Here is a 57,671-nt window from a genome sequence, read left to right as displayed (position 1 = left end):
CGAGCGTATCATCTCACCCCCCCCGAGGAAGGGGGGCATCGCTTCGAGGAGTTCCTCTCGCGCATAGAGCACCCCTATCCCCATGGGGCCGTACATCTTGTGCCCGGAGAAGGCGAAGAAGTCGCAGCCGAGGGCTTCCACGGAGATCGGAAGATGGGGGACGGCCTGGGCCCCGTCGAGGAGGACCAGGGCACCCCGTCGATGGGCGTACTCGACGATCTCTTCCACCGGGTTCACGGTGCCGAAGACGTTGGAGACATGCACGAGCGAGACGAGTTTCACCCGTTCGGTCCAGAGTTCGTCGAGGGAGGCGAGGTCGAGCATGCCGTTCTCGTCGAAGGGAAGGAAGGCGAGCCGTACCCCCTTCCGGCGGGCGAGGAGCTGCCAGGGGATGAGGTTGCTGTGGTGCTCCATCTCGGAAAGCACTACCACGTCCCCCGGCTCGAGAAAGGCCTCGGCCCACGTGTGGGCCACCAGGTTGACGGCCTCGGTGGCGTTCCGGGTGAAGACGATTTCCCGTTCGCTCCCCGCTCCGATGAACCGGGCCACCTCCCGGCGCGCCTCTTCATAGAGCGACGTAGCCTCCACCGAGAGGGTGTGGAGCCCCCGATGTACGTTCGCGTGGTGCTCCCTGGCATAGGAGCGCATCGCCTCGATCACCCTGGAAGGTCGCTGCGTGGTGGCGGCGTTGTCCAGATACACGAGGGGCCGCCCCCCCATCCGCCGGGAGAGTATGGGAAACTCGGCCCTGAGCGCTTCCACGTGGTACCCTCTAGCAACGGACATAGACGTATCCATCCTCCACCTTCACTTCGTAGGTACGTACATCCTTGGTCGCGGGGAGGCTCAGCACCTTCCCTGTCCTGATATCGAACCGCGAGCCGTGTTTGACACAGTAGACCTCACCCTCCCACACCTCCCCCTCGGAGAGGAGGCTGAACTCGTGGGAACACACATCGTCTATGGCGTAGACACCGTCCTCCAGTTTGAAGAGGGCGATCCGCCTCTTCCCGCACTGGACGCTCGCAGCGCGCTGGAACGAGTCCACGGGTACGGTCCTATGCCACTTCGCCACGGAGCGCAACCCCTTTCATCCGCTTCACCTTCCGTTCGGCACGACGTGCCACTCTCTCGGCGAGGGAGGAGGGGAGATGATCGGTCACCGCCCTGATGTGAGCCGCAGCCAGGAGGCCCACCGCCTCCTCCTCGGGGATTCCCCGCGACCTCAGGTAGAAGAGCTCTTCCTCCCTCACATGGCCCGTGGTGGAGCCGTGACTGCACCGCACATCATCGGTCCCGATACTCAGCGTGGGGATGGAGTAGGAGGCGGCCTCCTCGGAGAGGAGGAGGTTCTTGTTCGAGAGATAGGCATCGGTGCCGCGGGCCGAGCCTGCCACCTCGATGAGGCCCTGGTACACCGTGCGGCCGTCCTCCCCCGCCACCGCGTGGTACTGGGCGAGGCTCCTCGTCTGCGGACCCACGTGCTCCTGGACCGTGCGTGCATCGTAGTGGTCGCCCCTTCCGGCCACCATCACCCCCCGCAGGAAGGCCTCCGCCCCCTCCCCCGCGAGTCGCACGTGGACCCGCTGCTTGGTGAACCACGACCCCGTCACCAGGCTCGCGTGTTCCAGCACGGCGCCCCGCTCCACCTCACCCCACACATGCACCACGCGCGCCGCATCCGCGCGCCGCGCCCCCTCGTCCACCAGCACCACCCTCGCCCCCTCACCCACCCACACACTCACCAGCACGTTCAGCACACTTCCACGCCCCCCCTCGTGGACCAGCCGGACCACCCCCTGTTCACCCGGCCGCGCCTCCACCACCACGTGCACATCCGATCGCACACGCTCCCCCTGCCGTATCCGCACCACCCGCTCCCCCCCACCCGTCCTCACCCACACCACCTCCTCACTCCCGAGCGCCCGTGCGAGGAACACGTTGTCCAGCCTCCCGGAAAGCCGCTCCAGCATCGCGAGCACCGCCGGGGACTCTCCCGCACCGGGCCCGTCGCCTTCCACCAGCACCCTCACCCCGGCATCGGCCCTGCGCTCCCAGTCGAGCACCGTCACATCGGTTCTCCGCCACTCCTCCTCGCTCCGGGCCGGAAGCCCCATCCCCGAAGCCTTTTCCCTCGCCACTCGGGCGATATCCTGCAACGACGTATACTCCTTAACCAACGGAACCCTCCATTTCGAGCTCGATGAGCCTGTTCAGCTCCACCGCGTACTCCATGGGGAGCTGCTTCACGAGCGGATCGATGAACCCGTTCACGATCATCGCCGCAGCCTCATCCTCCGAGAACCCCCGCGACATGAGGTAGAAGAGCTGCTGCTCACTCACCCTGCTCACCTTCGCCTCGTGTTCCATGTGCACATGGGGCGACTTGATCTCCATGTACGGGAACGTCCGGGACACCGACTGCGGGTCCATGATGAGGGCATCGCACACCACGTGTGAGCGCGCACCCCTCACCCCCTCCTCCACCTTCACCAGACCGCGGTACGTAGCGATCCCGCCGTCCTTGCTTATGGACTTGGAAGTGATCACCGAAGAGGTGTGCGAGGCCGCGTGGATCATCTTCGCCCCCGTGTCCTGCTCCTGCCCCTTGCCGGCGAACGCGATCGAGAGCACCTCGCCGTGTGCGTACGGCCCCATGAGGTACACCGAGGGATACTTCATGGTCTTCCGACTCCCGATATTCCCGTCGACCCACTCCACCGTGGCGTGCTCGTAGGCAACCGCCCGCTTGGTCACCAGGTTGTACACATCCCCCGACCAGTTCTGGATCGTGGAGTAGCGCACCCGTGCACCCGGAAGCGCGATGATCTCCACCACCGCGGCGTGGAGCGAGGCCGTGGTGTAGACCGGGGCCGTACACCCCTCTATGTAGTGCACGAAACTCCCCTCGTCGGCGATGATGAGCGTACGCTCGAACTGCCCCATGTTCTGGGTGTTGATCCTGAAGTACGCCTGGAGCGGGATATCCACATGCACCCCCTTCGGCACGTAGACGAAGCTCCCGCCCGACCATACCGCCGAATTGAGGGCCGCGAACGTATTGTCGCCCGGCGGGACCACGGTCCCGAAGTACTTCCGCACCAGATCCGGATACTCCCTCACCGCCGTCTCGGGATCACAGAAGATCACCCCCTTGGAGGCGAGCTCCTCCTTGATACTGTGATACACCATCTCGGAATCGTACTGCGCCCCTACACCGGCCAGGTACTTCCGCTCCGCCTCGGGGATCCCCAGGCGCTCGAACGTTCGCTTGATGGTCTCGGGCACCTCATCCCACGACCTCCCCGCTCCATCGGTGGGACGGACATAGTAGTAGATCTCGTCGAAGTCGAGGGCCGAGAGATCCACGCCCCACGTCGGCATGGGCTTCGACTTGAATATCCGGTAGGCCCTGAGCCTGAACTCCCGCATCCAGTCGGGCTCCTCCTTGTAGTAGGAGATCCTCTTCACCACCTCCTCGGAGAGCCCCTTCTCCTCCTGGACCACCGGCTTCACCGCGTCGGAGAAGCCGTACTTGTACTCACCGAAATCAATTGTGGACGTACTCATGTTCGTCCTCCTCTATGCCGAACTCCTTCCGCAACCACTCGTACCCCTTCGCCTCGAGCGTCTCGACCAGATCCCTCCCTCCGGAGGTGAGGATCCTGCCGCGATACATGATGTGCACGAAATCGGGATGCACGTGTTCCAGTATCCGCTGGTAGTGTGTGATCACGAAGGCGCAGAACTCGGGTCCCCTGAGGGAGTTGATCCCCTCGGCCACGTCCTTCAATGCATCGATGTCGAGCCCCGAGTCGATCTCGTCGAGGACCGCGAACCGGGGACGGATCATGAGCATCTGCACGATCTCCATACGCTTCTTCTCACCACCCGAAAACCCCTCGTTGAGGGACCGGTTGATGAACTCCTGGGAAAGACCCATCCGCGTCAGCGCATCCTTGAGCTCCTTGATCATCTGCGTCACCGGCATGTTCCGGGCCGGATGCTTCTCGAGCACCCGCTTCACGAACTTGCCCGTGGTGAGCCCCGAGACCTCGGCCGGGTACTGGAAACCGAGGAACAACCCCCGCACCGCCCGCTCCTCGGGCGGCAGTTCCAGGATATCCTCACCGTCCAGGAGGATCCTCCCCCCGGTCACGGTGTAGGACGGATGCCCCATGATTACGTGGGCAAGGGTACTCTTACCCGACCCATTGGGTCCCATGAGGGCATGCACCTTACCGGTGCGCAGGACCAGATCCACCCCCTGGAGGATGGGCTTTCCTTCGATCTCGGCACGCAGCCCCTCTATGCGAAGTTCCGCCATGTGTTGCTCCTTATATGGGATATCCGAGGCTGAATCGTGCAGCCTCGCTCATGAAATCGGGCGTCCACGGAGGGTCCCATACCAGACTCACCACCAGGTTGTCGGTGTGGGCCACCTTTCCCACCTCTGCCCGGATCGCCTTCTCTATCACCTCCCCGAGGGGACACCCCGGGTAGGTGAGCGTGAAATCCAGTTCGATCCTGTCGGGGAAGACGTCCACCCGGTAGACCATCCCCAGGTCGGTGATGGGGAGCCCCAGCTCAGGATCGTAGACATTGCTGAGGGCCTCGTAGACCACCTCCCTGGAGACCGGAGGCTTCTTCCCCCGAGCGTCATCGTGCGAACTCATACGCACCTCCGATGAAACGGGAGAGGGGCAGGCTGTAGACATGCTGCTCGAGGAGGGACACCAGGTCGATCACCCCGGGCCTCATCACGCAGAACTCGGGCACCTCACACCCGTCCCTGCCGCAGGGGAGGATCACCCGCTCGTCGAGCGCCCGGGCCACCTCACCTATGGTGAGCTCAGAGAGGGAGCGCTCGAGCACGTAGCCGCCGTGCGCCCCCTGTACAGCCCTGAGGACCCCCGCCCTCCCGAGACGCTGCAGGATCTTCCGCAACCTCGCCTCGGGGAGCCCGGTGGAAGAAGCGAGCTCTCGAGACGAGACGAGCCCTCTGACCCTGGAGAGATGGGCGAGCGCGATCAACGCATACTCGAGGTCCCTGTGAATCCGTATCACCGCCTCTCCTTCAAATAGGACATTTTCCATCCTATTTGAAGGATAACATACTTTTTTTTACTGTTTCCGTCAAGATTGTCCACGGACGCCGGCACGATGTCGTACACCGCAGGCGGCTTCCCTCACCCGCCCCACCCCGGCGCCACCATACCCGCGAGCATACCCGCCGCCGCTCCCCCGAGGATCACCCAGACGGGGTGGAGGCGCAGGGTCCTGAAGACCAGGAACGCCGCCACCGCGATGAGCAGCGAGATCCCGTCGACACCCGAACCGAGGGGAATCTGCAGTGCCTCGGGCGGGTGGTCGAGGAGAGCCCCCCTGCCTACCACCCACACAGCCGAACCGATGAGCCCCACCACCGCGGGTCTGAGACCCGAGAAGACCGCCTCCTTGAGCGGGGCCTTCTCCCATCGCGCGAGCCACCTTCCCACCACCAGCACGAGGAGGAACGAGGGCAGCACCACCCCCGTGGTGGCCACCAGGGCACCCGGCACCCCCGCCACCCTGAACCCCACGAACGTCGCCATGTTGATCGCCACCGGCCCCGGCGTCATCTCCGCGATCGCCACCACGTCGGCGAAGACACGCGCGGAAAGCCACCCGTGCCCCTCCACCTCGGAAGCGATAAGGGGGATCATGGCGTATCCCCCCCCGAAGGCGAACGCCCCTATCTTGAAAAACGAGACGAAAAGCCCCCACACCTCACCCATCCGAGCGCCTCCCCGTCCGCCACAACGAAGCGAGAAGCCCCAGGACGCCTGCGCCCAGGAGCACGAGTACCGGGTGCACCCCCAGCACCACCACACACACCACCGCCCCCACCGCGATCAGCCCGCTCCACGCATCCTTCACCGTGCTCCTTCCCACCGAGAGCACCACGGATGCGAGGAGCCCGAGCACCACCGCACGCATCCCGGCGAACGCATGCCCCACCAGCTCCACATGTACGAACCGATAGAGCACGCCCGCCACCAGCAGGATCACGAGGAACGAGGGGAGCACCATACCGAGCATCGCGGCGAGCGCACCCCCGACCCCGGCCAGGCGCATCCCCACCAACGAGGCGGTATTGATCGCCACCGCCCCCGGGACCGACTGGGCCGCGGCAAGGATATCGAGCATTTCCTTCTCCTCGAGCCACCCCTTACGCTCACACAGGTCCCGCTGGATGAGGGGAATCATCGCGTACCCTCCCCCGAACGTGACCGCCCCTATGGAGAAGAAGGTGAGGAAAAGCCGGGCCTTTCCCGTCACGGCACCATTCACGCTGAGCCCTCCTCTCTTCCACATGTGGTCGGAATCATAGTATAGTGAAAGACTACGAATCCACAAGAGAGGTAAAGAGAAAGGGATGGCACGCAAGGAGATAAAGGCCTGGACCATAAAGGACTCCGACGAATACTACGGGATAAGCAGATGGGGAGGCGACTTCTTTGGTATCTCCGAATCCGGCGAGGTGACGGTGAAGCTCTCCACCCCCGAGCGGAAGACAGAGGAGGTGAGCCTCTACGAGATCGCCCAGAAGGTGGTACAGGGCGGGCTCTCGTTCCCGGTCCTCCTCAGATTCAGGGACATCCTCAGGGCGAAGATCCACGAACTCAACAACGCCTTCCTCTCCGCCATCAAGGAGAGCGGCTATCGGGGAACCTATCGGGGCGTCTTCCCCATAAAGGTGAACCAGCAGCAGCAGGTCATAGAGGACATAGTGGAGATAGGTCGTCCCTTTCACTACGGACTCGAAGCCGGCAGCAAGGCGGAACTCTTCATCGCCCTCTCCCACCTCCGCGACAAGGAAAGTCTGCTCGTGTGCAACGGCTACAAGGACAGGGAGTTCATCGACCTTGCCCTCTACGGCACCAAGCTCGGCCACAAGGTGGTGCTGGTGATCGAGCGCCTCTCCGAGATCCGGACGATCATCGAGCGCTCCCGCGCGCTGGGTATCCTTCCGTTCCTGGGCATCAGGGTGAAACTCTCCTCGACCACCCCGGGCAAGTGGTCGGAGAGTTCAGGGGACCAATCCATCTTCGGCCTCACCTCGCACCAGGTCGTCTCCGCTGTAAAGATCCTCAAGGAAGAGGGGATGCTCGACCGCCTCGTCCTCCTCCACTACCACCTCGGCTCGCAGATCCCCGACATCAGGCACATTCGCTCCGCGGTGAAGGAAGCGGCCAGGTACTACGCAGCCCTCTACAAGGAGGGGGCGACGATGGGACACCTGGATATCGGAGGGGGCCTCGCGGTGGACTACGACGGCTCGCAGACCAACTTCCACTCGAGCCGGAACTACACCCTCAAGGAGTACGCCACCGACGTGGTGGAGGAGGTGATGGAGATACTCGACCCCGAGGGAATCCCTCACCCCACCCTGGTGAGCGAATCCGGACGGTTCGTGGTGGCGTATTCGAGCGTCCTCCTGTTCAACGTCCTGGACTCCTCGAGCCTCACCGTTGCTCCGGACCGGCTCTCCGTCCCCGAGGAGTGCTCGCCCACGCTCAAGGAACTCATCGATATCTACAATTCCATATCGGTCAAGAACGTACAGGAGGCATTCCACGACATCATCTACTACCGCGATCTCATCCGCTCCCAGTTCATCATGGGCGACATCCCTCTCTGGGAACGAGGTCTGGCCGAGCTCTATTTCTGGAACGGCATAGAAAAGCTGGTGAAAGTGTCGAAGCAGCTCAAGTACATACCGGAAGAGATAGAAGAGGCCGAGGCGAGCCTCGCTCACATCTACTACGGCAACTTCAGCGTCTTCCAGTCGCTCCCCGATGCGTGGGCCATCGATCAGCTCTTCCCCATCGTCCCCATCCACAGGCTCAACGAACAGCCGGAGGTCCCTGCCATCATCGCCGATACCACCTGTGACTCGGACGGAAAGATAGACACCTTCATCGACATCTACGACACCCGCCCCTATCTCCTCCTCCATCCCCTGAAAGACGAGGAGTACATCATCGGTATCTTCCTCGTGGGAGCCTACCAGGAGACATTGGGAGACCTCCACAACCTCTTCGGTGACACCCACATAGTGAACGTCGCCCTGGACGATGACGGCGAGATCGTCTTCGTGAACGAGGTGGAGGGCGACACCGTGGAGGACATCCTCAGCTACGTGGAGTACATCCCCAAGGCCATCCTCCACCGCCTCAAACGCAAGGTGGAACAGGCCCTCAAGGAGAAGAAGATCGGCCTCCCGGAGAAAAAGGCCATCATGGAAGCCTTCGAGGAAGGCATGCGCGGATACACCTATTTCGAGTGACGAGACCCCCTCCATTTGAAAAGACGGTCGCCCTTCTCCTATACTTTGAGTATGGGAGAAGAGTATGCCATGACCTCCTCCCGCGGGGGGGGAGAGATATCCTCACTCGAGGAGAGTCTCGAAGCACTCTCCCTGGACATGGGGGCACCGGGGGCAAGCCTCTGCCTCACTATCACCTATGAACTCCAGGAGATCGCCCGGTGGGAGGCTCCCGATGCAGTCACCCTTCTGGACGCGCTCCTCCTCTCCACCGACGAAGGCAGGTTCTGGATAGAGAGCTTCGAGCTCAGGAACTTCACCCATCTGTCCATCCTGGACGGGCGCATACACCTCTACCCCCTCAAGGTGGGAGGATTCCTCTACGGCATCCTCGCGGTCGACAGCCCCTCGCACCCCGAGGCCTTCCTCTCCCGTAAATCGAGGTACGAACGGGCCTGGTTCTCCGCCCTTCCCTGGGAACGGATATTCACCCCCGGGTTCCGTCTCGATATCGCGAAAAACCTCCTCCCCTCACTCCGGACAGGGCTCCTCTATCTGGACGTCCGGACCCGTTCGATCGATCTCCACCTCCCGGGATCCTCGACGAGCCCTTCCACGTCCCTCACCCTCTCCGAACCGGAATTCCTCGCCACCGTGGAACCCGATGCCCGGAAGTCCCTCGAGGAGTTCCTCGCCGCTCCCCACGACACCTTCCACGGACGCTTCTCCTTCCCGGGAAGGGGCCGCACCTCTTTCCTCGTCATACCCCTCCCGGTGCAGGGCCGGATCCGCCCCTTCCTCCTCCTCGACGTACACGCCGAGACCCTCTACTTCGAGTCACTGCAGGAACAGCGGAGGCTCTTCACCTCGGTATTGGATTCCTTCACTGACTACATTCTGGTGACGGACAGCGACAGGCGTATCCTCTACGCCAATACGGCCTTCGAGACCTGGGCCTACCTCCTGGAAGGACGCCCTCTCCCCAGCCTGGTCGGCAAACCCATCTCCCTCGTCTCGAGGGCCATCGATGCCCACCTCCGCCCCCTGTTGGAGGAGGCGGAGAAGAGCGCCACGGTGATCCTCCGGGAGATCTCCTGGCAGCACAGGGCGGAAGAGATCACGACCGAGGTCACCATATTCCCCCTCCACAAGGACTACGAGACCGCACGGTGGCTCATCATACTTCACAACATCACCCACCGGAAACGCACCGAACGTCTCCTCAGCCAGCAGAAGCAGTTCTATCGCCAGATGCTGGAGGCCCTCCCCATAGGGGTCTATACCCTCGATCCCTTGAGCGACTACACCGTCTCCCTGTGGAATCCCTACATGGAACGGATCACAGGAGTCCCCCGGCAGAAGGCCCTGGGAGTCCCCGAGACCCGACTCTTCCCTCCCCCTTTCTCCGAGGAGCTCGAAGTCCTCAACCGGAAGATACTCGAGGATCCCCTCACCCCGGTCCTCGTGCCCTCGATGGAAGTCGAGTTCCCCCATCAGGAGGAGTCCCGCATCGTGAAGGTGCAGAAGCGAGGCGTCCTCACCCCCGAAGGTGAGCTCGACCACATTCTGGTCCTCCTGGAAGACATCACCGAACAACGACGGACGGAGGAGGAACTCGAACGATACCGCACCCACCTGGAGGAGGAGGTCGCGCGGAAGAGCGCGGAGCTCGCGCGGGCCGCCATGGAGATGGACGCCATCCTCCGGAGCACCGAGTCGGTGGCCATCTGTTCCATGAACAGGGATCTGCGCATCCAGATCTTCAACCCCACCCTCGCCCGACTCTCTCGCATGTACTTCAAGAGACCTCCCCGGCGGGAGATGCGCTTTACCGATCTGTTCCCCACGAGGACCATGCAGAGGCAGGTGGAGACGGCCGTCTCCCGGGTTCTCTCGGGTCAGACATTCACCACCCGCTTTTCCATCTCCAGGAGGAACCTCCTCCCCCTCCACCTGGAGGTGGTCATCTCTCCCAAACGGAACGAGGAGGGAGAGATCCTCGGTGCCACGGTGATCGCCATGGACATCACCCAGCGGGCCACCGTGGAACGCCAGATGCGGCTCTTCAAGGCCATAGCCGACACCGCACCCTACGGGACCGTGATCATCGACGCCAACCACACCATCGTCTACGCCAATCCCTACATGGCCCGGATCCACGGCTACAGGCTGGAAGAAGTGATGGGTCAACACCTCTCCATCTTCCACACCGAGGAGCAGTACGAGAAGCTCATCGAGGAACTCACCAGGGCGGAGGACGTGGGAGTGATGCCCTCCCAGGAGATATGGCACGTCTATCAGGGACAGCTTCCTTTCCCCATGCTCACGACCGCCACATTCATCAAGGACGAAGAGGGGCACGTGACCTACATAGGAATCGTGTCCCTCGACATGAGCCTCCAGAAAGAGGCCGAACAGAAGCTCAAGGAAGCCAAGGAGGAAGCGGAGCGGGCGATGCGGGCCAAGAGTGAGTTCCTCGCCAACATGAGCCACGAGATCCGAACCCCGCTCAACGCCATCATCGGCTTCACCGACCTCCTCGCCTCCTCCTTTCCCTCGGGGAAGGAAGCCTCCTACCTCGACGCCATCAGATCAAGCGGCAAGAACCTCCTCATGCTCATCAACGACATCCTCGACCTCTCCAAGATAGAAGCCGGCAAGATGACCCTCTCCTACAGCCCTGTCGACCTGCGTTCCTTCATCGAGGAAATAGCCAACATCTTCCGGACCCAAGTGGAGAACAAGGGCCTCTCCTTCATCCTCGACTACGCCCCTGCCCTCCCTCCCACCGTGGAGATCGACGAACTCAGACTCAGGCAGGTCCTCTTCAACCTCATAGGCAACGCCATCAAGTTCACCGAACAGGGCCATGTGAAGGTCCAGGTGAGGGGGACCCTTCATACCGAGGAATCGAAGGTGGACCTCACCATCTCCGTGGAAGACACCGGCATAGGCATACGGCCGGAGGAGAGAGAGGCCATCTTCCAGTCCTTCCACCAGAGCTCGGGCCAGGACAGCCGCAAATACGGGGGTACAGGACTCGGACTCACGATCTCGAAGCGCCTCGTGGAGATGATGGGAGGGACCATCTCCGTGGAAAGCGAGTACGGCAAGGGAACCACCTTCACCGTGAGAATTCCCGATCTCACCTGCTCCGCCGAGCGGACGGCGTCCGCCACCGAGGAAACCGGAGGAGACGTCCCGATGTACGAAGGGAAGGTCATCCTGGTGGTCGACGACAAGGAGCTCAACCGCACCCTTCTCAAGGAATACCTCGCGCCCACAGGGGCAACTGTCATCGAAGCCTCGAACGGGCAAGAGGCCCTCTCCCGAGCAGAGACCCACCCTCCCGACCTCATACTCATGGACATCAGGATGCCCGTGATGGACGGTCTCACCTTCATCAAGGAGTACTACAGAGATCCTTCCCATCGGCACATCCCGGTGATCGCCCTCACCGCCTCGGTCCTCAAAGAGCGGCACGAGGAATTCCTGAAGAACGGGTTCGTCGAAGTCCTCACCAAGCCGATCCAGAGGGACACCCTCTTCTCGACCCTGAGATCCTTCCTCCCCACGGAAACGACCCGCACCACGGCTCCCCCTCCCCCGCGGGAGGAGCATCTCGAGTTGACGTCCGAAGACCTCGCACGAAGAGAGCAGATCCTCTCCCTCTACGATCGGGAGATCGCTCCCCTTCTCGAAGAAGCAAAGGAGACATGGCTCAACACCACCCTGGAGGAGCTCGGTTCCAGGGCAAAAGAGGCGGGAACGAGAATCGGCTCGCCCTTCCTCTCAGGGTGGGGAGCATCCCTGGAGGAAGCGGTACAGAGCTTCAACACACATCGGATACGCACCGTCATAAAGGAGTTTGAAGAGAAAATCGGACGATTGAAGGAGGAATCCCGATGACACAGAGGACAGAGAAAAAACACCGCATCCTCATCGTGGACGACACACCTCCCAACATACAACTGCTGGGCAGTATCCTCCAGGAACACTACATCGTCTCCTTCGCGGAGAGCGGCCCGGAGGCCCTCTCCCGGCTGGAGAAGACCCCCTTCGATCTCATCCTCCTCGACATCATGATGCCGGAGATGGACGGCTTCGAAGTCTGCCGCCGGGTACGGAACAACCCGAAGACCCGGGACATCCCCATCATCTTCCTCTCGGCAAAGGCCGACAGGGAGAGCGTGATGAAGGGCCTGGAGCTCGGAGGCCAGGACTATGTCGTCAAACCCTACGACCCCCGGGAACTCCTCAAGCGTGTCCAGACCCAGCTTTCCCTGAGGGAACAGCAGAAGAAGATCGAAGAGCTCTCGCAGAAGGCCCGACCGGCCGCCATCCCCCTCACCAAGCTCACCGGACTCGAGTTCCTCACCCGAAAACAGTTCTACGAGAAACTCATGTTCCTCACCATCCACGAGAACCTCTCCTCCCGGCTGAACCTCGTGCGCGACACCCCCCTCCTCACCGAGAACGATCCCGCCCTCTCCCTCGCCGAGATCGAAAAGATCCTCCTCCTCACCCGAAATCACCTCTCCAAGAACAAGGACGGGCTCCTCAAGGCAGGTATGGAAGAAGCGAGAGAGCTCATGACGGCATTCTCGAAGGCGGAACTCCAGAAACACCTCGTGATCATACGAGAGGCCCTCACGCAGCACAACGTCATAAGCAACGGGCTCTTCTTCGTGAAGACCTACTTCGAGACACTGAAGGATCACGTGAGCCACACGGAAGACGGGACAGGCCGACCGGTGAGCGACATGGTCGCCTCCGTCCTCGAGGAGGTCCTCCCCCTCCTTCCCGAGCCCGTGACCGTGACGACCGCCACCCCTCCCGTGCAGGATCCCTCCCCCCTGAGCCGGGACCACCTCTTCCTCATCCTGGCTCACGGTCTCCTCACCGCCGCCGAGAGCATCCTGAGCGGAGAGGGGGAAGGGGACGTGTCCTTCTCGGCCTACCCCCACGGGGGTATACTCTATCTCGAGATCAGCGATACCGGCACGGGGCTCAAGGTGCAAGAACGGAGGCGCCTCCTGAAGGCTTTCGAGGAGGAGGACCTGGGAGTCGGTATCCTCGCCCTCGGTCTCGCCACGGTGAAGGAACTCGTGGAGACCCGATACAAGGGGACGTTCCGTATCGAGGAAACCGAGGCAGGGACCAAGACCTCTGTTCAGATCCCGCTTCGCATGGCACAATGACACCATCCGTGTGCAGAGGAGGCTGGTGGATGAACCGGATCGAGTGGAAGTGGGTCTTCGTCAGCATGGGAATATTCCTCGTCACCGAGGTGGTACTACGCGTAGGTCTCACCCTCTTCGGGATCCTCACCCTGGGGATAGGCTTCATCCTCTTCCTGTTCATCAAACCCGCGGTCTATTTCCTGGGGGGACTCCTCTCGGGCTACATCTCTCCCGGGATCACCCTCATGGAACCCGCCCTGGGAGCGGTGCTCATCAATGTCCTCAGCACCGTGCTCTACACCCCGGTCTTCGGCATAGGGAAGCTCCTCGGCCTCATGATCTCCAGCCTGGCGGCCTTCTTCTTCGCCCTGATCGGCGCCCGGACGGGCGAACGCCTCCAGTATCTCTCCTGACCGTTACGTGCGCACCTGCTCCAGGAGCGCCTCCCTGTACTCCTCGGCGAGGGAGAGGAGCCCTTTCCTGTAGACCGTGGTCCTGTTCCGTCCCCGCTCCTTCGAAAGATAGAGGGCCTGATCCGCCTCCTCGATGAGCTTCCGGGGATCCAGGAGACGGTATCGAGTGCAAGAAGTGACGCCCACGCTCACCGTCACGTGGAGGATCTTGTCTTCGAAATAGACCTTCATGAGCTCTATGCTGTGGCGGACCCGCTCCGCCACGATGTAGGCCGCGTTCCTGTTGGCCCCGGGGAGGAGCACGACGAACTCCTCCCCACCGTACCGGGCTGCCACATCACCCTTCCGCAGGTTCTGCTTGATATCCCTCGCGATGGAGATGAGGACCTCGTCGCCGGCGAGGTGGCCGTAGCGGTCGTTGAAGAGCTTGAAGTGGTCCACATCCAGGATGATGAGCCCCAGGTGGCCTCCGTACCGCTTCACCCGGTAGAGTTCTTCTTCGAGCCTCCTCATGAAGAACGAGGCGTTGTAGATCCCCGTCTTGAAGTCCATGATGGACGAGCGGTAGTGGATGTTGTTCTGGAGGCTTATCGAGACGAACCCCACCAGACGTCCGATATAGGCGAGCTCCTGGGGGGTATAGTCCTCGCCGAGCACCTTCTTCCCGAAGACGATGAGCCCGTAGACCCCCCCCATCCCTATCACCGGGACGAGGATCTCCGCTTCCACGGCCCGCAACGGCTCCACCAGCCCCGGCGAAGGCACCTTGTATTCGAAGAGCGAAAAGCTGATGGAAGAGGGATGCCGCTCGAAGAACTCCCGGTACCCATCCAGGCTCGTGATCTCGAAGGGGGGTGGGATCTCCCTGAGCCGCTCATAGCACTTCACCAGGATCTTGCCCTCCACCCCCGCCTCCTGGAGGATGAGGGTGAGATACGAAGGGATGAACTTGTCCATGAGCCCCTGCACCACCACCTCCAGCACCTCCTCTATCGAGGACTTGCTGAGGAGTTCCACCGCCTGGGAGATGATCTCCTCAAGATTACTGATCTCGTTCCTGTAGTGCTGGAGCTCATCGAGGACACCGATCCGCTTCAGGAGATCATAATACTTGAGATAGTCCTCGTTCCCACCAGGAGCCTCTCTGTTCGTCCCTTCCATCGGCATGCCTCGGTCGCTCCTCCTGTGCAGTATCTGCACTTATAGCATATATGATTTCCGCCGACTTTGCTACCGCGACGCTGATTTCTCTATCCCCTCCCAGAGACCGAGGATATAGGCGATGCCCAGGGCCCGGTCATAGAAACCATACCCCGGCCGCCCCTCCTCTCCCCAGATGTGGCGTCCGTGATCGGGTCTCAGGTAGCCGTCGAATCCGATCCCGTGGAGCGCCGCCACGAGCTCGTACATGTCCAGGCTCCCGCAGAAACTCGGATGCGCCGATTCGTAGAAGATACCCTCGCCCTGTTTCTTGAGGTTCCTCAAGTGGACGAAGGCGAGTCTCCCCCGTTCCCCCACCCTCCGGATGATGCGGGCCACATCGTTGTCGGAGCGCGCGGCGAGCGACCCCGTACAAAGCGCACAGCTGTTGGCAGGACTGTCGACCAGGGCGAGGATGCGCATGATGTTCTCCTCGGTGGTCACGATACGCGGCAACCCGAACACCCCCCAGGGGGGATCATCCGGATGGATGGCCATCCGGATCCCGAGACGCTCGCACTCCGGCACCACGGCGGAAAGGAAATAGCGGAGGTTGTCGAAGAGCTCGTCCTCACCCATGGCCCTGTACTGCTCTATGGTGCTCCTGACGGCGGCCAGCCGCTCCGGCTCCCAGCCGGGCAGGGAAAACCCCTTGGACTGGCCGAACATGGCCGACACGAGATCTTCGACGCCCTTGCCCTCGAGGAGTCTCCGGTCGTAGGCCATGGTGGAGGAACCATCATCGAGGGTATAGGCGAGATCCGTACGAATCCAGTCGAAGACCGGCATGAAGTTGTAGCAGACCACCTTCACGCCCACGGAGGCGAGGTTCCTGAGCGTGAGGATATAGTTCTCGATGTACCTGTCCCTCGACGGGAGGCCGAGTTTGATATCCTCGTGCACGTTGACGCTCTCCACCACCTCGAAGGAGAGCCCATGCGAGCAGATGAGGGACTTCAATTCCTCGATGCGGCCCTTTGGCCACACCTCTCCCACCGGGATATCGAAGAGGGCGCTCACCACCCCCTCCACGCCCGGGACCTGACGGATCCACTGGAGGGGGACATGATCGTCTTTCGGACCGAACCACCGAACCACAATTGTAGGTGCCATCACACACTCCTCATGACATACTCGACGTATATGGCAGGTATGATGCCAGAAATTCCGTTTCATCACAATGGTGAGATCCCTCTTCCCTTTTTCCGGATTTTTTATTACTATTCAAGTAAGAATACTTTTTTATCGATTGGAGGACTCCATGAAGCACCTGCCATCGATCCTCATGTACGATACAAAACCCTACGACCGTGAGTTTTTCGAGAGCGTGAACCAACGTTATGGATTCACCATAAAGTATCTCTCCGATCGCCTCACCGATGACAACGCGATCCTCGCCAAGGGCTATGACGCGGTCTGTCTCTTCGTGAACGACTATGTGACTCCAAAGGTCGCCGAGGTCTTCGCCTCGGCGGGAGTGAAGCTCATCGCCCTTAGATGTGCAGGGTACAACAACATCGATCTCCCTTCGGTCTACGGGAAGATCCACGTGGTCCGCGTTCCTGCCTACTCCCCTCACGCGGTGGCGGAGCACACCGTGGCCCTCCTCCTCGCCCTCAACCGGAAGGTCCACCGGGCCTACTGGAGGACCAGGGAGTTCAACTTCAGCCTCACCGGGCTGATGGGGTTCGACCTCCACGGCAAGACGGCCGGCATCATCGGGACGGGCCAGATAGGACGCCTCGTGGCTCAGATACTCGGAGACGGATTCGGCATGCGCATCCTCCTCCACGACCCTTATCCGGCCGGGGAATGGGCCGCCTCACACAGGTTTTCCTACGTGCCTCTCGAGACGCTCTACCGCGAATCCGACGTGATCTCGCTCCACTGTCCCCTCACCCCCCAGACCATCCACCTGATCAACGACGAGAGCCTCTCTCTCATGAAAAAGGGAGTTTTCATCGTCAACACCGGTCGGGGCAAACTCATCGACACGAAGGCCCTCATCCAGGCCCTCAAACGAGGGCACATCGGTGCGGCGGGACTCGACGTGTACGAAGAGGAGACCGAATACTTCTTCGAGGACCACTCCGACACCCACATCCAGGACGACGTGCTCGCCAGGCTCCTCACCTTTCCCAACGTCCTGGTCACGAGCCATCAGGCATTCTTCACCCGTGAGGCCCTCACCAACATCGCGGAAACCACCCTCAAGAACATCGACGACTTCTTCAGCGGTCGGTCCCTCGAGAACGAAATCTGCTATCAGTGTGACATGGCATCGTGCCGGAAGAAGGAGACCGGACGCTGCTTCTAGCGGGACGTCACCGGGAGGCCCTTCGGAGGGCCTCCCGTTCCATCCTCCGGTTCCGGAGATAGAGGAGGGTGTCGATCCCCACCATCGTCCAGTTGAGGATGTAGAGGAGGAGTACGGGATCCCGCGCATAGAAGAGTTTGTGGATGATCCCCGAGGTGTACCCTATCAGCAACACGAGCAGGAAGAGGAGGCTCTTCCCCCTCGTCGACCGGGAGACATACGAGGTATGGATCGAGAAGGGCCACGCAGCGCCGAAACAGAGGAGCATGAGGGCTTCGAACGGACTCATGGGCCGGCCTCCTCGAAACGTATCTACAGCCCCACCCCTATCTCCCGGGCCACCTTTGTTACGTAGTCACGGGCCTGGACATACTCCTCAGATGTGGAGAGGTGTTCCAGCATCCCCGGGACGTCATCCAGTCGATCGAGTTCGGAGAGCAGGGTCCTGTAGTCGAGATTCCCCTTTCCAGGGATCACCTCTTCAAGATGGACCAGAAAGCGGTCCTGGAGACGCACGTCCTTGAGGTGACACGATCGTATCCAGGGCCCGAGTCTCCGCACGAAGTCGCGTATCACCTCTGCGTTGTGAAAGAAGCGCTCGGGGCTCCAGATCATGTTCACCGGATCGAAGTGCACCGCAAAGGCCTTTCTGTCCACCGCCTTGATGAGCCGTTCGTAGCTTTCAGCGGTGTGCGGATACATCCACGGCATGGTCTCAAGGGTGTAGAAGGTGCGGAGAGGCTTCACCTCGTCTATGATCGATCGCACCGTCTCCACGATGAGGTCGAAGGCCTCCTCGCCGAGATCGTCGGCACAGGGGCCGTCCCACTTCTCCCCCAGAGATCCGCCGATGTTCACACAACACCTGGCCCCCAGCTCGTCTGCGAGGGAGAGGGCCCTCACACACGCATCCAGGGCGGCCTTTCGCTCCCCGGGGTGTCGCGAGAGGGGATTGTTCCACACGCCCACCTCGGCGATCACGATATCCGCACGTTCGGCGGCTTCCCGGTAGGCCGCGATCTCCTCGGAGGAGGCTTCGGGGGAGACCGGAGCGTAGGCCGCGCGGTATCCCCACCGCCTCACGAGCGTCACCCACTCTTCCGGCGACCGGACTTCGCCGAAGAGAGGCCCTCCCAATCTCATACGATCTCCTTCCGAGGCAAAAACAAAGCCCTGCCCCCCAGGCAGAGCTTCGCAAGATCGGCGAGACGCCTCATTCCGCAAGCGCGGCGAGGGCCTCCTCCCTCTTTCCATGGGCCACCGCCTTTGAACAGGGCTTGCACACTGAAAGTTTCTTTTCGTGGGCAGAGACCTCGTAGAGGAGCTTCACCCCTGTTCTTCCACAGAGAGGACACTTCCCTCTCCCTTTCTTCGGCTGATCCTTAAGCCCCTTACCCCTGTGAGCTTTGGACATTTCCCATACTCCTCTTACAATATGGTACGCAATAGTATCCCGATTACTTCATACGGGTCAAGTCCGTGAGGATGACCTTCACCGGGAGATGGTCAGAGTATCCGCTTCCCGTACCCATGTCCCATGACCACGGACGGCCCCTCTCATCGAGAAGCCAGGGGAAGGCCATCACCTCCCCTCCTGTCACATCGAGCCCCACCCCGTCTCGAAGCCCCTCGGTGAAGAAAAACCCGTCGATCCGCTCCCATCGGCCCTCATACCAATACGATCCAGAAGGCATGGTCCCGGGCACCATCATGCTCCACACCGAATGGACATCCTGCGGGAAGAGCGCGCGGTCAAAGAATGTCTCCACCTCGTCGGCCTCCATGTTGAAATCCCCTCCCACGAGGACATGGGCTCCAGGCGCGGTCCTGCGGATCTCCTCCAATCGTCTCGCGATGAGGAACAACTGGTTCCGCCGAATCTCATCCCGCCACGCAGGACCTGCCCGGGAGATGAGATGGACACCGAAAAGAAACACCTGTTCTCCCCCAAGGCGGTACTCCACCTCTACCACACTCCGAAGGACGGCCACCCTGGGATCCTTGAGGGCGTGCACCCTCACGCCCTCGACCGGTATACGGGAGAGCACCGCCACGTGCACCGCTCCCTCCTCCTCCGGGAGGAAGTGCCACCGGTACCCCGCATCGGCAAGATACCCGGAGACGAGCCGGCCGAGCACCCGCTCGTTCTCCACTTCCTGGAGAATGAGCACATCCGCATCGAGGGACCGCACCACCCGGCTCACTGCCTCCAAGCGTACAAGAACCTTCTCCTCGGTCCAGAACGAGGACGGCCGGAACTCGTCGTACTCCGCCCCATCCTCCACCGCGTCGAAGAGGTTCTCCACGTTATAGGTGGCTACGACGTACTCCTCCCCCCCGACCCCGACCAACCGGAAGAGGAGCAGGAAGAAGACGAGGTGGGGCCTTCCCATCGATCAGACGAGCTCCTTCCCCGAAGAGATGATACGGCTTATGAGACCGTAGGAGAGGGCCTCGCCTGCGTTCAACCAGTAATCCCTGTCGGTATCCTTCTCCACTTGCTCCAGCGGCCGGCCCGTCTCCTCACTTATGATCTGGTTGATCTTGTGTCGCGTCCTCTCGATCTCCTTGGCGTGGATCTCTATCTCGGTGGCCACGCCGCGCATCCCGCTCCACGGCTGGTGGATGAGATAGTGGGAATTCGGGAGACCGAGGCGGTACTCCTTCGGCGCCGCCAGGAGGATGAGGGCCGCCGCACTCGCCACGAGCCCCATCCCTATGGTATACACGGGCACTCCCACGAAACGTATCATGTCGAAGATCGCGAACCCCGCATCCACATCGCCTCCCGGAGAGTCGATGAAGACCTTCACCGGTTCGTCACCCATCTGTTCGAGGAGAAGGAGCTGCTTCACCACCTTCTCCACCAGTTCCTTGTTCACCTCCCCTGAGAGGATGATCGACCTCGTCCTGAGAAACTTCTCCATGAGAGCCTGTTGATCGCCCTGTTCCTTCCGTTCGTCCTTCTCCTGGAATCTCATGCGTTCGTTTCCTCCGTTGTTCCTGCAAGATATGCTCTGCCGTAAATATACCACTTATGGACGGCAAGGTCGATATTCGCTACTGTTATAGATATGAAAGTCGCAGTGTGCGCCATCGTAGGGAGACCGTCGAGCGGCAAGTCGACCCTCCTCAACACCCTGTGCGGGAGAAAGGTGGCCATCACCTCCCCCGTGCCCCAGACCACCAGGAACAGGATACGGGGGATCGTCACCGAGGAGCGAGGGCAGATCGTCTTCATCGACACCCCGGGCTACCACCACTCGGAAAAAAAGTTCAATCTCTTCCTCAAAGAGCAGGTGATCGAGGCACTCAAAGAGGTCGACGAGATTCTCTACCTCGTCGACAGCACCCGCTCCGTTGGCGAAGAGGAGCACGAGCTCATCGAGCTGGTCAAGCAGGCGGGAAAACCTGTCGTGATCGCCCTCAACAAGATCGATATCCCCGAACACCATGCAGAGGGGATGGTTCCCTTGCTCAAGGCCCACTTCCCTTCCGCCCCCATCGTGAAGATCTCCGCTTACACCGGTGAGGGCCTGGAGGAACTCAAAGCCAGGCTCTTCGAGGCGGCCGAAGAGGGACCACAACTCTATCCCGAGGAGTTCTACACCGATCAGGAACCTCGTTTCCGGATCGCTGAGATCATAAGGGAAAAAGCGATTCACCAGACGAGGGAAGAACTCCCCCACGCCCTCTATGTGGAAGTCCTGGACGTGGAAGAACGCCCGGACGAAACGCTTTGGGCCCGAGCCCTCATCTGTGTGGAACGGGAGTCCCAGAAGGGAATCATCATAGGGAAAGGGGGGGAAAAGATAAAAACCATCAGGCTCCAGTCCGAGAAGGAACTCTCCGGGATCTTCGAACGACCGGTGAGGCTCGACCTCAGGGTCAAGGTGGTACCCAAGTGGCGGCGTAACGAGGGTCTTCTCCGTCGGCTCCTCACATAAAAAATCCTCCCCTTTTGTGGAATGGGAGGATCGGCAGGAGCAGATCGCGAGACGCCCGCCTACGAGGAAGATCCCTGCTGTCGCTTCCGCCTGCGCAGGTTCTTGGGCTTCGGTCTCGTATTCCCGTAGGTGCCTCTCCAGATCTTGCCCTTCCTGCTCTTCTTGTCACCTTTTCCCATAGCGGCCTCCAGCAAAAAAAGAGCCTGGCGACGGCCTACTCTCCCACCCCTCATGGGGCAGTACCATCGGCGCTGGAGGGCTTAACTTCCGTGTTCGGAATGGGAACGGGTGTTGCCCCTCCGCTCGAGTCACCAGGCAATGATTCCATTGTTTGGCAGAGGAAAGGGGATCAGGAAGATACGGTCAAGTCTCACGGAGGATTAGTACTGGTCGGCTGAACGTGTTACCACGCGTACACCGCCAGCCTATCGACGAGGTCTTCTCCCTCGCTCCTTCAGGGCACATAACGTGCCGGGGATGGTTCATCTTGGGGTGGGCTTCCCGCTTAGATGCCTTCAGCGGTTATCCCTTCCGGACTTGGCTACCCAGCAGCTACCGCTGGCGCGATAACTGGTACACCAGAGGTCCGTCCACTCCGGTCCTCTCGTACTGAGAGCAGACCCCCTCAACCATCCAACGCCTGTGGCAGATAGGGACCGAACTGTCTCACGACGTTCTGAACCCAGCTCACGTACCGCTTTAATCGGCGAACAGCCGAACCCTTGGGACCTGCTCCAGCCCCAGGATGCGATGAGCCGACATCGAGGTGCCAAACCCTGCCGTCGATGTGGACTCTTGGGCAGGATCAGCCTGTTATCCCCGGAGTACCTTTTATCCGTTAAGTGACGGCCCTTCCACTCGGTACCGCCAGATCACTAGGACCCGCTTTCGCGCCTGCTCGACCCGTCGGTCTCGCAGTCAGGCCACCTTATGCCCTTGCACGTCCACGCTGATTTCCAACCAGCGCAAGGTGACCTTCGCGCGCCTCCGTTACCCTTTAGGAGGCGACCGCCCCAGTCAAACTGCCCACCTGACACTGTCCACCTACCGGATCACGGCAGGTGTTAGAAACCCTACATGGCAAGGGTGGTATTTCACCGACGGCTCCACCTGTGCTGGCGCACAGGCTTCCCTGCCTCCCACCTATCCTACACATGCCATGCAAAGTCCCCATGCCAGGCTGCAGTAAAGGTTCACGGGGTCTTTCCGTCTAGCCACAGGTAATGGGCATCTTCACCCATACTTCAATTTCACCGGGTCTCGCGTTGAGACAGCGCCCAAGTCGTTACACCTTTCGTGCGGGTCGGAACTTACCCGACAAGGAATTTCGCTACCTTAGGACCGTTATAGTTACGGCCGCCGTTTACCGGGGCTTCGGTTCACCGCTTCGCCTTGCGGCTCACGGATCCCCTTAACCTTCCGGCACCGGGCAGGTGTCAGTCCCTATACGTCCTCTTGCGAGTTCGCAGAGACCTGTGTTTTTGGTAAACAGTCGCTTGGGCCTGGACTCTGCAACCCCCAGTAAGCAGCTTCCGCCACCCACCAGAGGCCCCACTTCTCCCGAAGTTACGTGGGTAGTTTGCCGAGTTCCTTAACGCGAGTTCTCCCGCGCGCCTTGGAATGCTCATCCCGCCTACCTGTGTCGGTTTCCGGTACGGTCTCTCACAGCTTACCCCTAGAGGCTCTTTCTCGGCAGCATGACTACACCAGCTTCGCCCCTGTTACAGGGCTCGGCTTCACGGCTCACCTCAGGCGGCGGATTTGCCTACCGCCCTCTCCGGCTCGCCCGCTTACACCGGGTCTACCATCCCCCGGCCCGGCTTCGCCTCCTGCGTCACCCCTTCGGAAACTGTGAGAGGCACGGGATTATCAACCCGTTTCCCATCGGCTACGCCTTTCGGCCTCGCCTTAGGGGCCGGCTAACCCTGAGCAGACGACCTTTACTCAGGAAACCTTAGGCTTTCGGCGGAGGGGATTCTCACCCCTCTTTTCGTTACTCATGCCTGCATCCTCACTTCCGCCCCCTCCAGCATGCCTCCCAGCATGCCTTCATCGGTACGCGGAACGCTCGCCTACCGCCAACACCCTCAAACAGGTGTCGACCCGCAGCTTCGGTACCGTGCATAGCCCCGTTACATTATCAGCGCAGGGCGACTCGACCAGTGAGCTGTTACGCACTCTTTTAAGGAATGGCTGCTTCTAAGCCAACCTCCTGGCTGTCTTCGCCGCCCCACCTCTTTTCCCACTAAGCACGGTTTCGGGACCTTAGCTGGCGGTCTGGGCTGTTCCCCTCTCGACCACGAACCTTGTCGCCCGTAGTCTGACTCCTGCAGACCCTGTAGCGGCATTCGAAGTTTGGTTGGGTTTGGTACCCGGTGAAGGGCCCTAGCCCATCCAGTGCTCTACCTCCGCTACAGTCAACTGCAAGGCTAGCCCTAAAGCTATTTCGGCGAGAACCAGCTATCGCCGGGTTTGTTTAGCCTTTCACTCCTATCCACAGCTCATCCCTGCCTTTTTCACCAGACTAGGGTTCGGTCCTCCACTGGGTGTTACCCCAGCTTCAACCTGGCCATGGATAGATCACCCGGCTTCGGGTCTACTGCTGCAAACTAGCGCCCTCTTAAGACTCGGTTTCCCTACGGCTCCGGGACTCCTGTCCCTTAACCTCGCTTGCAACAGTAACTCGCAGGCTCATTCTGCAAAAGGCACGCCATCACCCGCTTCCGCGGGCTCTGACTGCTTGTAGGCCTATGGTTTCAGGTTCTCTTTCACTCCCCTCCCGGGGTTCTTTTCACCGTTCCCTCACGGTACTCTTCCACTATCGGTAGCCGCCTCGTATTTAGCCTTGGAGGGTGGTCCCCCCAGATTCAGTCGGGCTTCCTCGGGTCCCGACCTACTCGGGTACCGTTCCCACGCAGGCACCTCAGCTTTCGTGTACGGGGCTTTCACCCTCTCCGGCTGGCCTTCCCAGACCATTCCACTAGCCGGATGCTTGGTAACTGCGCGAGGGATTCCGGGCTCCCTCCAGAACGGCCCCACAACCCCATGCCGGCAACGGCCCGAACCTTCTACACCAGCATGGTTTAGGCTCCTCCCCTTTCGCTCACCACTACTCAGGGAATCTCATCTTGATTTCTTCTCCTCCGGGTACTGAGATGGTTCAGTTCCCCGGGTCTCGCTCCTATGAACCTATGTGTTCAGTCCATAGGTGACGGGCCTCCAGCCCGCCGGGTTACCCCATTCGGGAATCCACGGATCTCAGGGTGTGTGCCCCTCCCCGTGGCTTTTCGCAGCTTACCACGCCCTTCTTCGCCGAGCGGCTCCGAGGCATCCACCATAGGCCCTTATCTCCTTGACCATATCTCCCCTCTCCCCCTTCTCTACCCTCTGCCAAAGAACAGAACCACAGACGTCCATGCGCCTGTGCTGGAGGCACAGGGATTCGAACCCTGGACCCTTGGCTTGCAAAGCCAATGCTCTAGCCAACTGAGCTATGCCCCCATCACATGGGTCTCGTTCCACGAGAAAAAGCGAAGGGAGGTCTTTCAGGGTGTCTTTCTCTCAGAAAGGAGGTGATCCAGCCGCACCTTCCGGTACGGCTACCTTGTTACGACTTCACCCCCCTCACCAGGCGTACCTTCGACGGCGCCCTCCCTTACGGGTTAGGCTACCGGCTTCGGGTACCCCCGACTCGGGTGGTGTGACGGGCGGTGTGTACAAGGCCCGGGAACGCATTCACCGCGCCATGGCTGATGCGCGATTACTAGCGATTCCACCTTCATGGAGTCGGGTTTCAGACTCCAATCCGTACTGAGACCGGCTTTCTGGGATTTGCTCCGCCTCGCGGCTTCGCCTCCCTCTGTACCGGCCATTGTAGCACGTGTGTAGCCCAGGGCATCAGGGCCATGATGACTTGACGTCATCCCCACCTTCCTCCGGTTTGTCACCGGCAGTCCCGCCTGAGTGCCCGGCTTCACCCGATGGCAACAGACGGCAGGGGTTGCGCTCGTTGCGGGACTTAACCCAACACCTCACGGCACGAGCTGACGACAGCCATGCAGCACCTGTCTACCAGCCCCTCGCGGGGAAGCTGCATCTCTGCAGCCGCCCGGTAGATGTCAAGCCCTGGTAAGGTTCCTCGCGTATCATCGAATTAAACCACATGCTCCACCGCTTGTGCGGGCCCCCGTCAATTCCTTTGAGTTTCACCGTTGCCGGCATACTCCCCAGGCGGTGCACTTAACGCGTTAGCTTCGGCACCGAGCCTCCAAGGCCCAACGCCTAGTGCACATCGTTTACGGCGTGGACTACCAGGGTATCTAATCCTGTTCGCTCCCCACGCTTTCGGGCCTCAGCGTCAGTCTCCGGCCAGGAGCTCGCCTTCGCCTCCGGCGTTCCTCCCGATATCTACAGATTTCACCCCTACACCGGGAATTCCAGCTCCCCCTCCGGGACTCCAGCCCAGCAGTTTCCGGTGCACACTACGGTTGAGCCGTAGCCTTTTACACCAGACTTGCCAGACCGCCTGCGCCCCCTTTACGCCCAGTAATTCCGAACAACGCTCGCCCCCTACGTATTACCGCGGCTGCTGGCACGTAGTTAGCCGGGGCTTATTCCCCAGGTAACGTCATCAGACGGGCATTACCTCCCGCCCTTATTCTTCCCTGGGAAAAGGGGTTTACAACCTTCCGGCCTTCTTCCCCCACGCGGCGTCGCTCCGTCAGGCTTTCGCCCATTGCGGAAGATTCTTGGCTGCTGCCTCCCGTAGGAGTCTGGGCCGTGTCTCAGTCCCAGTGTGGGGGGCCATCCTCTCAGACCCCCTACCCATCGTCGCCTTGGTAGGCCGTTACCCTACCAACTAGCTAATGGGCCGCAGGCCCCTCCTCAGGCGACCCTTATCGGGCCTTTCCTCCTATAGCCACAGCCATAAGAGGCCATCCGGTATTACCCCGTGTTTCCACGGGCTATCCCCAACCTGAGGATAGGTCACCTACGTGTTACTCACCCGTCCGCCGCTCTCAGGTGGTGCAAGCACCACCCTACCGCTCGACTTGCATGCCTAAGACGCGCCGCCAGCGTTCGTTCTGAGCCAGGATCAAACTCTCCATCATTCTCTTAACCACACTCCGAAGAGTGCGGTTCTTCTTCTCGCTCAAACCTTACCTCATGCCGTACCACTACCCAACGCAGCAGTACGACCACTTCGTCTCCGTCACACCCTTACTCAACCTCCCCTTCGCTACCTTCTGCCAAAGAACCATGCGCGTTTGCGTGTGCGCTTTATAGCAGAGCTTTCGATTCGTGTCAATAGCTTCTGCTCATTTTTCCATGGGCTCGTTCGTGAGACGAACTCATGCAGTAGGTGAGCTTAAACATAATGAAACACGACCGCTCTGTCAAGTCTCATCGAGCCTTTTGCGCTGTACTGCTTTTTTTAGTAAGCCAACGGGAATCCTGGGCAACAACGCGCTGTAATGCCTGCTTAGGGTGTCAACGTTACCGTATTCTCATCCGGAATAGTGCTCACAACGGTACAATATGCACGATGGTTTGCTCGCGTTCACTCCACCACGGCGGTTCTGTATCCGAACTGGACACACCTTCCCTCAGGATTCCTCAAGGGAACGTGGATACGGGGGATCGGTTTCGGTAAGACCGCTCGTTAGGCCGCAGGCCTGACCAGGGAGCGCATCTGGTTCGGCTGGTTCTCTCGCACTCGTCCCAGGGCAAGGGCACTCATGACAGAAAACACCAGCGTAAGGTGAACCGACAGTTTCTCCTGCCCCCGGATCGTGTGGAGTTCCAGGCTAAAGCTTCGATCCAGCCGGCTGTGGATCCGCTCCAAGGCCGTTCGCTTGGCATACTCCCGCTTCCACCGATACGAAGACCGGGCGAGAGGCGTGAAGACTCTGCGGTCCGTGGAGAGGGGGATCCGAATACAGGAGGCCAGAGGACAGGAGGCTTTGCCTGCACACTCATACCCATAGTGCACCGCAGGACAGCCGTACTTCAACGTGCCCCGCTTCTCTTCAAATCCCCGGTAGGCCATCTCCCGCTGCGTCCCCGTGGCCATACAGACACAACTCACCGTCCCCTGGTAGTCATACACCACGTTCGGTGTCCCTGCCACCAGCTTCGTCTCCTCTCCATCTTTCCACAGGTTGCGAATATCGATGACCGGTTTGATCCGGTGCTCGTGCCACAACAGATCTATCAACGTGCCATCATCATAGCCCCGGTCGGCCGTGAACACTTCCGCCGCCTTGAGTATATGCGGCCTATGGCGATCCAGGGACCGAATCAGCTTTCGCATTACCGGCACCTCGTGCTTTGAGGCCCGACTCACCGTAAAGGCCACCGGCAGTTCATACGCTGTATCCGCAAGGAGGTGCACCGTAAACCCGAACCATTTCTTTACCGACTTCTGCACCTCCCCCCGTTCATTCTGATACACATACTCATGACACCCCCAGTCCGCATCGTGCTCCCCTCGCCGGTCTCCGGCACCCTTCCCCCTTCGACGGGCAACGCTTGCTATCCCCTTCCCATCGGCTCCCAGCCGCCGCCCAAATCCAGGCAGCTCCCGGTAGCACTGATCCACCAGGCTGGTAAACACCCTTACCAGTGCTTCCCGGATACTCCGCTTCCTCAAGGTGGAAAGAAACCGGCTGTACGCGCTGGCACTGGGTACCGCATCGCTTCCCCGGGTAGGATCACATCCACACAGGTCCCTCAGTTGCCCGTTCCGCAAGAGCTCCCGGCGTAGCTGCTCGATGCTCGGGTGCTGAAACACTATCCCCGCAACGAGCGAGTTCCACATCGCCCGTACCGGATATTCATTCCGGCCTCTCCCCCGCCTCTGTTCCAGCTGCTGCATCAGTTCCTCATCCGGCAGGTTCTCCAACACCAGCCGAAGCCGATGTAAATCCCCCAATGCTTCTACATCGTGCCAGCAAAAAAGTGATTTCTGTGCTATACTTGCCATGGGCCCCTCCGTCGGTTTTCTGCTACCATGATTCTATCATGGAAAAACCCGGGGGCCCTCTTTTTTGGGGTCAATTTTTCAACTCCGACCTCGTTTTCCCCTTCTATCGCACCTGTGGACCGCTTTTTTGGGGTAAAATAAATCCCCACCCGCTTGTAATGTCTTTACCTATCGTTGCGTGAAAACAGCGCAAAAGGCTCTCATCGGATCCACGAGATCTCTCAATCCGTGAGCGCCGTGATCAGACGGCAGTTTTATTGACTATGGGAAGGGATAATCGTATATTTTCAGTAAATTGACACCTGATTCCACTACATCTCTACATCCATTTGAGTGAGGAGGATTTCGTATGAAGGTCAGACCACTTGGCGATCGTGTACTCGTGAAGATCGAGTTGAGTGAAACCAAGACGGCCAGCGGGATCTATATTCCCCAGACGGCTCAGGAAAAGACCCAGATGGGTACGGTGGTGGCAGTAGGAGACGACAAGGACAACATCAAAGTGAAGGTGGGAGACAAGGTGCTCTATGACAAGTACGCGGGAACCAGCATCAAGATCGAGGGCGAGGAACACCTCATCCTCTCGATGAACGACATCCTGGGCGTAGTCGAAGAGTAACGGCCGGAGGTCCTTCGCACAAAGAGCAGCCCGCCGGGGCTGCTCTTTGTTTTGCTCTCAGACGATACCGAGGGGATACGGTCATCCCGGATACAGGAAACGCTCCATCTCGCGGAGGACGCCCTCGGTGTGGGTGACGGCGAGACGGGTGCGGGGGATGGAGGAGAGAAAGAGCCGGCCGTAGCTGCGGCTCACGATACGAGAGTCGGTGACGAGGACCACCCCCCTGTCGGTGGTACGGCGCATGAGCCTTCCAAAGCCTTGCTTGAAGCGCATGATGGCTTCCGGAAGTTGCCGGTGATAGAAGGGACTCTTCCCTTCCGCAGCAAGGCGTTCGACCCTCGCCTGCAGCACGGGATGGGAGGGGACCCTGAACGGCAGCCGGCAGAGGACCACGAGCTGAAGGGCCTCTCCAGGGACATCGACGCCTTCCCAGAAACTCTCGGTACCGAAGAGGATGCTCGCCGGGATCTCCTTGAACCGTGACAGAAGTCTGCTTCTCTCGTCCTCACCCTGCTTGAGGACGAGGAGCTTGTGATCGAGAAGCACGGGCGCCACGTCCCTGTAGGTGTCCTCCAGCATCCTGTAGGAGGTGAAGAGTACGAGGGCGTGTCCCTCGGAGAGGACGAGCACCTCCTTGAGGAGCGAAGAGAGATACGCCTGATATCCGGCATCCTCCGGAGGAGGGGCGTCCGTAGGAACGGAGAGGAGGACGTGTTCCTCATAGGGGAAGGGAGAGGGAAAGGCGCGTTCCCGCAGTCTGTCCCCCATGCCCACAAGTCCCACCGTCTCCTCCCAGAAAGTGAAAGAACCGCCCACGGTGAGGGTGGCACTCGTGAACACGAGGGTCTTCACCGCCTCGTAGAGATGCTCCCGGAGAAGCGCGCCCGGATCCAGGGGAGTGATCACCAGACGGAAGGAAGGCTCGCCCCGCGTCCTTCGTACCCGCTCCACCCAGTACACCTGTTCGGCATCCGCTCGATCCCGGTAGGCCTGGCAGAACCGGGCCACATCCCTGAGACGTCGCACATGGAGGAGAAACTCCTGTACCACGGGGTGGTCCTTCATCGCCTCGTCGAGAGACTTCATGAGGCGATCCACCTCTCCGAGGAAGCCGAGGATCTCTTCCTGAAGGGCGAAGAGGGACTCGAATCCCGGTGCACACCGTGAGACGGCGTCCCCATCCATCCTCACCGTCCCCTCCTCGGGGAGGAGAGCGAGCCAGACGCCTCTCAGGGCCTCGGTCCTCTCTGCAATCCGGTTGAGGTCGGCTATCCACTCCCCGGCCTGTTCGAGTCCTCCCAAGGTCTTCTCCAACCGCCTGAGCACGCCCTTCGCCCCCCGCCTTCCCCTCGAATGGATGCGTCGAAGCACACGGAGGACCCCTTCGGGAGAGAGCACCTGGGAGAAGAAGGAACTCGCGCTGTCCTCCAGGTTGTGCGCTTCGTCGAGGATGAGGCGGGAGAAACCGGGGAGCACCGCCGCGGTATCGAATCCGCGTCCCTCCATCCGCATACTCAGGTCCGAGAAGAGGAGGTGATGGTTGACCACGAGGAGCCGGGAGGCAGCGGCCTCCTTCCTCACGCGGAGGACGAAACACCGCTCCCTGTCGGGACACCGGAGTCCCATGCACAGCTCGGCCTCGGAGCACACCTGGCCCCACACCTCGTCGGGCACATGGAAGGGTATGTCGGCCCTGTCTCCGGTGGGGGTGGAAACCGCCCAGTCGGCGAGCGCCTTGAGCAGATCGGGATCCGTGAAGAGGTCCTCCGCCCCCTCTTCGAGGACCTCGGCGAGCCGGTGGCGGCAGAGGTAGTTCTGTCTCCCTTTCACGAGGGTGACCTTCACCCGGGTACCGAGCACCTTCTGCACGTAGGGGATGTCCTTCTCGACCAGCTGCTGCTGGAGGGTGATGGTGGCCGTACTCACCACCACCCGTTCCTCGTTGTTCGTCCCCCAGAGGAGGGCGGGGATGAGGTACGCGTACGACTTCCCGATACCGGTACCGGCCTCGGCCACGAGGATCCCGTCGTCGTTGAAGGCCCTCACCACCTCCCTGAGGAGACCGACCTGACCCTCGCGGTACTCGTAGTGGGGCATCGCAGAGAAGGGACCGCCTGGAGAGAGGAGGGCCGCGAGTTCCTCCTCCGGGAGCGGGGTGAGGGGCCGCTCCGGCAAGGGCTCCACCACCACGTAGACGTGGCGCACCTCGTTGTCGACGATGTAGAACCCCACCCCCTCCTCCCCCAAGATCCCCGCCACGGCGAGGTCGGCTTTGCTGGGGGCGAGCACCCCGCTCGGATGGTTGTGGATCACCACGTCCACCCGCTCGAGCTGCCGCAGGACGGCCGGTGCGCTCTCCACATCCCCCCGGGATACCACCTCCACCCGTTCCACAGTCCCTTCCCCATCCAGCCAGGCTGCGAGGACCACCTCGTTCCCCTCTGCATCGGCGATGGCCTCCCGGATCTTCCCGCACGCCCTGGCGCTGATCCTCTCCTCTGCCTTCATACCCCACACTATGGAAGGCGCCCCTCCCACTTGTCAACATCTCGTCCCCCCTGTAGCATAGGCGCATGGTCGTGATGAAATTCGGGGGAACCTCGGTCCAGGACGCCGATCGGATGGACAGGGTCCTCTCCATCGCGGAAGAGGAGTTGAACGAAGGAGTGGTTCTCGTGGCCTCCGCCACGGCGAAGACCACCGACAGGCTCATCCAGCTCACCCAGGCCTCGGCCCGGGGCGACGAGGAGAGCGTGCAGAGCATCCTCAACCTCATAAAGACGCACCACTTCCAGATCGCCCATGACTTTCTCGAAGGGGAGTACCTGGAGAAGGCCGTCGCCAGGCTCGAAACGCTCTTCGCCGAGCTGGGGACCATCGTGAAGGGGATGACCCTCCTCAAGGAGGTGAGTCCACGGACCCTCGATGCAGTGGTGGCCTTCGGCGAGATCCTCTCCACCACCCTCCTCTACCATCGCGCGCTCCAGCGAGGTCTCAAAGCCCGTCTCCTCGACAGCAGGAACTACATCATCACCGATGACTCCTTCGGAAACGCAACCCCCGACATCAGGGAGACCTATCGGCGGCTCTCCTCGGGCGTGAAGGTGGGCGCCGGTGATCTGGTGATCATGCAGGGCTTCATCGCATCCACCCCCGACGGGACCACGAGCACACTGGGCAGGGGAGGATCGGACTACAGTGCCGCCATCGTGGGAGCCGGCCTGCATGCCTCGCGGATCGAGATATGGACGGACGTACACGGCGTGATGACGGCCGATCCCCGTATCGTTCCGGAGGCACAGCCGATCCCCCAGCTCAGCTACGAGGAGGCGGCGGAACTCGCCTACTTCGGAGCCAAAGTGGTCCACCCGTCCACCATCCAACCGGCGGTGGAGAAGAACATCCCGGTCCTGGTGAAGAACACCATGGACCCGAACGGCCCCGGCACCACCATCACCCACCGGAGCCCGTACAAGGGCCTCAAGGCCATCGCCACCAAGCGGAGCATCACGCTCATCACCATACAATCCTACCGTATGCTCAACGCATACGGGTTCTTGAGCAGGATCTTCGACGTGTTCGCAGAATACAGGACACCGGTGGACCTCATCGCCACCTCGGAGGTCTCGGTCTCCATGACCATCGACAACAAGGCGAACCTCCATTCCATCACGCGGGAACTCTCCAAGATAGGAAAAGTCGTGGTGGAGGAGGAAAAGGCGATCATCTCCCTGGTGGGTGAGGACGTGTGGAAGACCCACGAGACGATCCTCAACGCCTTCTCAGCCCTACAGGGCATCCCGGTGAGAATGATCACCATGGGCTCCTCCCACATCAACCTTTCCCTCGTGGTGGCCGACAGGGACGGAGAGGAATCCGTGCGGCGACTCCACCGCGCCTTCTTCGAAAAGGGATGAGACCGCTCTCCCGCGGGAGATACAGGAGGACGATACCCGAAACGGTGAGGCCATGGATCCACTCATAGAACGAATGTTCCGTATCATCCGCGCAGAGCTCGCATCCTTCCGGCGCTCGCTGGGATTCCTCACCGACGAGGAAGCCGACCCCTACTATCGGGAGGCGTGGGAGGAACTGGAAGCGTCGCTCGACGGGGATACCGGGTCCTTCCACACCCGTGACCGCGTGCGTCCCTCACTTCCCGCCGAGATCCTGGCGGCCTTTCGGGTCCTCGGGGTGGAACCGGGCAGCCCGTACGACACGGTGAAACAGGCCTATCGCGAAAAGCTCAAGAAGGTCCATCCCGACCGGGCCGGGAAGGAACAGGAGGAGGCGGCCACCCGCGAGACACAACGTCTCAACGAGGCCTTCGAAACCCTTTCTGCCTGGTACCGGGAGGGACGATCGAGGTGAGCGTCATGGAACGACTTCCTCGAGACCGTATTCCTGGATCTTCCTGTGGAGCGTCTTCCTTCCTATGCCGAGTATCTGTGCCGCCCGTGACTTGTTGCCCTTGCAATAGGCAAGGGTGGCGCGGATGATCTCCTTCTCCGCTTCCTCCAGCGAGGTGCCTACGGCGATACGGATGAGCCCTCCCCCCTCCGCCTCCTCACGGATGTGTGGAGGGAGATCCTCGACCACGATGATGGTCCCCTTGCACATCACCACGGCACTCTCTATGCAGTTGCGGAGTTCCCTCACGTTCCCCGGCCAGGAGTAGTTGTAGAGAATGGCACGAGCCTTGGGATCGATGCCCTCGATCTTCTTGCCGTTCTCCTCTGCGAGCTCCTTGAGAAAGGCCGCAATGAGGAGAGGGATGTCCTCCTTGCGCTCCCTCAACGGCGGCACGTGGATGTGCACCACGTTGAGTCGATAGTAGAGATCTTCCCTGAAGCGCCCTTCCTCTACCTCCCTCTTGAGGTCCTTGTTGGTGGCGGCGATGATCCGGACATCCACCTCGATGGTTCTCTCCCCTCCCACCCGCTCGAACTTCTTCTCCTGGAGCACACGGAGGAGCTTCACCTGGACCGCAGGGCTTATCTCCCCTATCTCATCGAGGAAGAGCGTACCGCCGTCCGCGAGCTCGAACCGGCCCCTCCGGGTGGCGTGCGCTCCGGTGAAGGCACCCTTCTCATGGCCGAAGAGCTCGCTCTCCAGGAGACTCTCCGCGAGGGCCGCGCAGTGGACCTTGATGAGCGGCTTGTCCCTCCGGTTCGAGAAATAGTGGATGGCATCGGCGATCCGCTCCTTCCCGACTCCGCTCTCCCCCGTGATGAGGACCGATGCCCGGGTGGGCGCCACCTGCTGGATCACCTCGAAGATCTGCTTCATCTGGGGACTCTTCCCGATGAGCATCCCGAACTTTTTCTGACGCTCAAGTTCCCGTTGCAGTTCCCTGTGCTGGAGCACCAACTCCCGGGTGGAGAGAGCCCGCTTCACCAGGAGGCCCAGCCTGTCGAGATTGAGGGGTTTGGTGAGGAAGTCGAAGGCACCGTCCCTCATGGCCTGGACCGCACTCTCGATGGTCCCGTGACCGGTGAGTATGATGACGGGGACCGTGGGATACCCGCCGACCACGTATCTGAGGAGCTCGTCTCCCGGCATGCCGGGCATCTTGAGGTCGGCGATCACCAGGTCGATGTCCTCTTCGTCGAGGATCTTCTTCGCCCGATCACCGTCTTCGGCCAGAAAAACTTCATACCCCTCCATCTGGAGGAATGTCTTCAGCCCTTCCCTGATGTTCTTCTCATCGTCGGCGACGAGCACGTTGAACCTCATGGCTGCTCCCCGTTCCAGGTGATCCTTCGGGACACGGTGGCCGGTATGGGGAAAAGAAGGGTGAACGTCGTGCCCTTCCCCTCCGCCGACTGGACCTCTATCTCTCCTCCGTGTTCCTGCACTATCTTATAGACCAGGGTGAGCCCCAGTCCAGAGCCCGTCTCCTTGGTGGTGAAGTACGGTTCAAAGATCTTCTCCTTGAGGTGCTCCGGGATCCCCACACCGGTGTCCGAGAACGAGAGAGCGAGCCTGCCGTCCCGTAACTGGGCCCAGACGGTGAGAACGCCTCCCTCGGGCATGGCCTGTACGGCGTTCTTTATGAGGTTGAGGAGGGCCTGCTTGATGTACCTTCGATCGAGGGAAAGGGAAGGGATGTCCTCGGGGATCCGGATGTCGACTCTCACCCCCGCTTGAGCGAGTTCGGGACCTACCAGGGAGAGGGTCTCCTCCACCAGCTCGCGCACCGAGAGTTCCTCCCTCTCAAGATTGATCGGCCGGACTGCGAAAAGGAAATCCACCACGATACGGTTGAGCCGTTCTATCTCCTCTTTTATCACTCCCACGTAGGGAGAGACCTCCTCGGTGGAGAGGCATCCTTTCTGGGAGAGGAGCCGCTCGATGAGCTGGAGATGGATACTGATGGCGCCCAGTGGATTCTTGATCTCATGGGCCACGCTCGCCGCGAGGGTGGTGAGCGAGGCGAGACTCTCCATACGCTTGAGTCGCACCTCCTGGGCCCGCTGGTCGGTGACATCCTCCATGAGGACGAGAGTGCCCCTGATCATCCCGCCCCGCACGAGGGGGAGCACGTCCACCCGGAAGATGCGCCGCCGGCCCCCCAGATCGAAGGTGAACTCACGCCCACGCACCGTCTCCTCCCTCGAGAGGAGCGCGCGTACGTGTTCCCGGATCTGGGTATCCCGAACCGCATCCTCCACCCCACGTCCCTCGCTGTCCTCCTCCACCACTCCGAGCCTCTGGGCCAGCCTGTTGGCGAAGGCCAGCCTGTCGTCCTCATCCAGCACCAGGATGGCTTCGGGTATCGAGTTGAGGACATCCTCGAGGCGGCCGTACTCCTCCACAAAGTCTTCGAAGACCCTCTTGAGCTGCTCCCTGTCGAGTTTCTCGAGCTTCCCCAACGTCCGTTCCAGAAAGCCCCTCACGGCCGACCTCCCGAGTATGCGAGCTCCCGCTCGAGAAAGAGGGCCTCGAGGACCGTCTGGGGATTCATGTTGAGATCCCTCACCCTGAAACACGCCCGCGAGAGGAGACGTGAGACCTGTTCCACCTCTCCGGCATGAGAGGAAGGAAGGAAGGAGGAGAGTTCATCCAGCGCCACCTCGTACCACGCCTCCCACTCCTCCCTGGGCACATCGAGGAGTGAGGAATCGAAGGAGGCCGCCCCCACCAGCATGCGGACGAATCCTCTCGCCTTCGCGGCAAGCCCCTCCTCTTCGAGTGCCGAGAACTGATGGAAAAACGCAGAGAGATGCTCTGGAGGGTTTGCAAGGCGGAAGATGCGTGCGAGGACACCGCGCATCTCCTCGGTCGAGCGTTCGAAGAGCTGATAGTGTCGCACGCGGGAGAGTATGGTGGGGATGATGGCCGTCCGCCTGCGGGTGAGGAGGATGAAGTAAGTCCCTGCCGGGGGCTCTTCGAGTTCCTTGAGGAGGGCGTTCCGGGAGGCCTCCTGGAGGGTGTCGGCGTGTTCGACGATCACCACGTGCGGCGTGCGGGAGGAGGAGAGGTGCACGGACGAGAGGATGCGCCGCACCATGGCCACCGGGACGCCGTCCCGGGGGACGAAGGCCTCGAGCTTCCTGCAGAATCCGAGTATACGTTCCCCCGCCTTGACCAATCCCTCTCCGAGTTCTCCTCCCTCGGAGGAAGGATAGAACCCCTCGAGCAACTCCGTGATCTCCGCCACGAGGTCGAAGGCCTGCCGCACCTTCCCTTCCTCTCCCTCCCAGAGCACGGGGTCGAACCTCCGGGTGAGCTTGCGCACTGCTCTCACGAAGAGGAAGCGCGTGGCCACGCCCGGAGCCCGCATGAGGGTGTCCCACGAGGCGCGTATCTCCTGCAGAAAGCGCTTGGGTCCCACGACGAGGGTGAGGGGCTCGAGGAGAAGGCGCTGACGCCGGCAGGAGTCGCACGGACAGTCCCACGCCGCCTCCCTCTCGCACGAGAGCACACGGCTGATCTCGAGGGCCATCGTGAGCTTCCCCGCATATGGAGGGCCTGAGATGAGCACCGAGGAAGGGAAGCTCCCTTCCTTCAATTCCCTCGAGAGCTGTGACACCGTCTGGCTGTGGCCGATGATGTTCTCGAACATACGCCGCCCCCTCACAGGGAACCGGTCCCGCCCCCTCCACGCAGCATCCCTGCACCGGCCGCTTCACGCGCCGCATTCACCACACCCGTTGGATCGGGGAGCAAGGGGAGGAGGAGACGCGCGAAGAGGCTCGTGCCGAGCATGCGGGTGGTGTCGACGAAGGGCTGGGCCTCGAGGATGAGGAGGATGACCGCCACCACCACGATCCCCTTCAGGATACCGAGAAAGAACCCCAGAGCCTTGTCGAGGTTTTCGAGGTGTACCCGCTCGATGAGGGACTGGAGGGCGTTCTCCAGGAGTTTCACCACGGCGTAGACCACGATGAAGAGAGAGAGAAAACCGAGCACAGGGCTCCAGGGAGAGGCGCCCAGGAGAGAATCGAAGAGCCCCGCAGCCCGGGAGGAGAAGAGGGCCCCCGCCGTAAGGCCGCCCCCCACGGCGAGCACCGACATGAACCCCTGGATGAACCCCTTTATGAGCCCCTGGACGATGAAGAAGAGGATCACCCCCAGGAACACCACATCGAGCGCGGTAAGATTCATTCGTCACCTCCGTGTCGTCTTGTGGGGGACTCCGAGAGAAATCCCTCGAGCACCCGGGCGATCGCCTCCGCTGCATCCGGCCGGGCGAGCTCCCGGATACGCTCTTCCAACGCCCTCCGCCGCCCCTCATCCCGCATGAGGCCCTCCACCACCTGCACCAGCCTCGCCGGCACCGCCTCACCCCCCTCGAGCACCACCGCCGCCCCCCGCTCCGCGAGCCTGCGCGCGTTCCTCACCTGGTCGCCACGGCTCCCCAGCTCCCTCCCGAGCGGCACGAGCACCGCCGCCTTCCCGCACGCCGCCAGCTCCGCCACCGCCCCCGCCCCGGCCCGCGACACCACCACCTGCGCAGCGGAGAGCACGTGGGGAAGCTCTCGTCCCAGGAAGGCCACGGGGTGGTACCCCTCCCGGCGCGGCGCCCGCTCCACATCCGGCCCGGTCTGGTGGATCACCTCGCACCACTCGAGGAGCCGGGGGAGGGCCGCCCACACCAGCTCGTTCACCTGACGGGCCCCCTGGCTCCCCCCCAACACCAGGAGGAGCGGCCGCCCGGGCCGTACGGGGAAGAATTCCCTCACCTTTCCCGGATCCCCCGAGCGCACCTCCGGCCGCACGGGGTTCCCGGTACACACCACACGCGGTTCCCACTCCCTGGGGAAGAACGTGGCCGTCTCAGGCCACGAGGTGAGGATACGCGAGGCATACCGGGCCGTGATCCTGGTGGCGAGACCGGGATCCAGATCGGACTCGTGCACCACCACCGGGATGCCCAGGATCGAGGCCGCGATCACCGGCGGCACCGCCACGTACCCCCCCTTGGAGAAGACCACCCGGGGCCTGAGCCTCCTGAGGAGCAGGAGAGAGGCCATCACACCCACCCCCACCCGCCCCACATCCACCACGTTCTTCACCGAGAGGTACCTCCTCCACTTTCCCGCAGGCACCCCGTAGAACCGCACCCCCGCCTCCTCCACCCAGCCCCTCTCCGGCCCCTTTCGCGAGCCGATCCACACCGCCTCCAGCCCGGGCACCCTCTCCTCGAGCACCCGGTGCACCGCGAGGGCCGGGAACACATGTCCCGCCGTCCCTCCTCCTGTGTAGACAATCCTCATGCAGTCTCACCTCCACGAGCTACCGATCTTGACCCTCCCCCCGTTCCCCCGTATCGTAAGCCTATCATGCGAACGCACATCCCTGCAATTCTACTCCTCCTCGCGATCCCCGGCTCCCTCCACGGACAGACCTTCCCTCTCTCCCCTCAGCAGGAAGAGACCCTCGAGACCACCGGTGAGCTCACCATCTACTTCGACGGCACACCCGAACGCATCCTCTACCACGGCCCCCTCTCCCCGCTCATCCGCGCCGACCTGAAGGACCTCTCCCCCACCATCGGCGTGGAATCCCTCTTCCGCCTCCCCATGCCGTCCTCTCTCCGCGAAGGCTCCGATCCCATACCCGAACTCTACAACATACTCCATCGAGTGAGCACCATGAAGGGGATCCAGTACTACTCGGCCAGCAGGGGCAGGATGCGCACCATGTTCCACGACGCCTACCGCATCGCCTCGCCCGAAGCGCGGGAGCCGGTTCCCGACCTCACCTTCAGCGAACTCCCGCGCGAGCCCGTCTCCATCACCATCTTCCAGGACGACTCCAGCTTCGGGAAAAACCTCTACCGGATCACCTACCGGGTGGAAGGCTCGTTCATCCTCCTCTCCATGGAGAACCTGGACACCCTCGCCTACATGGGCCTCATCCCCCTCGTCTCGCCCGGCGGCCTCCGCACCCACCTCGTGATCGTGCCCCGCGGGGAGGAGCTCATGTTCTACGGCATCTGCGGCGTCCGCACCATCCGCTTCTTCGGCATGGAGAAGCGCTACGCGAGCTTCTACAACCGTATCGTGGCCCTCAAGAACTGGTTCCAGAGCCAACTCCCCTTAAGGCCATAGCCGGAAGGACACTTTACCATCTTCTCACATCCCCCTTACCGATTCCTCACAGACTCTTTATACTATCTCGAAAAGGAGCATGTGATGAGACACCATCTCGAAGACGAGATTACCGACCTCAGGAACAGCATCTTCTCCATGGGCATCCTCGTGGAAGAGACCCTCCACAAGGCCTACAGGGCCCTCAAGGAGCAGAACACGGACCTCGCGCAGGAGGTCTTCGAAGACGAAGAGGAGATCAACCGGCTCCAGCACACCCTCGAGCACCGCTGTGCCGAGATCCTCGCCACCGAACACCCGGTGGCAGGCGACCTCAGGGAGATCCTCACCTCCTTCAAGATCATTGCCAACATAGAGCGCATCGGGGACCACGCCGTCCACTTCGCCAAGGCCCTCATGAGGCTCAGGAACCGCGAGGTGCTCAGAGACCTCTCCCAGTTCTTCTCCATGGCAGAAGAGGGCATCTCCATGTTCCACGACGCCCTCACCGCCTACATCGAACGCGACGCAGAGAAGGCCAGGGAGGTGGCCTCACGCGACAGCCGCATCGATGAGATGCACGGCCAGATACTCCAGCACCTCTTCCGGCTCATCAAGGAACACCCCGACCGACCCGAGGACTTCACCTCGCTCCTCTTCCTCAATCGGTTCCTCGAACGCCTCGGTGACCACGTCACCAACATCTGCGAGTGGGTCGTCTTCAGCACCACGGGAGTCCACGAAGAGCTCAACCAGTAGGAGGCCCCATGACCATCCTGGTGGTCGACGACGAACCCGACATCGTGGAGCTCGTCCGCTTCCACCTCGAACGGGAGGGCTACGAGGTGGTGAGCACAGGGGAAGGGAGGGACGCGCTCGAGAAGGCACGGAACCTGCTTCCCGACGCCATCATCCTCGACCTCATGCTTCCCGGGATGAGCGGGCTCGAGGTGTGCAGGCTCCTCAGGCAGCAGGACAGGACCTCCCACATTCCCATCCTCATGCTCACCGCAAAGAGCGAGGAGACCGACGTGGTGGTGGGCCTGGAGCTCGGGGCCGACGACTACATCACCAAGCCCTTCAGCCCCCGCATACTCCTCGCCCGGCTCAAGGCCGTGCTCAAACGCACCCACCCCCCGGAAGGAAGGAGCGACGAACCAATCGTGGTGGGCGAGCTCGTCATAGACCCTCATCGTTATTCCGTCCGCGTACGGGGACGAGAGGTCATCCTCTCGGCCACGGAGTTCGCCATACTCAGCTTCCTCGCCCGGAACCCCGGGTGGGTCTTCTCCAGGCAGCAGATCATCGACGCGGTGAAGGGCGAGGACTACCCGGTCACGGAACGCGCCGTGGACGTGCAGATCCTCAGCATAAGGAAGAAGCTCGGCGATGCACGAGACTACATCCAGACCGTCCGGGGAGTCGGCTACCGCCTCCAGCCGGTCTGACCCGCTCTGGCCGGTCCGCCTCCTCCTCCCCCTCCTCCCCATCCTCGCCCTCTCGCTCCTCCCCCTCGCGCTTCCCCTCACCCCACCCCTCCCCTCCCTCCTCGCCCTCCTCCTCCAGACCCTCCTCACCGCCTCCCTCCTCCTCCACCACGCCCTCCACCTCCGCCGCACCCTCCGCACCCTCAGGCGCCGCCTCCTCACCACCCCTCCCCCCCTCCTCCCCCACACCAGGGCCCTCACCAACCCCTTCTCCCGGGCCCTTCAGCCCCTTGAGGAGGCCCTGCTCCACACCCTCGGCCAGACCCACACCCGCCTCCAGGACCTCACCGCCGAGAGCCACCTCTACCACACCGTGCTCACCCACATGGAAGAGGGGATCGTGGTCACGGACGGCCGCCTCCGCATCACCTACGCCAACCCACGCGCCCTCGAGATCCTCCCCCTCCCCCCTGAGCACCGCCTGAAACCCCTCCCCCAATTCCTCCGCTCCACCTCCCTCCTCGAGCACATCCACAGGACCCTCTCCTCAGGCATCCCCCTCACCCACACCCTCACCACCCCACCCCCCTCCTCCAGAACCATCCGCCTCCATCTCATCCCCCTCCCCCCTTCCCCCGCGGAGCGCCTCCTCCTCGTGGCGAGCGACATCACCCGCCTCGAACGGCTCGAGCAGATCCGACGCGACTTCGTCTCCAGCGTCTCCCACGAACTCAAGACCCCCATCACCACCGTCCTCGGCTACCTCGAGACCCTCAAAGACCTCCCCCCGGACGACGAGGCCACCCGCACGCGCTTCCTCGAGACCGCCCTCTCACACACCCACCGCCTCCACCAGATCATCGAAGACCTCCTGCTCCTCTCCCGCATCGAGCAGGCAGAGGCCCCCGTACCCCTCGAACGCGCACCCCTCGCCCCACTCATCCGGAGGGCCATGGAGCTCCTCCGTCAAACCAGAGGCGAGACCCATCCCCTCACCCTCGAAGGCCCGGAGGACCTCGCGCTCCCCCTCAACCCCGGCCTCATGGTCCAGGCCCTCTACAACCTCATCCACAACGCCGTCACCCACACCCCACCCGGCACCCCCGTGGTGGTACGGTGGAGAGGCACCGGCTCATCCGTCCTCATCCAGGTGGAGGACCGCGGCCCCGGCATCCCCCCCGAGGCCCTCCCCCGCATCTTCGAACGATTCTACCGGGTGGACGCATCACGGGCCCGGAGCACCGGTGGTACGGGTCTCGGCCTCTCCATCGTGAAGCACATCGTACAGGCCCATCGCGGCGAGGTGAGCGTAGCGAGCACCCCGGGAGAAGGCACCACCTTCACCATACGTCTCCCGGGGTGAGTCGTTCTTCAGATGCGCACCCGTGCGAAAGGTCGATATCTCTCTGAACACCAGTGTCTTCAACTCGCCCACCGTAAAAAAAGGAGAGGCACCATTGCCTCTCCTTACCAGAAACCAAGTATCGAAGCAGGCCCGGATCCACCCTCAATCTACCTACCAATACAGCTCTATCACCACAGCCCTCACGTTCGGGGCCTCGATAAGGGTGCTCTGATCGTTCACGTCATCGTAGCAGAACCCATATGCAAGCCCTCCCAGACTTATCTCATGCCAGAAGGCAGCGTACCAATTGGCGGGTGAATCCAGATAGTAGTACGCGGGATTGTTCCAATAGGAGGAATCCGGATAGTGGACTACGTGACGATTGAATGCAGCACATATCCACGCTTCCAATGCAAGCTCAACCGTATTCCCGGAAGCGAGCACCCCAGACCCTTCAAATATCTCTGTATCGTTCGGTCGTCTCTGAATGTAGAACTTCTGACCGTCCTCCAAGCGAGTAAACTCCATTCTGTCATCCGAAAGAACTCTTCCCTGGAAGGTTCCTAATGGGTGCGTTATGGTAAGCGTCTGAGTCCTATACTGATTCCACACCGTATCCACATATGCGTCGAAGTATGAGGCGTTGGGTTTCCCTTCCCCGAAACTCCCCTTCGCAGGCGCAAGGATTCGGTAAGGATAGTGATTCAGGCTCCTGAACTCAGAAGGCACGTAGCTATCGAAGAGGGAAAAGACCTCATCCCTTGGACGATCGATTCCCACTTTCTTGACGAGTGTCCCCCCATCGGAATACACCGCAAGCGTATACGGGAAACCGAACTGATCGACCTGGGTGGTATTACCCCAAAACGTGCCACTATGCACGGTGAACTCCGCCCAATCGAAGATGATATCTTGATTCGGATCAGAGGGATTACCAAGATCGGGCTGCACAATTCCCACACTTCCTGTCGCATCGACCACAGCACTCATGACCAGTGGAGAATCTATACTCATGTAAAGCCTCGCCGAGGTAAAGACCGGTGGCACCTGAAAACCAGCGATAGTATCCAATCTGAAGAACCACTGCTCACTCGTATCTCCTGCCCCAATCACCGTGGCAGTTCCCTCGGGAGTAAGATAACACCATCTATTCCCTCCATCCCGTCCAATGATTGCTGCATAGATTCGACTGTCATCTACACGTCCACCTGTCTTGTTGAGGAACTGTATCGTCAGTTCCATCCCTGGAGAAAGAGGTATAAACCGAGGAGACGATGATGGCGTGGGGGTGGGGGTGCTTCCACTACCACCCAGGTAGGTGAACCGGATCCAGTTGATGTTCCACCCTCCGGAGACCGCATAGATCCCAAAGGCATGGTTCCCCGCAGGAATCGTCACCGTGTGGGACACCGTGGTCCAGTTCTGCCACCCACCCGTCGAGGGGATGCTCACCGACCCGAGCACGATCGATCCCGCATCCAGATCGGCGCTCAGCTGGCCTCCCCCATTGAGGCTCGCCACGCGGTACTCGACGAGGTACTCCCCTCCCTCGAAGTACCGGCTCGCATACGCCATCCAATCACCCGCATCGATCCAGCCCACGTTGAGCCCGCCCTCGACACACGACTCCGTCTGCACCCCGCTCATCGCCGCATAGTCCTCGGCCTCGATCACAAACGTGGTGCTCCCCGCAGGCGTGGGTGTGGGGGTGCTCCCACCCGCGGTGTGCGTGTAGGAGTACCAGCCCGTATCCTGCGCACCCGCGTCGAACCCGATGGTGAACCAGTAGTCGATCACATCACCCTCGGAGAGCCCATTCACGTCGTACCAGAAGGAGGTGCCATCCCGGTTCATACGGACGTTGAGCTGGCCACCGCCGTTCACCCTGTAGTGCACGTCCGCCCACCCCGCATCGGCAGCATCGACCCAGATGCGTGCAGTGTCGGCGTCCACATAGTCGCACCCGCTCTCAAAGGCGGCACGGGAGACCAGGTCTCCACGTAAGTTGACGAAGCCCCCTTCGCATGCTACAATCAGCACAAGCACGAGCATGAGGGGGGCAAGGTACGGAAGATAGCGTCTCATCTCCCTCCTCCCTTATCAAGGTTGTGGACCTCCCCACGGGAGGCCATGGGCAAGAGGATCCGGGTGGCGGCCTGGATCCTCTCCTCTCACCACTATTGTTAACGCTACCATATTCCTGCAGTGTACCCTTCCTGTTTCCCCCTGTCAACGAAAAACTGTGCTGTCCTTCTGCGTAACCCCTCGTATTTCGGTTAAGTCCATGAGGGATATCTCTGGTCAGAACAGGTGTAGCTCCCATAACTCCCAGTCAAGAAAGGTGTAACATCCCCTTCCCTTCATTATATACCCTATCTTCAGTCAGAACCGTTCGCACACCTCTCCCCGAGTTGCAGGCCTCCTCGCGTAGAGCCCGAGTATCCGAACGTGACAGGAATCTTCTGTAGTGGAGAAACAATCCAAACACAAGACGAGGATATCAGCTTCTATCGCTCGAATTGCCGCTCCGTATATCCGCTGATGAGCACCAGTGCGCGGAGATATTCTCGCTCACTTCTGCCACAGCCCGTACTGGATCCCGTCGAGGATACATATCGCCCACGTGCCCGTCTCTCCCTGTTTCGTAGGAGGGTACGCAATCAGCGCTCCGGCCGCCTCGGCCCTCCTCATTGCCGCCATGATATCACTTACCTCGAAGTAGGTGCGCACGATGGGTTGCTCATGGTCCCCCAGCGGAGATCGGACACCTACCAGTACCCCATTCGGCATAGTTGCCACTCGGGCGTTTCCGAGATCTTCCACCATGGTATCACATGAAAGCCCATACACCTGCTTCAGGAAGCTACACTGTGCATCCACAGAGGTGCTCACGATCTCCACATAATGAACATGCATAGTATGCTCTCCTTTCGATCGACGTGGCCTTTGATCTGGGGAATGGAACGGATACTCCCATCTGAAAGAAACGGGCTCCATCTTACTTCATTTCTCCTGCACCTTCCTCTACAGCGCCCCCCTCAACCGAACTTCCCCGAGATGTAGTCCTCGGTGCGCTTCTTCTTCGGGTTGAGGAAGAGCTCCTTCGTAGGACCGAACTCCTCGATGTAGCCCGCCCCCCACTCCTCGTGGAGGTAGAGAAAGGCCGTGTAATCGGAGACCCGGGCCGCCTGCTGCATGTTGTGCGTGACGATCACGATGGTGTACTGTCGGGCGAGCTCCTGCATGAGCTCCTCGATCCTCGCCGTGGAGATCGGATCCAGGGCCGAGGCCGGCTCGTCCATGAGGATGACCTCGGGCTTCACCGCGATCGTCCGGGCGATACAGAGACGCTGCTGCTGGCCGCCCGAGAGGGCGAGCGCGCTCTTCCCCAGCACGTCCTTCACCTCGTCCCACAGGGCCGCCGCCCGCAGGCTCTCCTCCACGATCTCGTCGAGCGTGGCCTTGTCCTTTATCCCGTACATCCGGGGGCCGTAGGCCACGTTGTCGTAGATGCTCTTGGGAAAGGGATTCGGCTGCTGGAAGACCATCCCGATCCTGCGGCGGAGGAGCACGGGGTCCACATCGGGATCATACACATTCTTCCCGTGGAACAGCACCTCCCCCTCGATCCGCACGTCCGCCACCACCTCGTTCATCCGGTTGAAACACCGAAGGAGGGTGGACTTACCGCACCCGGACGGACCGATGAAGGCCGTAATCCTGTTCTTATATATCGGAAGATTGATGTCGTAGAGCGCCATGTGATACCCGTAGTACACCGAGAGCCCACGGGTCTCGATGATCACCTCTTCCTTGCCCTCCGGGACGGATCGAAACCGGCCGTCCGCCACCTGAAACTGCACCTCGCGATCCATACGACCTCCTACCACCGTCGCTTGGAGAATCTGTGCCGCAGGTACACGGCAATACCGTTGAGCAACATGAGCGTCACCAGGAGCACGACGATCGCCGCCGGCACCACCCCGTGCTGGAACTCCGGCTTGGGATAGTCGGACCAGGCGAAGATCTGGAGCGGAAGGGCCCCAAAGGCCGAGAGCAGGCCCCTCGGAGGCGTGAAGATCGAGTGGGCCACTCCCACCATGATGAGGGGTGCGGTCTCACCCATGGCGTTCGCCAGGGCGAGGATGATCCCTGTCATGATCCCGGGGAACGCCTCCGGCAGCACCACCGAGGTGATCATCTGCCACCGCGTGGTCCCCATGCCGAGCGAGGCGAAACGGTGCGAGTCGGGCACCGCCCTGATCGCCTCCTGGGCCGAGACGATCACGATGGGGAGCACCCTCAACATGAGGGTGAGGCTCGCCACGAGCAGACACCCGATGGGCAGGTGCATCACACCCACGAATACCCCCAGGCCCAGAAGGCCGTACACGATCGAGGGCACCCCCGCCAGGTTCGCGATGTTCGTCTCGATGAGACGCTTGAGCCTGCCCTCCTTGGCGTACTCCTCCAGGTAGATCGCAGCGCCCACCCCGAACGGGAAGACCATGAGCCCCACCAGGACGATGAGGTAGAACGAACCTGCGAGGACCGGCCCCACGCCCGCCTTCTCGGGGAAGCGCGACGGCGGACTCGTGAGGAACTGCCAGTCTAGCCACCCTATGGCATCCGAGAACACGTAGACCAGGAGCCCCGCGAGCGAGAGGAGCCCCCACACCGTGGCGAGGAAGGCCACCCCCAGGAAGATCCTGTCCTTGATCCGCTCGGCCCCCACACTGTGCCACAGCGTGGGAGTGTGAGGAGCACGCCCCGTCGTCTCACTCATTGGTACTTCTCCCTGAAACGCCTGCGTATCCTGCCGGCGATGAGGTTGAGCCCAAGCGTGAAGAGGAAGAGCACGAGCCCCACCGCATAGAGGCTCTTGTAGGCCATGCTCTCACCCGTCACGTCGCTTATCCCCACCTCCACCATTGCGGCGGTCATGGTCTGGATGGGCCTGAGGAAGGCGTCGGCGGGATCGAAGATGTTCACCATCCGGGAAAGGTTGCCCGCCGCGATGGTCACGGCCATGGTCTCCCCTATCACCCGCGAGATCCCCAGGATGAACGACGAGACGATGCCGGAGAGGGCCGAGGGGAGCACCACGGTCCTCACGGTCTGGAACTTGGTGGTGCCCAGGGCATAGGCGGCATACCTGAGCGAACGGGGCACGGCGCGCATCGCATCCTCGCTTATGCTGCTCACCGTGGGGATGATCATGATGGCCACCACGATCGATGCGCTCAAGGTATTGAACGTGGAGATCTCGGGGAAGAGGTACGTCTTGAGGAAGGGGGTCACATAGACCAGGGCGAAGTACCCGTACACCACCGTGGGGATCCCTGCGAGCACCTCGAGGGCAGGTTTGAGCACGGCCCTGAGCCCCTCCGGCGCGTATTCGGCCAGGAAGATCGCGGTGAGCAGGCCGATGGGAAGGGCGATGAGGGCGGTGCACAGGGTGAAAGCGAGGGTACCCGAGAGGAGCGGCAGGACGCCGAAGGAGTAGGGCTGGATGGTCGGGCTCCACCTCGTGGAGGTGAGAAAGTGGAGGGGAGAGACATCTCTGAAGAACGAGAGGGAATCGACGAGCAGCACCAGGACGATCCCTGCGGTGATGAGCACGGACATGCCCGCCATGAAGAGGAGTACCCTCCGCACCCACCGCTCGGTTCTGTGGGGAGGGGGGGAAAGGGAGTTCATCTCACTCATGTCACCTCACACAACCATGCACGCTTCTTTCTCTCTTACTGTATTTCGAAGGGGATATCAATAGGGGCGGGCAGCACCCGCCCCTATTGGCGTTCGTACTCAACGTGACTACTTCTTCGAGACCTCGGCGATGGCCTTCTCGAGCTTCGCGAGGTTCTCCTTCACCACCTCGTCGGTCACAGGCACGTAGCCTATCTCGCTTATGAGGTCGGAGTTCGTCCGCTCGATGTAGAACCTGACGAAGGCCGCCACCTCAGGCCGTGCGAGGGCGCTCTTCCTCACATAGATGAAGATGGGCCTCGAGAGCGGATACTCATACGTACGGGCCGTCTCGAGAGAAGGGGCCACACCGTTCACCTTGAGGGCCTTCACCCTGTTCGTGTTCTCCAGGTAGTAGGCCATACCGAAGTACCCGAGGGCGTACTTCGAGCCGGAGACCGCCTGGACGATGGTGTTGTCCTCCTCGGTGCCCTGGTAGTCGCTCCGGGAGAGGTCCTCCTCCCCCATCACCTTCTCGGTGAAGAAGTCGAAGGTGCCCGAGGCACTCGTGGGACCATAGAGCTCGAAGGGCTCATCCGGCCACGAGGGGTCCACGTCGCTCCATTTCTGAGCAGGATCATCGGGCCGCCAGATGTGCCGGAGCTGCTCGATGGTGACATCGTCGACCCAGTCGGCCTGGGGGTTGACCACCACAGTCACCGCATCGATCGCCACCTGGAACTCGAGGGCGTCGTCACCCTGCGCCCGCACCTGTTCGAGCTCGCTCTCCTTGATGGGGCGGCTCGCATCGTTGATCTCGGTCTTGCCCGGAATGAAGAAGTTTTTGAACCCTCCGCCGGTCCCGGTGGACTGCACCGCGATCTGGACGCCGGGCTGGACCCGGTTGAACTCCTCGGCCATCGCCACGGTGATGGGATAGACCGTGCTGCTCCCTGCAATACGTATGGTGCCGGAGAGAGCCCCCGACTCTCCCTGACCTCCCGCCCACACGAAACCGGAGGCCAGGACGATCCCTGCAAGCAAAGACAGAACACGTCTCATATCGTTCCTCCTGTCAGAAATAGTATCTGGTACTATGATCCTGCTCGAATGTTAAATTCGTGTAAGACGGGAATCAAAGAGTGTTAAAAGCGCTCGATGAGGCGACGGGAAGCGGTCTCGGCCTGGAGTCTGATCCTGTAGCGCAAGAGATGGCCTTCACCCACCCAGCCCTCCTCCGTACCCCTCACCACTCTGCACCACGCTCCTTCCTCTTCCACGATCTCCACCATGTCCCCCCTCCTGAGGATACCGACCACAGAACCGCGCGGAGGAGGGGCGTCCCACAGCCTTGCATAGGCGTCCCGGACCACGGCCCAGCGGAGCTCCTCGCTCAGAGGAGGAGAAACCGGGACCTCGAGCGGAAGGGCACGGTCTTCCCTGCAGCCCGAGAAGAGGATGAGCGCGGCACACGCCAAGAGGAAGACCCGCCCTCTCATGCCATCTCCTTGAGGCGGGCGATCTCGTCCCGGATCACCGCGGCCATCTCGAACTCCAGGTTCTTGGCGCGCTCCAACATCTCCTTCTCGAGGCGCTGGATGAGCTTCTTCCGCTCGGAGGGGACGAGGATGTTGTACCCGTGGACCAAGACTTCGATCTCCTTCCGTTCCACCTCTTCCTTGACCTTCATCCTGCGCTCGAGGATGTCGCGCACCGACTTCTGGATGGTCTGTGGGGTGATGCCGTGTTCCCTGTTGTAGGCCTCCTGGATGGTTCGACGCCTCCTCGTCTCCTCTATGGCCTCCCGCATCGCATCGGTCACGCGATCGGCGTACATGATGACCTTGCCCTCGGCGTTCCTCGCTGCCCGGCCCATGATCTGGATGAGCGAGGTCGCCGACCGCAGAAACCCTATCTTGTCGGCATCGAGGATCGCAACCAGCGCCACCTCAGGAAGGTCGAGTCCCTCCCGGAGGAGGTTGATCCCCACCAGCACGTCGAACTCGCCTGCCCGCAGGTCGCGCAGGAGCTCCACCCGCTCTATGGTCTCCACCTCGGCATGGAGGTACCGCACCCTGAGCCCCAGGGACTGCAGGTAGTCGGTGAGATCCTCGGCCATCTTCTTGGTGAGGGTGGTCACCAGGACCCGCTGGCCCTTCTCGACCCGCTTCCTGATCTCGGCATACAGATCGTCGATCTGCCCTTCAGTGGGTCGCACCTCCACCTCCGGGTCCAGGAGCCCGGTGGGACGGATGACCTGCTCCACCACCTGGGATGACTTGGAGAGTTCCTCCTCCTCGGGGGTGGCCGACACATAGATCACCTGCGGCACGATCGACTCGAACTCCTCGTACCTGAGGGGCCTGTTGTCAAGGGCGGAAGGGAGCCTGAAGCCATACTCCACCAGGGAGAGCTTCCTCGAGCGGTCGCCCTCGTACATGGCCTTGAGCTGGGGTAGGGTCACGTGCGACTCGTCGATGAAGACGAGGAACCTGTCGGGGAAGTAGTCGAGCAAGACCGCGGGACGCTGCCCCGGCTTCCGGCCGGAAAGGTGACGCGAGTAGTTCTCTATCCCGGAGCAATAGCCCATCTCCTCGAGCATCTCGAGGTCGTACTCGGTCCGTGCCTTGAGGCGCTGGGCCTCCACGAGCTTGTTCTGGGAGAGGAGTTCCCGGTAACGTTCGTCAAGCTCCTCCCGGATGCCCTGGATGGCACTACGGACCTGTTCCTCGGGGAGGACGAAGTGCTTCGCCGGATAGACGAAAAGGCTCTTCCTCTCGTCGAGCACCTCCAGGGTGAGGGGATGGACCACCTTTATGGAGACCACCTCGTCCCAGTCGAGTTCCACCCTGTAGACGTGCTCGAGATAGGCGGGGTAGATGTCCACGATCTCCCCCCGCACCCTGAAGGTGCCGCGCGTGAGCACCGCATCGTTCCGCTCGTACTGGAGGCTCACGAGCTGCTGCTTGAGCATCCCCAGATCGAGGCGCTGCCCCACGTCGATCCTCACCCGCATCTCCCGGAAGTGCTCGGGATTCCCCAGCCCGTAGATGCACGAGACGGTCGCGACCACGATGACGTCGGGCCGTTCCATGAGACTCGCGGTGGCCGAGAGCCTGAGCCTGTCGATCTCCTCGTTGATGGAGGCGTCCTTCTCGATGTAGAGATCCTTGGAGGCCACGTAGGCCTCGGGCTGGTAGTAGTCGTAGTAGGAGACGAAGTACTCCACGGCGTTGTGAGGGAAGAACTCCTTGAATTCGCGGTAGAGCTGGGCGGCGAGGGTCTTGTTGTGGGAGATCACCAGGGTGGGGAGTTGCACCTCCTCCACGATCTTCGCCATGGTGAAGGTCTTCCCCGAGCCGGTCACCCCTTTGAGCGTCTGATACCTGTAGCCCTTCTTCACCCCCTCCGAGAGGAGGGCGATCGCCTTCCCCTGATCACCCGCCGGCCCGAACGGGGCCTCCACCCTGAATCCGCTCATGCCGCCTCCTAGTTCCAGTTGAAACGCTCAGGTCGTTTGGAGAGCGGGATGGAAAGCGTCACCGCCTTCCCATCGCGTACCACCTTCACCTCCACCCTCTCACCCGGCTTGTTGTCCTCGAGCGCGGCGTAGAGGTCGGCGAGGCTCCCCACCGCCCGGCCGTCCACCTCCACGATGATATCCCCTCCCAGATAGATGATGCTCCGCCCGTAGCGCACGGCCTTGTCCGGAGAACCGCCCTTCAGACCCGCCTTGGCCGCAGGGCTTCCCGGTTCCACCTTGGAGACGAGAATCCCTCTCGAGACGGGCAGACCGGCGTAGCGTACCAATGCAGGGAAGAGCTGCACGGGGACGATATCGATCCACCCGCGCTCCACGTACCCGTGGGCGATGAGCTCAGGAACCACCCGCTTCGCCGTGTCCACCGGCACCGCGAACCCCACGCCCACCGATCCACCCGAGGGAGAATAGATCATGGTATTGATCCCGATCATGTAGCCGCGGGAGTCGAGGAGAGGCCCCCCGGAGTTGCCCGGATTGATGGAGGTGTCGGTCTGGATCATGTCCTGTATGATGAGGCCGTCCTCGGTCCTGACGGGCCTCCCCAGGGCCGACACCACCCCCACGGTGAGGGTACGTTCGAGTCCGAACGGGTTTCCTATGGCGAGCACCTTCTGGCCCACCTTGAGGTCCGAGGAGCCGCCCATGGGGATCACCACGAGGTCCTTATCTCGAGGATCGAACTTGAGGACCGCAAGATCGTTCTCGGGATCCACCCCCACCACCTCACCCTCGTACTGACTCCCATCGGCAAGGGAGATGAAGACCTTGTAGGCACCCTTGACCACGTGGTAATTCGTGAGCACGTAGCCCCGCGCGTCGATGATGGACCCGCTCCCGGTCACCCCCTCCTGGGGAACCGGCTCGAGGAACCAGTTGTAGGCGAGGGTCTCAGTGGTGATGTTGACCACCCCGCGGTTCCTCGTCTCGTACACGCGGATGTTCTCGAGTTCGTCCTCGCTGTATCGACCCGCCCCCTCGGCCACGGGGATGAGCGCCTCGGCCCCGGTGTCCACGGGGATCTCCGGCAGCACCGCCTCGGACTGCCCAGAGGCATCCCGCCCCCCCATCGAACGCCCCACCCCCAGCCCCAGACCGAGCGCAAAGAGAAAGAGCACAACAGATCCGATCACGACGACGGTACGGGTCCAGAACGTGCGCATCATCCGCCTTCCCTCGTGTGTGGTCCTTCTACAATATAACGGGAAGGACGAGGGGTTGCCAAGCGTACGCTCAGAGCTCCGACCAGAAAAAGTCCATGTCGCCGTATCGCCTGTAGTGCACCGCCTCGAGGAGGTGATCTTTCTGGATACGTTCGGCCCCCTCGAGATCGGCGATGGTCCGTGCGAGCTTGAGGATCGATGCGCAGGCCCGGGAGGAGAGGGAGAGCTGTTCCACCGCCTTGAGGAGCAGGCGTTGCTCCTCGTCTCCCAGGCGACAGTGGGTCTCCACCTCCTCCGGAGTCATCGAGGCGTTCCTGGAGTAGTCCTTTCCAGCGAACCGTTCCCGCTGAATGGACCAGGCGCGTTCCACCCGTTCCCTCACTGCAGCGCTCGGCTCAGGACGATCGGAGAGGAGGACCTCGGGTGACTCCGGGCTCACGGGGAATCGGATGTCGATGCGATCGAGGAGCGGTGCCCCGATCTTCCGCCAGTAGCGCTTTATCTCCTGCACACTGCAGGCACAGACCGCGCCCTCCCTCCCCAGGTTGCCGCAAGGGCAGGGGTTGGCGGCGAGGATGAGCTGAAAGCGTGCTGGGTACCAGAAGGAGTGTCCGGCCCGGGAGAGGGTGATGCGGCCGGTCTCTATGGGTTCTCGGAGACTCTGGAGGATGGAGGCGCGAAACTCCGGCGCCTCGTCCATGAAGAGCACACCCTGATGGGCGAGCGAGATCTCTCCGGGGCGTACCTCCTTCCCCCCTCCCACCATGCCCTCCACCGTGGCAGAGTGGTGGGGAGCTCGGAAAGGACGTCGATTCGAGTAGGTCCTCCGTGAACCGTTCTGGAGCTCACCGGCGAGCGAGTAGACCTGGAGCACCTCGAGACGCTCCTCCTCCGAAAGGGGCGGGAGGATCGAAGGGAAGGTGTAGGCCCCCATGGTCTTGCCCGAACCGGGAGGCCCGAAGAGGAAGACGTGGTGTCCCCCGGCCGCCGCCACCTCGAGGGCGCGACGCAGATAGGTCTGTCCCTTGAAGGAGGAGAAATCGTGCTCCCATTCCTCCTCGACTCCGACATCCTCCCCCTTCTCCTCCCGCTCCTCCGGGAACCCGGCCTCCACCACCTCCACCGCCTCCTCCAGTGATCCCACCCCGAAGACCCGCACCCCCTTCACCACCGTGGCCTCGGCCACGTTCGCCGCCGGCACCACCGCCACCCGCACCCCCTCCCTCCTCGCCGCGATCAGGCTGGAGAGTACCCCTTCCACCGGCAGGACCTCGCCCGAAAGACGCAACTCGCCCATCACCAGGACCACCCCCTCCGCGGCCTCCACCTGCCCCGAAGCCGCGAGGAGGGCGAGCGCGATCGCCAGATCGTACCAGGCCCCCTTCTTGGGTAACCCCGCCGGTGCGAGATTGATGAGTACGCGCTTCTGAGGAAAGGCGAATCCGCTGTTCTTGAGCGCCACCCTGATCCTCTCCCGCGCCTCCTTCACCGCCGTTCCGGCGAACCCCACCACCTCGACCCCCGGTATCCCCTTCCTGATATCCACCTCCACCCGTACCACGATCCCCTCATATCCCCAGGGAAGGAAACTCACCACCTGCATGGCACCTCCCACCCCCTCTGACATCCGCACCGCACGCCCCGCTTCATCCTCCTGCCCTGAGCGCCGCCAGATGGGCCATCCGGTCGCACACCTCGTTCCACCCCACCCCCGCATGCCCCTGCACCCAGACCCACTCGAGCTCCACCTCCGCGGCGAGCCGCCACAGCCGCTCCCACAGGTCGCGGTTCTTCACATCCCTCCTGTCCCTCGTCTTCCATCCGTTCGCGAGCCACCTGTCGATCCACTCGGTGATCCCGCGCCGTACGTACTCCGAATCGGTATACACCCGCACCCTCCCCCCCGCATCCACCCGCTCCAAGGCCTTGATCACCGCAAGGAGCTCCATCCGGTTGTTGGTCGTCATCCTCTCACCCCCGAACGCCCCCTCACCCTCACCGTCCCTCACCACCACGTAGGCCCACCCACCCGGACCGGGATTCCCCTTGCACGCACCGTCGGTATACACCTCTATCACAGCCCCCCCTTTCGGCACACCAGTGTGAGATCGTTGTCCATGTAGTGCTCCATCACCTCCACCCGCCACGGGCCTGCTTCCGCCAACCGACGCACCCGATCGACCTCGTAGTAGAAGTACTCGGGCTCCGGAAACGGAGACTTCACCGATAGCATACTACACACCACCGCCCGCCGGGCGAGGGAACGGAACACCCCCAGGGCCCGCCCGAGGAAGGCATAGTTGTCCTTTACCCTCAGGTTGAACATCCCCGAGGCATACACCACGTCGAAGGAGTGCGGGGGAAAGAGATCCTCACTGCAGACATCCCCCACCATGAAGCGCCCCTCCGGCCAGGAAGTCCTCGCCTGTTCCACCATTGCAGGGAGGATGTCCATTCCGGTGTAGTCGCACGCGACGCCCTCCCTCTTGAGAAACCCATAGAGATCCCCCAGACCGCACCCCACATCCAGGAGCGAACCCCCTTCGAGAGGGACATGATCGAGGAGCACCCTGAATCGACGTTCCTGGGCATCCCTGCTCTCCCAGCCCACCGCCAGATGTCGTTCCCGGGGTGAACGCGAGAACTTCTTCAGCCGTTTGACATAGTAACCCTGGATACGATCGAAGAACTCCCTCATTCGCGAAGGAAGTATTTCAAATACTCCTCCACACTGTCAATCTCTTCCTTGTAGCCGAGAAAGAGATAACCCTCCTTCCCCTCCAGCCACACCGGAAGCCAGAGAGTCCTCCGCGTCATCGCCGCATCCGTGGGAGAGAGGAACGGAGTGTACCAGGGGATCTCCTCGAGTGGCACGCCCAGCCACACCACCTTCCGTTGGACGAGCTCGGACCAGAGGGGATCATCACCGGTGATTCGCATCCTCTTCGCCCACGCCGCATCGAGCCCCAGGGCCTGGCGCACCACGAACCCCTCCTCCTGCCGCACGAAGAGACCTCCACAGACCGCACCCACTGAGCGGGTGAGCTCCATGAGCGATTTCACCATCCCCACCTGTGAACGGGAGAACCGGGAGAGATAGGGATCGTACTCGAGCCCGTCCTCTCCGAGGGGAAGGCGCTCCGGCCTGCGACCTCCTCCAGGCCCTTCCTGCGGCGCCTCCACACGTGTCCGAGCCACTCTCCTATAGACCTCCTCCCGGATCCTGTAGATCCCGTTCTCCTCCTCGACAGGAGGATGCACGAACCCACCGCTTCTGAGAGCCGAGAGAGGGAAGACCCGCACCTTCTCTTCTCCCAGGAGACGCTCATACAAGGCCTTCCGCTCCGGAGGGATACCCACCGTCTCCACCTGGGAAGAGATCCTACGATACTCGGGTCTGAAGGAGAAGAGCGCGGAGGAGAGACTCCCCACTTTCACGGGAAGAGGCTCGGGCTCCACGACATCTTCCTCGACCACAGTCCCTCCCACCTCCCGGTCGACCTCCTCCTGTTTCTCCTCGATGAGATGCTCGAACTCCTCCAGAACCGCCACCAATTCCCCTTCGTCCTCAGGAGGGAGCGTCCCCTGCGGGATGGGCGTTTCCTCCACCTCCCCGACTTCCTCCACCTCCCCGACTTCCTCCACCTCCCCGATCTCCTCCACCTCTCCGATCTCCTCCACCTCCCCGATCTCCTCCACCTCTTCGATCTCCTCCACCTCTCCGATCTCCTCCACCTCCCCGACTTCCTCCACCTCTCCGACCTCCTCCACCTCCCCGATCTCCTCCACCTCTCCGATCTCCTCGGCCTCCTCCCCTGCGCCGGCCGCTCCCTCCCTCACCCTCGTATGCCTCACATCCCCCCCGGCGGGCACCACCCCTTTCACCGCGACCCCCTCCTCCAACCGTCGCACCAGATCCTCCAGGAGCTCCTCGAGCCGCCGGAGCCGCGGCCCCTCCCCCACCACCGCCTCGGCCACCCTGAGCACCTCATCCCACACCCTGTCGAGGAACCGCTCCACCTCCGGGAGCCGATCCGGGGGAACCCTGAGCCCTTCGAGCACCCTGTTCCGTATCTCACCCTTCCTCGCCTCGAGCTCCTTCCTCTTCCTCGTCCACTCCAGATCATCCCTCCCCTCGAGCACCTCCCCCACCACCTCACGCTCCAGTCTACGAAGCCGCCTCAAGGCCTCCACCACCGGATCCCGACGCAGATTGAGCAGAAAGAAGACCAGGAGGAAGACCGATGTCCCCACCACCCCCAAGAGAAGCGCCAGGAGCAGCGGAGAGAGGGCGAACGCCGTCTCGGGAAGGAAGGCCACGAGGCGCCCCACCATCCCCTCATACTCCACCCCCACCCACACCTCTCCCCCCCGCTCCACCCTGAGCGCCCCCCCACCCACGGCGCGAAGTTCCTCCAGGGAGAGCGAGCCGCTCACCGCCAGGGAACCCTCATCCAGAACGTGGAGACGTTCCGATGGAGCGAGCAATCCCTCCTTCGCGAGCAGGAGTCCCAGATCACCCACCCGCATGTGCGCGTAGAGCATCCCCGCCACCTCACCCAGCTCGTCACGCACGGGGACCCGTACCACCACCTCCTGCGACTCGGGATCCAGATAGACATCCCGATCGTCGAACCTCCCCTCACGGAAGCCCAGACCCTCCCGCCGAGCCACCTCGTCCCAATTCCGGTATACGATCCTCGAGGCCGATCGCTCCCGTACGTCCTCCGCCCTGGTGCTGAAGTGTATCCGCCTCCCGTCGAGACCCACCACACGGACGAAACCGAGCTCCGGAAACCGCCCTGAAAGCTCCGCGACCAGGTCGAAGCGCCTCTGCACATCCTCTTCCGACTGACCCGTACGGAAGACCCGCTGGAACGCAGGATCCGCTGCGAGCCCCGAAAGATACTCTCTCCACCCCTCCGACCTCGAGCGTATGAGCCCGTCCACCGAGGCGAGCCGATCCACGGTGTGCTCGGTCACCACCGGCC

Annotated in this window: 50 protein-coding genes, 1 tRNA gene and 3 rRNA genes (2 of these 54 cut by a window edge); 13 read left to right on the top strand and 41 right to left on the bottom strand. The window is 61.7% G+C overall.

Features of this window, described 5'->3' with window-relative positions:
* From SPITH_RS03020 to SPITH_RS02980, 9 genes are all read right to left on the bottom strand, one after another.
* Positions 1 to 786 carry the 5' portion of a cysteine desulfurase gene (locus tag SPITH_RS03020; RefSeq protein ID WP_014624254.1) on the bottom strand. The gene continues 456 nt to the left of window position 1, outside the view, so the window shows 786 of its 1,242 coding nt (coding positions 1–786); its start codon is at positions 784 to 786; its stop codon lies beyond the left edge, outside the window.
* Positions 773 to 1,075, bottom strand: coding sequence for a non-heme iron oxygenase ferredoxin subunit (locus SPITH_RS03015; RefSeq protein ID WP_013313380.1), 303 nt, complete (start codon positions 1,073 to 1,075; stop codon positions 773 to 775). The genes SPITH_RS03020 and SPITH_RS03015 overlap by 14 nt, the downstream gene beginning before the upstream one ends.
* Entirely contained in the window at positions 1,059 to 2,180 is a 1,122-nt protein-coding gene (locus SPITH_RS03010; protein ID WP_014624252.1) for a SufD family Fe-S cluster assembly protein, read from the bottom strand. Before SPITH_RS03010 ends, SPITH_RS03015 begins: the two co-directional genes overlap by 17 nt.
* Positions 2,173 to 3,570: a Fe-S cluster assembly protein SufB gene (gene sufB, locus SPITH_RS03005; protein WP_014624251.1), complete on the bottom strand. Its 1,398-nt coding sequence runs from the start codon at positions 3,568 to 3,570 to the stop codon at positions 2,173 to 2,175. Before sufB ends, SPITH_RS03010 begins: the two co-directional genes overlap by 8 nt.
* Positions 3,551 to 4,327: a Fe-S cluster assembly ATPase SufC gene (gene sufC, locus SPITH_RS03000; protein ID WP_014624250.1), complete on the bottom strand. Its 777-nt coding sequence runs from the start codon at positions 4,325 to 4,327 to the stop codon at positions 3,551 to 3,553. The genes sufB and sufC overlap by 20 nt, the downstream gene beginning before the upstream one ends.
* Positions 4,328 to 4,337: 10 nt before the next feature.
* Positions 4,338 to 4,676, bottom strand: a complete 339-nt coding sequence (locus tag SPITH_RS02995; RefSeq protein WP_014624249.1) for a metal-sulfur cluster assembly factor — start codon at positions 4,674 to 4,676, stop codon at positions 4,338 to 4,340.
* Positions 4,660 to 5,097 carry an RrF2 family transcriptional regulator gene (locus SPITH_RS02990; RefSeq protein ID WP_014624248.1) on the bottom strand — a complete coding sequence of 146 codons (438 nt, stop codon included), beginning with the start codon at positions 5,095 to 5,097 and terminating at the stop codon, positions 4,660 to 4,662. The genes SPITH_RS02995 and SPITH_RS02990 overlap by 17 nt, the downstream gene beginning before the upstream one ends.
* A 92-nt stretch (positions 5,098 to 5,189) precedes the next feature.
* Complete coding sequence (locus SPITH_RS02985) at positions 5,190 to 5,777, bottom strand: chromate transporter (protein WP_014624247.1); 588 nt, start codon at positions 5,775 to 5,777, stop codon at positions 5,190 to 5,192.
* The gene (locus SPITH_RS02980) at positions 5,770 to 6,357 is read right to left on the bottom strand and encodes a chromate transporter (RefSeq protein ID WP_245523436.1); all 588 of its coding nucleotides are present in this window, start codon (positions 6,355 to 6,357) and stop codon (positions 5,770 to 5,772) included. Before SPITH_RS02980 ends, SPITH_RS02985 begins: the two co-directional genes overlap by 8 nt.
* 61 nt (positions 6,358 to 6,418) lie before the next feature.
* Here SPITH_RS02980 and speA point away from each other — a divergent pair, with 61 nt between their 5' ends.
* From speA to SPITH_RS02960, 4 genes are read left to right on the top strand one after another with little or no spacing between them, the layout of a single operon-like run.
* Positions 6,419 to 8,332: a biosynthetic arginine decarboxylase gene (gene speA / locus SPITH_RS02975; protein ID WP_014624245.1), complete on the top strand. Its 1,914-nt coding sequence runs from the start codon at positions 6,419 to 6,421 to the stop codon at positions 8,330 to 8,332.
* A 51-nt stretch (positions 8,333 to 8,383) separates the two neighbouring features.
* Positions 8,384 to 12,220 carry a PAS domain-containing hybrid sensor histidine kinase/response regulator gene (locus SPITH_RS02970; protein ID WP_014624244.1) on the top strand — a complete coding sequence of 1,279 codons (3,837 nt, stop codon included), beginning with the start codon at positions 8,384 to 8,386 and terminating at the stop codon, positions 12,218 to 12,220.
* Entirely contained in the window at positions 12,217 to 13,512 is a 1,296-nt protein-coding gene (locus SPITH_RS02965; protein WP_014624243.1) for a response regulator, read from the top strand. Before SPITH_RS02970 ends, SPITH_RS02965 begins: the two co-directional genes overlap by 4 nt.
* A 29-nt stretch (positions 13,513 to 13,541) precedes the next feature.
* The gene (locus SPITH_RS02960) at positions 13,542 to 13,907 is read left to right on the top strand and encodes a hypothetical protein (protein WP_013313368.1); all 366 of its coding nucleotides are present in this window, start codon (positions 13,542 to 13,544) and stop codon (positions 13,905 to 13,907) included.
* Positions 13,908 to 13,910: 3 nt separating this feature from the next.
* On the opposite strand, the gene SPITH_RS02955 is transcribed toward SPITH_RS02960, so the two are convergent.
* On the bottom strand, positions 13,911 to 15,074 hold the full coding sequence (locus SPITH_RS02955) for a GGDEF domain-containing protein (protein ID WP_041623988.1): 1,164 nt from the start codon (positions 15,072 to 15,074) through the stop codon (positions 13,911 to 13,913).
* A 63-nt stretch (positions 15,075 to 15,137) separates the two neighbouring features.
* Positions 15,138 to 16,220, bottom strand: a complete 1,083-nt coding sequence (locus SPITH_RS02950; RefSeq protein ID WP_014624241.1) for a mannonate dehydratase — start codon at positions 16,218 to 16,220, stop codon at positions 15,138 to 15,140.
* A gap of 148 nt (positions 16,221 to 16,368) precedes the next feature.
* Between SPITH_RS02950 and SPITH_RS02945 the strand changes: the two genes are divergently transcribed.
* Positions 16,369 to 17,424 carry a 2-hydroxyacid dehydrogenase gene (locus tag SPITH_RS02945; protein ID WP_014624240.1) on the top strand — a complete coding sequence of 352 codons (1,056 nt, stop codon included), beginning with the start codon at positions 16,369 to 16,371 and terminating at the stop codon, positions 17,422 to 17,424.
* A 7-nt stretch (positions 17,425 to 17,431) separates the two neighbouring features.
* Here SPITH_RS02945 and SPITH_RS02940 read toward each other — a convergent pair whose 3' ends face one another.
* The 5 genes from SPITH_RS02940 to SPITH_RS02920 form a co-directional block, all read right to left on the bottom strand.
* On the bottom strand, positions 17,432 to 17,713 hold the full coding sequence (locus tag SPITH_RS02940) for a hypothetical protein (RefSeq protein WP_014624239.1): 282 nt from the start codon (positions 17,711 to 17,713) through the stop codon (positions 17,432 to 17,434).
* A 23-nt stretch (positions 17,714 to 17,736) separates the two neighbouring features.
* The gene (locus SPITH_RS02935; RefSeq protein ID WP_014624238.1) at positions 17,737 to 18,567 is read right to left on the bottom strand and encodes a sugar phosphate isomerase/epimerase family protein; all 831 of its coding nucleotides are present in this window, start codon (positions 18,565 to 18,567) and stop codon (positions 17,737 to 17,739) included.
* A 70-nt stretch (positions 18,568 to 18,637) separates the two neighbouring features.
* Positions 18,638 to 18,838, bottom strand: a complete 201-nt coding sequence (locus SPITH_RS02930) for a hypothetical protein (protein WP_013313362.1) — start codon at positions 18,836 to 18,838, stop codon at positions 18,638 to 18,640.
* A gap of 43 nt (positions 18,839 to 18,881) precedes the next feature.
* On the bottom strand, positions 18,882 to 19,817 hold the full coding sequence (locus SPITH_RS02925) for an endonuclease/exonuclease/phosphatase family protein (RefSeq protein WP_014624237.1): 936 nt from the start codon (positions 19,815 to 19,817) through the stop codon (positions 18,882 to 18,884).
* 3 nt (positions 19,818 to 19,820) lie between these two features.
* On the bottom strand, positions 19,821 to 20,405 hold the full coding sequence (locus tag SPITH_RS02920; protein WP_013313360.1) for an ATP-dependent Clp protease proteolytic subunit: 585 nt from the start codon (positions 20,403 to 20,405) through the stop codon (positions 19,821 to 19,823).
* 93 nt (positions 20,406 to 20,498) lie between these two features.
* On the opposite strand from SPITH_RS02920, the gene era reads away from it, so the two are divergent.
* The gene (era, locus tag SPITH_RS02915) at positions 20,499 to 21,371 is read left to right on the top strand and encodes a GTPase Era (protein WP_014624236.1); all 873 of its coding nucleotides are present in this window, start codon (positions 20,499 to 20,501) and stop codon (positions 21,369 to 21,371) included.
* Between the two features lie 59 nt (positions 21,372 to 21,430).
* Here the strand turns inward: era and SPITH_RS11900 are convergent, their stop codons facing one another.
* The 6 genes from SPITH_RS11900 to SPITH_RS02890 form a co-directional block, all read right to left on the bottom strand.
* A complete protein-coding gene (locus tag SPITH_RS11900; RefSeq protein ID WP_014624235.1) occupies positions 21,431 to 21,550 on the bottom strand; it encodes a 30S ribosomal protein THX in 120 nt (39 codons plus the stop codon).
* A gap of 22 nt (positions 21,551 to 21,572) precedes the next feature.
* Positions 21,573 to 21,687, bottom strand: a 5S ribosomal RNA gene (gene rrf / locus SPITH_RS02910).
* A gap of 43 nt (positions 21,688 to 21,730) precedes the next feature.
* Positions 21,731 to 24,729: ribosomal RNA gene (locus SPITH_RS02905) — 23S ribosomal RNA — on the bottom strand.
* Positions 24,730 to 24,798: 69 nt separating this feature from the next.
* Positions 24,799 to 24,872: transfer RNA gene (locus SPITH_RS02900), tRNA-Ala, on the bottom strand.
* Positions 24,873 to 24,936: 64 nt separating this feature from the next.
* Positions 24,937 to 26,482, bottom strand: a 16S ribosomal RNA gene (locus tag SPITH_RS02895).
* Together the 16S, 23S and 5S rRNA genes with 1 tRNA gene alongside form the textbook arrangement of a ribosomal RNA operon.
* A 551-nt stretch (positions 26,483 to 27,033) precedes the next feature.
* Positions 27,034 to 28,356: a transposase gene (locus tag SPITH_RS02890; RefSeq protein WP_014624234.1), complete on the bottom strand. Its 1,323-nt coding sequence runs from the start codon at positions 28,354 to 28,356 to the stop codon at positions 27,034 to 27,036.
* Positions 28,357 to 28,705: 349 nt separating this feature from the next.
* Here SPITH_RS02890 and SPITH_RS02885 point away from each other — a divergent pair, with 349 nt between their 5' ends.
* On the top strand, positions 28,706 to 28,975 hold the full coding sequence (locus SPITH_RS02885; protein ID WP_013313358.1) for a co-chaperone GroES: 270 nt from the start codon (positions 28,706 to 28,708) through the stop codon (positions 28,973 to 28,975).
* Positions 28,976 to 29,056: 81 nt separating this feature from the next.
* Here the strand turns inward: SPITH_RS02885 and SPITH_RS02880 are convergent, their stop codons facing one another.
* Positions 29,057 to 31,486 (bottom strand): helicase C-terminal domain-containing protein, encoded by a 2,430-nt coding sequence (locus SPITH_RS02880; protein ID WP_014624233.1) that lies wholly within the window; start codon positions 31,484 to 31,486, stop codon positions 29,057 to 29,059.
* A gap of 65 nt (positions 31,487 to 31,551) precedes the next feature.
* Between SPITH_RS02880 and lysC the strand changes: the two genes are divergently transcribed.
* Positions 31,552 to 32,895 carry a lysine-sensitive aspartokinase 3 gene (gene lysC / locus SPITH_RS02875; protein ID WP_014624232.1) on the top strand — a complete coding sequence of 448 codons (1,344 nt, stop codon included), beginning with the start codon at positions 31,552 to 31,554 and terminating at the stop codon, positions 32,893 to 32,895.
* A 52-nt stretch (positions 32,896 to 32,947) separates the two neighbouring features.
* On the top strand, positions 32,948 to 33,349 hold the full coding sequence (locus SPITH_RS02870; RefSeq protein WP_014624231.1) for a J domain-containing protein: 402 nt from the start codon (positions 32,948 to 32,950) through the stop codon (positions 33,347 to 33,349).
* A gap of 3 nt (positions 33,350 to 33,352) precedes the next feature.
* Here SPITH_RS02870 and SPITH_RS02865 read toward each other — a convergent pair whose 3' ends face one another.
* From SPITH_RS02865 to murG, 5 genes are read right to left on the bottom strand one after another with little or no spacing between them, the layout of a single operon-like run.
* Positions 33,353 to 34,714: a sigma-54-dependent transcriptional regulator gene (locus SPITH_RS02865; RefSeq protein ID WP_014624230.1), complete on the bottom strand. Its 1,362-nt coding sequence runs from the start codon at positions 34,712 to 34,714 to the stop codon at positions 33,353 to 33,355.
* A complete protein-coding gene (locus SPITH_RS02860; RefSeq protein WP_014624229.1) occupies positions 34,711 to 35,877 on the bottom strand; it encodes a two-component system sensor histidine kinase NtrB in 1,167 nt (388 codons plus the stop codon). Before SPITH_RS02860 ends, SPITH_RS02865 begins: the two co-directional genes overlap by 4 nt.
* Positions 35,874 to 37,046 (bottom strand): DNA polymerase III subunit delta', encoded by a 1,173-nt coding sequence (locus SPITH_RS02855; RefSeq protein ID WP_014624228.1) that lies wholly within the window; start codon positions 37,044 to 37,046, stop codon positions 35,874 to 35,876. Before SPITH_RS02855 ends, SPITH_RS02860 begins: the two co-directional genes overlap by 4 nt.
* A gap of 11 nt (positions 37,047 to 37,057) precedes the next feature.
* Positions 37,058 to 37,588: a CvpA family protein gene (locus SPITH_RS02850; RefSeq protein ID WP_014624227.1), complete on the bottom strand. Its 531-nt coding sequence runs from the start codon at positions 37,586 to 37,588 to the stop codon at positions 37,058 to 37,060.
* Entirely contained in the window at positions 37,585 to 38,700 is a 1,116-nt protein-coding gene (gene murG / locus SPITH_RS02845) for an undecaprenyldiphospho-muramoylpentapeptide beta-N-acetylglucosaminyltransferase (protein ID WP_014624226.1), read from the bottom strand. The genes SPITH_RS02850 and murG overlap by 4 nt, the downstream gene beginning before the upstream one ends.
* A 66-nt stretch (positions 38,701 to 38,766) precedes the next feature.
* On the opposite strand from murG, the gene SPITH_RS02840 reads away from it, so the two are divergent.
* The 4 genes from SPITH_RS02840 to SPITH_RS02825 all read left to right on the top strand — a co-directional run bounded on the left by SPITH_RS02840 (position 38,767) and on the right by SPITH_RS02825 (position 42,306).
* Positions 38,767 to 39,537 (top strand): DUF6675 family protein, encoded by a 771-nt coding sequence (locus SPITH_RS02840; protein ID WP_014624225.1) that lies wholly within the window; start codon positions 38,767 to 38,769, stop codon positions 39,535 to 39,537.
* A gap of 84 nt (positions 39,538 to 39,621) precedes the next feature.
* On the top strand, positions 39,622 to 40,275 hold the full coding sequence (gene phoU, locus SPITH_RS02835) for a phosphate signaling complex protein PhoU (protein WP_014624224.1): 654 nt from the start codon (positions 39,622 to 39,624) through the stop codon (positions 40,273 to 40,275).
* Between the two features lie 8 nt (positions 40,276 to 40,283).
* Positions 40,284 to 40,964 (top strand): response regulator, encoded by a 681-nt coding sequence (locus SPITH_RS02830; RefSeq protein ID WP_014624223.1) that lies wholly within the window; start codon positions 40,284 to 40,286, stop codon positions 40,962 to 40,964.
* The gene (locus SPITH_RS02825) at positions 40,906 to 42,306 is read left to right on the top strand and encodes an ATP-binding protein (protein WP_014624222.1); all 1,401 of its coding nucleotides are present in this window, start codon (positions 40,906 to 40,908) and stop codon (positions 42,304 to 42,306) included. The genes SPITH_RS02830 and SPITH_RS02825 overlap by 59 nt, the downstream gene beginning before the upstream one ends.
* 153 nt (positions 42,307 to 42,459) lie before the next feature.
* On the opposite strand, the gene SPITH_RS02820 is transcribed toward SPITH_RS02825, so the two are convergent.
* The 13 genes from SPITH_RS02820 to SPITH_RS02760 form a co-directional block, all read right to left on the bottom strand.
* A complete protein-coding gene (locus SPITH_RS02820; protein WP_014624221.1) occupies positions 42,460 to 44,373 on the bottom strand; it encodes a beta-1,3-glucanase family protein in 1,914 nt (637 codons plus the stop codon).
* A gap of 486 nt (positions 44,374 to 44,859) precedes the next feature.
* Positions 44,860 to 45,204 carry a VOC family protein gene (locus SPITH_RS02815; protein ID WP_014624220.1) on the bottom strand — a complete coding sequence of 115 codons (345 nt, stop codon included), beginning with the start codon at positions 45,202 to 45,204 and terminating at the stop codon, positions 44,860 to 44,862.
* Between the two features lie 122 nt (positions 45,205 to 45,326).
* Complete coding sequence (gene pstB, locus SPITH_RS02810; RefSeq protein WP_014624219.1) at positions 45,327 to 46,163, bottom strand: phosphate ABC transporter ATP-binding protein PstB; 837 nt, start codon at positions 46,161 to 46,163, stop codon at positions 45,327 to 45,329.
* A gap of 8 nt (positions 46,164 to 46,171) precedes the next feature.
* Positions 46,172 to 47,074, bottom strand: coding sequence for a phosphate ABC transporter permease PstA (gene pstA / locus SPITH_RS02805; RefSeq protein WP_014624218.1), 903 nt, complete (start codon positions 47,072 to 47,074; stop codon positions 46,172 to 46,174).
* A complete protein-coding gene (gene pstC / locus SPITH_RS02800) occupies positions 47,071 to 47,997 on the bottom strand; it encodes a phosphate ABC transporter permease subunit PstC (RefSeq protein ID WP_014624217.1) in 927 nt (308 codons plus the stop codon). The genes pstA and pstC overlap by 4 nt, the downstream gene beginning before the upstream one ends.
* A gap of 108 nt (positions 47,998 to 48,105) precedes the next feature.
* Positions 48,106 to 49,038 (bottom strand): PstS family phosphate ABC transporter substrate-binding protein, encoded by a 933-nt coding sequence (locus tag SPITH_RS02795; protein WP_014624216.1) that lies wholly within the window; start codon positions 49,036 to 49,038, stop codon positions 48,106 to 48,108.
* A gap of 83 nt (positions 49,039 to 49,121) precedes the next feature.
* Positions 49,122 to 49,475 (bottom strand): SH3 domain-containing protein, encoded by a 354-nt coding sequence (locus tag SPITH_RS02790; protein ID WP_014624215.1) that lies wholly within the window; start codon positions 49,473 to 49,475, stop codon positions 49,122 to 49,124.
* Entirely contained in the window at positions 49,472 to 51,457 is a 1,986-nt protein-coding gene (gene uvrB / locus SPITH_RS02785) for an excinuclease ABC subunit UvrB (RefSeq protein ID WP_014624214.1), read from the bottom strand. The genes SPITH_RS02790 and uvrB overlap by 4 nt, the downstream gene beginning before the upstream one ends.
* Positions 51,458 to 51,465: 8 nt before the next feature.
* On the bottom strand, positions 51,466 to 52,683 hold the full coding sequence (locus SPITH_RS02780) for a S1C family serine protease (RefSeq protein WP_014624213.1): 1,218 nt from the start codon (positions 52,681 to 52,683) through the stop codon (positions 51,466 to 51,468).
* 67 nt (positions 52,684 to 52,750) lie between these two features.
* Positions 52,751 to 54,283: a YifB family Mg chelatase-like AAA ATPase gene (locus SPITH_RS02775; RefSeq protein WP_014624212.1), complete on the bottom strand. Its 1,533-nt coding sequence runs from the start codon at positions 54,281 to 54,283 to the stop codon at positions 52,751 to 52,753.
* A 43-nt stretch (positions 54,284 to 54,326) separates the two neighbouring features.
* Positions 54,327 to 54,758, bottom strand: coding sequence for a ribonuclease HI (gene rnhA, locus SPITH_RS02770; protein WP_014624211.1), 432 nt, complete (start codon positions 54,756 to 54,758; stop codon positions 54,327 to 54,329).
* Positions 54,755 to 55,378, bottom strand: a complete 624-nt coding sequence (locus SPITH_RS02765) for a class I SAM-dependent methyltransferase (protein WP_014624210.1) — start codon at positions 55,376 to 55,378, stop codon at positions 54,755 to 54,757. The genes rnhA and SPITH_RS02765 overlap by 4 nt, the downstream gene beginning before the upstream one ends.
* A protein-coding gene (locus SPITH_RS02760) for a hypothetical protein (protein WP_014624209.1) crosses the window boundary here: on the bottom strand, positions 55,375 to 57,671 show its 3' portion. The gene runs 115 nt beyond the window's last position; only the last 2,297 of its 2,412 coding nucleotides appear in the window; its start codon lies beyond the right edge, outside the window — the gene reads right to left on this strand; it ends in the stop codon at positions 55,375 to 55,377. The genes SPITH_RS02765 and SPITH_RS02760 overlap by 4 nt, the downstream gene beginning before the upstream one ends.

It is taken from the genome of Spirochaeta thermophila DSM 6578 (assembly GCF_000184345.1).
In the GTDB taxonomy this organism is placed as follows: Bacteria; Spirochaetota; Spirochaetia; order Winmispirales; family Winmispiraceae; genus Winmispira; species Winmispira thermophila.
Note: the sequence above shows the minus strand (reverse complement) of the source record. Positions and strands in the feature narration are given on the sequence as shown.

Coding starts and splice junctions, on each gene's coding strand:
- sufB (WP_014624251.1), bottom strand. CDS start 3,570: ATGAGTACGTCCACAATTGATTTCGGTGAGTACAAGTACGGCTTCTCC.
- sufC (WP_014624250.1), bottom strand. CDS start 4,327: ATGGCGGAACTTCGCATAGAGGGGCTGCGTGCCGAGATCGAAGGAAAG.
- SPITH_RS02995 (WP_014624249.1), bottom strand. CDS start 4,676: ATGAGTTCGCACGATGACGCTCGGGGGAAGAAGCCTCCGGTCTCCAGG.
- SPITH_RS02990 (WP_014624248.1), bottom strand. CDS start 5,097: ATGGAAAATGTCCTATTTGAAGGAGAGGCGGTGATACGGATTCACAGG.
- SPITH_RS02985 (WP_014624247.1), bottom strand. CDS start 5,777: ATGGGTGAGGTGTGGGGGCTTTTCGTCTCGTTTTTCAAGATAGGGGCG.
- SPITH_RS02980 (WP_245523436.1), bottom strand. CDS start 6,357: ATGTGGAAGAGAGGAGGGCTCAGCGTGAATGGTGCCGTGACGGGAAAG.
- speA (WP_014624245.1), top strand. CDS start 6,419: ATGGCACGCAAGGAGATAAAGGCCTGGACCATAAAGGACTCCGACGAA.
- SPITH_RS02970 (WP_014624244.1), top strand. CDS start 8,384: ATGGGAGAAGAGTATGCCATGACCTCCTCCCGCGGGGGGGGAGAGATA.
- SPITH_RS02965 (WP_014624243.1), top strand. CDS start 12,217: ATGACACAGAGGACAGAGAAAAAACACCGCATCCTCATCGTGGACGAC.
- SPITH_RS02960 (WP_013313368.1), top strand. CDS start 13,542: ATGAACCGGATCGAGTGGAAGTGGGTCTTCGTCAGCATGGGAATATTC.
- SPITH_RS02955 (WP_041623988.1), bottom strand. CDS start 15,074: ATGCCGATGGAAGGGACGAACAGAGAGGCTCCTGGTGGGAACGAGGAC.
- SPITH_RS02950 (WP_014624241.1), bottom strand. CDS start 16,220: ATGGCACCTACAATTGTGGTTCGGTGGTTCGGTCCGAAAGACGATCAT.
- SPITH_RS02945 (WP_014624240.1), top strand. CDS start 16,369: ATGAAGCACCTGCCATCGATCCTCATGTACGATACAAAACCCTACGAC.
- SPITH_RS02940 (WP_014624239.1), bottom strand. CDS start 17,713: ATGAGTCCGTTCGAAGCCCTCATGCTCCTCTGTTTCGGCGCTGCGTGG.
- SPITH_RS02935 (WP_014624238.1), bottom strand. CDS start 18,567: ATGAGATTGGGAGGGCCTCTCTTCGGCGAAGTCCGGTCGCCGGAAGAG.
- SPITH_RS02930 (WP_013313362.1), bottom strand. CDS start 18,838: ATGTCCAAAGCTCACAGGGGTAAGGGGCTTAAGGATCAGCCGAAGAAA.
- SPITH_RS02925 (WP_014624237.1), bottom strand. CDS start 19,817: ATGGGAAGGCCCCACCTCGTCTTCTTCCTGCTCCTCTTCCGGTTGGTC.
- SPITH_RS02920 (WP_013313360.1), bottom strand. CDS start 20,405: ATGAGATTCCAGGAGAAGGACGAACGGAAGGAACAGGGCGATCAACAG.
- era (WP_014624236.1), top strand. CDS start 20,499: ATGAAAGTCGCAGTGTGCGCCATCGTAGGGAGACCGTCGAGCGGCAAG.
- SPITH_RS11900 (WP_014624235.1), bottom strand. CDS start 21,550: ATGGGAAAAGGTGACAAGAAGAGCAGGAAGGGCAAGATCTGGAGAGGC.
- SPITH_RS02890 (WP_014624234.1), bottom strand. CDS start 28,356: ATGGCAAGTATAGCACAGAAATCACTTTTTTGCTGGCACGATGTAGAA.
- SPITH_RS02885 (WP_013313358.1), top strand. CDS start 28,706: ATGAAGGTCAGACCACTTGGCGATCGTGTACTCGTGAAGATCGAGTTG.
- SPITH_RS02880 (WP_014624233.1), bottom strand. CDS start 31,486: ATGAAGGCAGAGGAGAGGATCAGCGCCAGGGCGTGCGGGAAGATCCGG.
- lysC (WP_014624232.1), top strand. CDS start 31,552: ATGGTCGTGATGAAATTCGGGGGAACCTCGGTCCAGGACGCCGATCGG.
- SPITH_RS02870 (WP_014624231.1), top strand. CDS start 32,948: ATGGATCCACTCATAGAACGAATGTTCCGTATCATCCGCGCAGAGCTC.
- SPITH_RS02865 (WP_014624230.1), bottom strand. CDS start 34,714: ATGAGGTTCAACGTGCTCGTCGCCGACGATGAGAAGAACATCAGGGAA.
- SPITH_RS02855 (WP_014624228.1), bottom strand. CDS start 37,046: ATGTTCGAGAACATCATCGGCCACAGCCAGACGGTGTCACAGCTCTCG.
- SPITH_RS02850 (WP_014624227.1), bottom strand. CDS start 37,588: ATGAATCTTACCGCGCTCGATGTGGTGTTCCTGGGGGTGATCCTCTTC.
- murG (WP_014624226.1), bottom strand. CDS start 38,700: ATGAGGATTGTCTACACAGGAGGAGGGACGGCGGGACATGTGTTCCCG.
- SPITH_RS02840 (WP_014624225.1), top strand. CDS start 38,767: ATGCGAACGCACATCCCTGCAATTCTACTCCTCCTCGCGATCCCCGGC.
- phoU (WP_014624224.1), top strand. CDS start 39,622: ATGAGACACCATCTCGAAGACGAGATTACCGACCTCAGGAACAGCATC.
- SPITH_RS02830 (WP_014624223.1), top strand. CDS start 40,284: ATGACCATCCTGGTGGTCGACGACGAACCCGACATCGTGGAGCTCGTC.
- SPITH_RS02825 (WP_014624222.1), top strand. CDS start 40,906: ATGCACGAGACTACATCCAGACCGTCCGGGGAGTCGGCTACCGCCTCC.
- SPITH_RS02820 (WP_014624221.1), bottom strand. CDS start 44,373: ATGAGACGCTATCTTCCGTACCTTGCCCCCCTCATGCTCGTGCTTGTG.
- SPITH_RS02815 (WP_014624220.1), bottom strand. CDS start 45,204: ATGCATGTTCATTATGTGGAGATCGTGAGCACCTCTGTGGATGCACAG.
- pstB (WP_014624219.1), bottom strand. CDS start 46,163: ATGGATCGCGAGGTGCAGTTTCAGGTGGCGGACGGCCGGTTTCGATCC.
- pstA (WP_014624218.1), bottom strand. CDS start 47,074: ATGAGTGAGACGACGGGGCGTGCTCCTCACACTCCCACGCTGTGGCAC.
- pstC (WP_014624217.1), bottom strand. CDS start 47,997: ATGAGTGAGATGAACTCCCTTTCCCCCCCTCCCCACAGAACCGAGCGG.
- SPITH_RS02795 (WP_014624216.1), bottom strand. CDS start 49,038: ATGAGACGTGTTCTGTCTTTGCTTGCAGGGATCGTCCTGGCCTCCGGT.
- SPITH_RS02790 (WP_014624215.1), bottom strand. CDS start 49,475: ATGAGAGGGCGGGTCTTCCTCTTGGCGTGTGCCGCGCTCATCCTCTTC.
- uvrB (WP_014624214.1), bottom strand. CDS start 51,457: ATGAGCGGATTCAGGGTGGAGGCCCCGTTCGGGCCGGCGGGTGATCAG.
- SPITH_RS02780 (WP_014624213.1), bottom strand. CDS start 52,683: ATGATGCGCACGTTCTGGACCCGTACCGTCGTCGTGATCGGATCTGTT.
- SPITH_RS02775 (WP_014624212.1), bottom strand. CDS start 54,283: ATGCAGGTGGTGAGTTTCCTTCCCTGGGGATATGAGGGGATCGTGGTA.
- SPITH_RS02765 (WP_014624210.1), bottom strand. CDS start 55,378: ATGAGGGAGTTCTTCGATCGTATCCAGGGTTACTATGTCAAACGGCTG.